53 protein-coding genes and 1 other annotated feature (2 of these 54 cut by a window edge) are annotated in these 57,671 nt (G+C 42.6%); of the genes, 6 read left to right on the top strand and 47 right to left on the bottom strand.

Annotated features, from left to right (window positions below; translation table 11 throughout):
• The 3 genes from J2T13_RS02615 to J2T13_RS02605 form a co-directional block, all read right to left on the bottom strand.
• A protein-coding gene (locus J2T13_RS02615; protein ID WP_429368049.1) for a ComEC/Rec2 family competence protein crosses the window boundary here: on the bottom strand, positions 1-1,657 show its 5' portion. The gene continues 902 nt to the left of window position 1, outside the view; 1,657 of the gene's 2,559 nt are visible here — the first part of the coding sequence; the start codon lies at positions 1,655-1,657; the stop codon falls past the left edge of the window.
• Positions 1,658-1,840: 183 nt separating this feature from the next.
• Positions 1,841-2,359 carry a deoxycytidylate deaminase gene (locus tag J2T13_RS02610; RefSeq protein WP_429368047.1) on the bottom strand — a complete coding sequence of 173 codons (519 nt, stop codon included), beginning with the start codon at positions 2,357-2,359 and terminating at the stop codon, positions 1,841-1,843.
• Between the two features lie 32 nt (positions 2,360-2,391).
• Entirely contained in the window at positions 2,392-2,994 is a 603-nt protein-coding gene (locus tag J2T13_RS02605; RefSeq protein ID WP_429368045.1) for a ComEA family DNA-binding protein, read from the bottom strand.
• 162 nt (positions 2,995-3,156) lie between these two features.
• On the opposite strand from J2T13_RS02605, the gene comER reads away from it, so the two are divergent.
• Positions 3,157-3,981: a late competence protein ComER gene (gene comER, locus J2T13_RS02600; RefSeq protein ID WP_429368043.1), complete on the top strand. Its 825-nt coding sequence runs from the start codon at positions 3,157-3,159 to the stop codon at positions 3,979-3,981.
• Here comER and leuS read toward each other — a convergent pair.
• Entirely contained in the window at positions 3,978-6,416 is a 2,439-nt protein-coding gene (gene leuS, locus J2T13_RS02595) for a leucine--tRNA ligase (RefSeq protein ID WP_429368041.1), read from the bottom strand. The two genes, comER and leuS, sit on opposite strands and share 4 nt — an antisense overlap.
• Before the next feature lie 120 nt (positions 6,417-6,536).
• Positions 6,537-6,770: a binding site (T-box leader), on the bottom strand.
• 176 nt (positions 6,771-6,946) lie between these two features.
• Here leuS and J2T13_RS02590 point away from each other — a divergent pair.
• Positions 6,947-7,105, top strand: coding sequence for an asparagine synthase (locus J2T13_RS02590; RefSeq protein ID WP_429368039.1), 159 nt, complete (start codon positions 6,947-6,949; stop codon positions 7,103-7,105).
• A 161-nt stretch (positions 7,106-7,266) separates the two neighbouring features.
• Here J2T13_RS02590 and J2T13_RS02585 read toward each other — a convergent pair whose 3' ends face one another.
• The 15 genes from J2T13_RS02585 to spoVAC form a co-directional block, all read right to left on the bottom strand.
• Positions 7,267-7,986 (bottom strand): 3-ketoacyl-ACP reductase, encoded by a 720-nt coding sequence (locus J2T13_RS02585; RefSeq protein WP_429368037.1) that lies wholly within the window; start codon positions 7,984-7,986, stop codon positions 7,267-7,269.
• A 428-nt stretch (positions 7,987-8,414) separates the two neighbouring features.
• Entirely contained in the window at positions 8,415-9,185 is a 771-nt protein-coding gene (locus J2T13_RS02580) for a class I SAM-dependent DNA methyltransferase (protein WP_429368035.1), read from the bottom strand.
• Positions 9,186-9,233: 48 nt separating this feature from the next.
• A complete protein-coding gene (locus J2T13_RS02575; RefSeq protein WP_429368033.1) occupies positions 9,234-10,142 on the bottom strand; it encodes a CvfB family protein in 909 nt (302 codons plus the stop codon).
• Positions 10,139-10,495 (bottom strand): ribosome silencing factor, encoded by a 357-nt coding sequence (gene rsfS / locus J2T13_RS02570; protein WP_429368031.1) that lies wholly within the window; start codon positions 10,493-10,495, stop codon positions 10,139-10,141. Before rsfS ends, J2T13_RS02575 begins: the two co-directional genes overlap by 4 nt.
• Positions 10,492-11,070 (bottom strand): bis(5'-nucleosyl)-tetraphosphatase (symmetrical) YqeK, encoded by a 579-nt coding sequence (gene yqeK, locus J2T13_RS02565; RefSeq protein WP_429368029.1) that lies wholly within the window; start codon positions 11,068-11,070, stop codon positions 10,492-10,494. Before yqeK ends, rsfS begins: the two co-directional genes overlap by 4 nt.
• Positions 11,060-11,644, bottom strand: a complete 585-nt coding sequence (locus J2T13_RS02560; RefSeq protein ID WP_429368027.1) for a nicotinate-nucleotide adenylyltransferase — start codon at positions 11,642-11,644, stop codon at positions 11,060-11,062. The genes yqeK and J2T13_RS02560 overlap by 11 nt, the downstream gene beginning before the upstream one ends.
• Before the next feature lie 16 nt (positions 11,645-11,660).
• Positions 11,661-11,951, bottom strand: coding sequence for a ribosome assembly RNA-binding protein YhbY (gene yhbY, locus J2T13_RS02555; RefSeq protein ID WP_429368025.1), 291 nt, complete (start codon positions 11,949-11,951; stop codon positions 11,661-11,663).
• Positions 11,952-11,998: 47 nt separating this feature from the next.
• Positions 11,999-12,826, bottom strand: coding sequence for a shikimate dehydrogenase (aroE, locus tag J2T13_RS02550; protein WP_429368315.1), 828 nt, complete (start codon positions 12,824-12,826; stop codon positions 11,999-12,001).
• Between the two features lie 72 nt (positions 12,827-12,898).
• The gene (gene yqeH, locus J2T13_RS02545; RefSeq protein WP_429368023.1) at positions 12,899-14,026 is read right to left on the bottom strand and encodes a ribosome biogenesis GTPase YqeH; all 1,128 of its coding nucleotides are present in this window, start codon (positions 14,024-14,026) and stop codon (positions 12,899-12,901) included.
• On the bottom strand, positions 14,023-14,550 hold the full coding sequence (locus J2T13_RS02540) for a YqeG family HAD IIIA-type phosphatase (protein WP_429368021.1): 528 nt from the start codon (positions 14,548-14,550) through the stop codon (positions 14,023-14,025). The genes yqeH and J2T13_RS02540 overlap by 4 nt, the downstream gene beginning before the upstream one ends.
• Before the next feature lie 108 nt (positions 14,551-14,658).
• Entirely contained in the window at positions 14,659-16,881 is a 2,223-nt protein-coding gene (locus J2T13_RS02535; RefSeq protein WP_429368019.1) for a DUF4129 domain-containing transglutaminase family protein, read from the bottom strand.
• A complete protein-coding gene (locus tag J2T13_RS02530) occupies positions 16,878-18,122 on the bottom strand; it encodes a DUF58 domain-containing protein (RefSeq protein ID WP_429368017.1) in 1,245 nt (414 codons plus the stop codon). The genes J2T13_RS02535 and J2T13_RS02530 overlap by 4 nt, the downstream gene beginning before the upstream one ends.
• 2 nt (positions 18,123-18,124) lie before the next feature.
• Complete coding sequence (locus J2T13_RS02525; protein ID WP_429368015.1) at positions 18,125-19,081, bottom strand: AAA family ATPase; 957 nt, start codon at positions 19,079-19,081, stop codon at positions 18,125-18,127.
• Between the two features lie 198 nt (positions 19,082-19,279).
• Positions 19,280-19,630: a stage V sporulation protein AE gene (gene spoVAE / locus J2T13_RS02520; RefSeq protein WP_429368014.1), complete on the bottom strand. Its 351-nt coding sequence runs from the start codon at positions 19,628-19,630 to the stop codon at positions 19,280-19,282.
• 23 nt (positions 19,631-19,653) lie between these two features.
• Positions 19,654-20,148, bottom strand: a complete 495-nt coding sequence (gene spoVAC / locus J2T13_RS02515) for a stage V sporulation protein AC (RefSeq protein ID WP_429368012.1) — start codon at positions 20,146-20,148, stop codon at positions 19,654-19,656.
• A 518-nt stretch (positions 20,149-20,666) separates the two neighbouring features.
• On the opposite strand from spoVAC, the gene J2T13_RS02510 reads away from it, so the two are divergent.
• Complete coding sequence (locus J2T13_RS02510) at positions 20,667-21,740, top strand: M42 family metallopeptidase (RefSeq protein WP_429368010.1); 1,074 nt, start codon at positions 20,667-20,669, stop codon at positions 21,738-21,740.
• 380 nt (positions 21,741-22,120) lie between these two features.
• Here J2T13_RS02510 and J2T13_RS02505 read toward each other — a convergent pair whose 3' ends face one another.
• From J2T13_RS02505 to J2T13_RS02370, 28 genes are all read right to left on the bottom strand, one after another.
• Positions 22,121-23,098, bottom strand: a complete 978-nt coding sequence (locus tag J2T13_RS02505; protein WP_429368313.1) for an aldo/keto reductase — start codon at positions 23,096-23,098, stop codon at positions 22,121-22,123.
• A gap of 135 nt (positions 23,099-23,233) precedes the next feature.
• A complete protein-coding gene (gene sigK, locus J2T13_RS02500; protein WP_429368008.1) occupies positions 23,234-23,935 on the bottom strand; it encodes an RNA polymerase sporulation sigma factor SigK in 702 nt (233 codons plus the stop codon).
• 1,386 nt (positions 23,936-25,321) lie between these two features.
• Positions 25,322-25,831, bottom strand: a complete 510-nt coding sequence (locus J2T13_RS02495; protein ID WP_429368006.1) for a MepB family protein — start codon at positions 25,829-25,831, stop codon at positions 25,322-25,324.
• 41 nt (positions 25,832-25,872) lie between these two features.
• Positions 25,873-26,067, bottom strand: coding sequence for a hypothetical protein (locus J2T13_RS02490; RefSeq protein ID WP_429368004.1), 195 nt, complete (start codon positions 26,065-26,067; stop codon positions 25,873-25,875).
• A 191-nt stretch (positions 26,068-26,258) separates the two neighbouring features.
• Positions 26,259-26,504 carry a hypothetical protein gene (locus tag J2T13_RS02485; RefSeq protein WP_429368002.1) on the bottom strand — a complete coding sequence of 82 codons (246 nt, stop codon included), beginning with the start codon at positions 26,502-26,504 and terminating at the stop codon, positions 26,259-26,261.
• A gap of 136 nt (positions 26,505-26,640) precedes the next feature.
• Positions 26,641-27,030, bottom strand: a complete 390-nt coding sequence (locus J2T13_RS02480; RefSeq protein WP_429368000.1) for a DUF350 domain-containing protein — start codon at positions 27,028-27,030, stop codon at positions 26,641-26,643.
• Complete coding sequence (locus tag J2T13_RS02475; RefSeq protein ID WP_429368311.1) at positions 27,030-27,611, bottom strand: signal peptide protein; 582 nt, start codon at positions 27,609-27,611, stop codon at positions 27,030-27,032. Before J2T13_RS02475 ends, J2T13_RS02480 begins: the two co-directional genes overlap by 1 nt.
• Positions 27,612-27,688: 77 nt before the next feature.
• A complete protein-coding gene (locus J2T13_RS02470) occupies positions 27,689-28,891 on the bottom strand; it encodes a glutathionylspermidine synthase family protein (RefSeq protein WP_429367998.1) in 1,203 nt (400 codons plus the stop codon).
• On the bottom strand, positions 28,888-29,547 hold the full coding sequence (locus J2T13_RS02465) for a hypothetical protein (RefSeq protein ID WP_429367996.1): 660 nt from the start codon (positions 29,545-29,547) through the stop codon (positions 28,888-28,890). The genes J2T13_RS02470 and J2T13_RS02465 overlap by 4 nt, the downstream gene beginning before the upstream one ends.
• A gap of 27 nt (positions 29,548-29,574) precedes the next feature.
• Positions 29,575-29,790, bottom strand: a complete 216-nt coding sequence (locus tag J2T13_RS02460) for a hypothetical protein (RefSeq protein WP_429367994.1) — start codon at positions 29,788-29,790, stop codon at positions 29,575-29,577.
• A 105-nt stretch (positions 29,791-29,895) separates the two neighbouring features.
• Positions 29,896-30,819 (bottom strand): ADP-ribosylglycohydrolase family protein, encoded by a 924-nt coding sequence (locus J2T13_RS02455; protein ID WP_429367992.1) that lies wholly within the window; start codon positions 30,817-30,819, stop codon positions 29,896-29,898.
• 363 nt (positions 30,820-31,182) lie between these two features.
• Entirely contained in the window at positions 31,183-31,584 is a 402-nt protein-coding gene (locus J2T13_RS02450) for a PIN domain-containing protein (protein WP_429367990.1), read from the bottom strand.
• On the bottom strand, positions 31,581-31,814 hold the full coding sequence (locus J2T13_RS02445) for a hypothetical protein (RefSeq protein ID WP_429367988.1): 234 nt from the start codon (positions 31,812-31,814) through the stop codon (positions 31,581-31,583). The genes J2T13_RS02450 and J2T13_RS02445 overlap by 4 nt, the downstream gene beginning before the upstream one ends.
• A gap of 560 nt (positions 31,815-32,374) precedes the next feature.
• Complete coding sequence (locus J2T13_RS02440; RefSeq protein WP_429367986.1) at positions 32,375-36,817, bottom strand: chromosome segregation ATPase; 4,443 nt, start codon at positions 36,815-36,817, stop codon at positions 32,375-32,377.
• Positions 36,801-37,574 (bottom strand): DUF6063 family protein, encoded by a 774-nt coding sequence (locus J2T13_RS02435; RefSeq protein WP_429367984.1) that lies wholly within the window; start codon positions 37,572-37,574, stop codon positions 36,801-36,803. The genes J2T13_RS02440 and J2T13_RS02435 overlap by 17 nt, the downstream gene beginning before the upstream one ends.
• Complete coding sequence (locus J2T13_RS02430) at positions 37,561-39,099, bottom strand: replicative DNA helicase (RefSeq protein ID WP_429367983.1); 1,539 nt, start codon at positions 39,097-39,099, stop codon at positions 37,561-37,563. Before J2T13_RS02430 ends, J2T13_RS02435 begins: the two co-directional genes overlap by 14 nt.
• Positions 39,057-40,130, bottom strand: coding sequence for a Wadjet anti-phage system protein JetD domain-containing protein (locus tag J2T13_RS02425; protein ID WP_429367981.1), 1,074 nt, complete (start codon positions 40,128-40,130; stop codon positions 39,057-39,059). Before J2T13_RS02425 ends, J2T13_RS02430 begins: the two co-directional genes overlap by 43 nt.
• A gap of 563 nt (positions 40,131-40,693) precedes the next feature.
• Positions 40,694-41,776, bottom strand: coding sequence for a Gfo/Idh/MocA family protein (locus J2T13_RS02420; protein ID WP_429367979.1), 1,083 nt, complete (start codon positions 41,774-41,776; stop codon positions 40,694-40,696).
• A gap of 12 nt (positions 41,777-41,788) precedes the next feature.
• The gene (locus tag J2T13_RS02415) at positions 41,789-42,712 is read right to left on the bottom strand and encodes a helix-turn-helix domain-containing protein (protein WP_429367977.1); all 924 of its coding nucleotides are present in this window, start codon (positions 42,710-42,712) and stop codon (positions 41,789-41,791) included.
• 21 nt (positions 42,713-42,733) lie between these two features.
• The gene (locus J2T13_RS02410) at positions 42,734-43,738 is read right to left on the bottom strand and encodes a Gfo/Idh/MocA family protein (protein ID WP_429367975.1); all 1,005 of its coding nucleotides are present in this window, start codon (positions 43,736-43,738) and stop codon (positions 42,734-42,736) included.
• 349 nt (positions 43,739-44,087) lie between these two features.
• A complete protein-coding gene (locus J2T13_RS02405; RefSeq protein ID WP_429367973.1) occupies positions 44,088-45,074 on the bottom strand; it encodes a cation diffusion facilitator family transporter in 987 nt (328 codons plus the stop codon).
• A 135-nt stretch (positions 45,075-45,209) separates the two neighbouring features.
• Positions 45,210-45,965, bottom strand: a complete 756-nt coding sequence (locus J2T13_RS02400) for a YheC/YheD family protein (protein WP_429367971.1) — start codon at positions 45,963-45,965, stop codon at positions 45,210-45,212.
• 89 nt (positions 45,966-46,054) lie between these two features.
• Positions 46,055-46,483, bottom strand: coding sequence for a PaaI family thioesterase (locus J2T13_RS02395; RefSeq protein ID WP_429367969.1), 429 nt, complete (start codon positions 46,481-46,483; stop codon positions 46,055-46,057).
• A gap of 109 nt (positions 46,484-46,592) precedes the next feature.
• Positions 46,593-48,263: an AMP-binding protein gene (locus tag J2T13_RS02390; RefSeq protein WP_429367968.1), complete on the bottom strand. Its 1,671-nt coding sequence runs from the start codon at positions 48,261-48,263 to the stop codon at positions 46,593-46,595.
• A gap of 67 nt (positions 48,264-48,330) precedes the next feature.
• Positions 48,331-50,112: an acyl-CoA dehydrogenase family protein gene (locus tag J2T13_RS02385; RefSeq protein WP_429367966.1), complete on the bottom strand. Its 1,782-nt coding sequence runs from the start codon at positions 50,110-50,112 to the stop codon at positions 48,331-48,333.
• Between the two features lie 20 nt (positions 50,113-50,132).
• A complete protein-coding gene (locus tag J2T13_RS02380) occupies positions 50,133-51,329 on the bottom strand; it encodes an acetyl-CoA C-acyltransferase (protein WP_429367964.1) in 1,197 nt (398 codons plus the stop codon).
• 25 nt (positions 51,330-51,354) lie between these two features.
• Positions 51,355-53,751 (bottom strand): 3-hydroxyacyl-CoA dehydrogenase/enoyl-CoA hydratase family protein, encoded by a 2,397-nt coding sequence (locus J2T13_RS02375; protein WP_429367962.1) that lies wholly within the window; start codon positions 53,749-53,751, stop codon positions 51,355-51,357.
• Positions 53,752-53,784: 33 nt separating this feature from the next.
• Complete coding sequence (locus J2T13_RS02370; RefSeq protein ID WP_429367960.1) at positions 53,785-55,935, bottom strand: (Fe-S)-binding protein; 2,151 nt, start codon at positions 55,933-55,935, stop codon at positions 53,785-53,787.
• Between the two features lie 81 nt (positions 55,936-56,016).
• Between J2T13_RS02370 and J2T13_RS02365 the strand changes: the two genes are divergently transcribed.
• The 3 genes in view from J2T13_RS02365 to J2T13_RS02355 are tightly spaced (at most 23 nt apart) and all read left to right on the top strand, a layout consistent with a single transcriptional unit that may run on beyond the window.
• On the top strand, positions 56,017-56,598 hold the full coding sequence (locus J2T13_RS02365; RefSeq protein ID WP_429367959.1) for a TetR/AcrR family transcriptional regulator: 582 nt from the start codon (positions 56,017-56,019) through the stop codon (positions 56,596-56,598).
• Positions 56,599-56,621: 23 nt separating this feature from the next.
• Complete coding sequence (locus J2T13_RS02360) at positions 56,622-57,392, top strand: electron transfer flavoprotein subunit beta/FixA family protein (RefSeq protein ID WP_429367957.1); 771 nt, start codon at positions 56,622-56,624, stop codon at positions 57,390-57,392.
• A gap of 21 nt (positions 57,393-57,413) precedes the next feature.
• Positions 57,414-57,671: the start of an electron transfer flavoprotein subunit alpha/FixB family protein gene (locus J2T13_RS02355; protein WP_429367956.1), read on the top strand. 717 nt of this gene lie beyond the right edge of the window; 258 of the gene's 975 nt are visible here — the first part of the coding sequence; it begins with the start codon at positions 57,414-57,416; its stop codon lies beyond the right edge, outside the window.

Raw genomic sequence — 57,671 nt, 5'->3', positions numbered from 1 at the left:
ATAAAATGACTGCTGGAGCAATAATCAGTTGCTTCCACTTCAGCCCCTCTTTCCGCCAGTCTCCCAGTTTCGGTTCTTCACCCCTTATCAAACCGTCAAGGGGCATCGTATCATCGATAGGTGCTGGAAGTGGCTCGCGATTTTGTAACCAATTTCTAATAAAGTAGAGGAGAAAATATAGTGCGATATAATAGCTACAGATCCAAAGAATAGATGGACTCCGCCATATCATGATAAAAGCCTCATGTGTATTCATCCATTCTACGAGTGCAAAAGTTATATTATTCAGCCATTCGACGAGCCATGCAACTCCTCTACCACCAGAGCTCCATACCGCCCCAACCACCAACGTAAACATACCAAGCGGCATAGTTAAGGACGAGATAACGGGAACAAGAATTAAGTTCGCAATAACAGAAAGTAATGAAAATTGATTGAAGTAATATATAGTTAGTGGAAAAGAAATAAGCTGCGCGACTATTGTTATACCTAACGCAATTGCAAATTTACGAGGTAACTTAGACAACATCGGCATTAGAAGGGGTACATATATGAGCAGGCCCAATGTAACAATAAAAGAAAGTTGAAAACTAACATTTAGTAATAAATAGGGGTTCCACACCAACATCATAAACGCTGCTGCACTTATGATATGTACTCCATCTTTGAGAAGTCCTTGCCGCGCCGCATAAAGTGTAATCATACTCATTATTCCCGCACGAATAACGGATGGACTAAATCCAGTAAGAAGTACATAGATCGGCACGAGCAGAATAACAACGGTATATTTAGTTTCACGCGTTAATCTGAATAAAGATAACAATACCATAAGACAGACTATATATACGGCTACATGTGTACCTGACACTGCTAATATATGAGTTAAGCCTAATTGAGAGAATTGACTATAAGTGAATGTATCTACATCCTCTTGCATTCCAATGATTAAACCCTTCATGTATCCAGCATGCGGTTCTTGAAACAATTGAGTTATCTTGAAAGCGAGCGCCTCTCTTAATTGATCATTTACACGAAATATAGATATCATACTCCATGATGACGGAGAAGCCACTTCTACATTTTGAATGCCTTGAACTTTCATGATCCAATGAATATCTTTCGTTCGCAAATACTTGCGATAATCGAAACCATCAAAATTCCGAGCTGTGGCCGGCTTTTCAAGTGTACCACTCAACTTCATTAAATCACCACGTCGCCATTGCTCAGCCTCATGCTTCTGCTCTTCATTCTGAAGCTTCACCTGTACAAGGACCTTCTCGGATACATTAGATTCATTAATCTCAGATAACCTTACTTGTAGATCAGCCCGATCCCCATCCACTGCCACCGCTGTAATCATCATTCCTTCAACTTCGACTACCATGCCTTCTAGCTTAATCTCCTCCTGCTGGAGAGAGGAAGGTATAGATGTAACATTTAAATAATCATGCCATTCCCAGTATCCTCCCGAGACAGTCATTGTTACCCATACTACAATAATTAATCCTACTCTCTCTTTCAGAATCCATACAGAAGCTAGAAGAAAACAGGTTATTCCTACCCACATCCCCATTAAATATTTGCCAGAATATAGACAGGCTACACTACTTCCAATAACCCAAGCTAGGGTAAATATTAATAAGGGTCTACCCTTCATGATTACCCTCACTCCTTTTGTTATCATTGGTCATTAGGCCAAATCTCCACGACTACATCCTCCCAGAAGGTCAACATCGATTACCGTGGGGGCAGCACCCAAAAGTCATATTTCGAAAAAAAAACCTCTTTCGCTAAATAGCAAAAGAGGTTCTTCCTCAAAACGTATAATGGTTAGATCAGATTAGTTAGATACAGTCATTAGGGTGCCGGCAGGAGGTTCATAAACATTTAATTGGCGAAAAATAATACCTTTGCTACTCATCATATGAGTTACCTTACTCGTATCTTTAGGATAAGGCCGATGAAATACGATTTCTGTTATACCGCTGTTAGCTAACATATTAGAACATGTCCAGCAAGGCTCATCTGTAACATAGACCATGCTTCCTTCTCGATCTACTCGATCTGTAAACAGCAGTAAGTTTTGTTCCGCATGTATGGTTCGGATGCAGCGTTGTTTCTTAATCATTTGCTGCTTCCCGTCAACCACAACTAATTCCACATCTTCAGCGATCATACAGCCGTCCTCTGAGCAGTCTGGCATCCCCATAGGCGCCCCATTATATGCTGTCCCCAACAACTTCTTCCCTTGAACAAGCACAGCACCTACATGTCGACGTGAACAACGAGAACGGGTAGAGACCATATATGCAATGTCCATGAAGTAAGTATCCCAATCTTTACGTTTATCTATCATCATCTTAGGTTACCCCTTGTCCAGTTTGTATAAGTTTACAATTCTACGTATGGCGTCATTTTCTCCAACATTTTTGTACCGATGCCCTTTACATTTAAGAGATCCGCTACCTTTAGAAAAGGTCCTTTCAGATTACGATAATCCAAAATAGCTTGAGCCTTCTTCTCTCCGATCCCAGGAAGATCCATAAGTTCTGCTGTCCCTGCTATATTAACGTTTATTTTTCGTACATTAGAAGAATTCTGTACTCCATTATTGGAAGTAAGGGACTCCGTAGTTGCTGGTGTTGCTGGTGTTGCTGGTGTTGCTGCAGGAGCCATAATAGACTCAGTCTTCTGCTCGGCAATGGCAGTTGCTGACTTTGATTCTGTTGTAGATGAATTATTAACGATTCCCTTAGGAGTCTCTTCGCCATCTGAGCTAGTCACTGCTAAAGAACTTGAAGTAGTCTCAGGTTTAGCTTCTGACTTCGTTATCGAACCATCTGAAACCTCATTCTTCCCTAATGCTTCTGCGATCTCCAAATTTAGTGGCTCCCAAGTCTGGATACCTTTATCCTCATCCGTTCCGGACCACAGAATCAACCCACTGCCTACCAGAGCGGCTATCAAGCTTATTCCTTGATGAATTCGTTTCATTTCTTTACACCTCTATCACAACAAAATGGAATAACAATAAAATAAATTTACTTTATGTGACAGTCACTCCGCATTAATCGTCATCAGGTAAAGGTTCTAGCGCATATATTATGAAGTAGGACTGCGCCATTACCGTAAAGCATGAAAGGAGGGAATGTCCAAATGAAGGTAGGATTTATTGGAACCGGGAGTATGGGAAGTCTCTTATTGGATGCTTTCATCTATTCTGATGCATTACACCCTGAGCACTTATTTGTAAGTAATCGTTCCACATCTAAACTACTTCAACTATCACAACGCCATGAAGGAATTAATGTATGCCAAAGCAATATTGAAACAGTCAGAAAAAGTCAGATCATATTCATATGTGTGAAGCCTCTTCAATTCAAAGCTGTCATACAAGAAATACAAGATCACATACAACCTGAGCAACTATTAGTATCCATCACTAGTCCAGTACAGTTGTACCATTTAGAGAATAATCTTTGTTGCAAGGTTGCCAAAGTTATCCCAAGTGTAACGCACAAGGTTAACAGTGGGTCTTCTTTAGTTATGTATGGAAGCAGATTAACTGATGAAGACAGGCTCCTACTGCACCACTTACTATCTCACATCGGTAAGCCTGTGGAGATCAATGAATTGCAGGCCCGAATTTTTTCTGATTTCTCTAGTTGTGGGCCTGCATTTATTAGCTTTTTCTTGACTAAATGGATGGATGCTGCTGTAGAAATGACAGGCGTAGATAGAGAACAACTTACATTCCTAACCAGTGAAATGATACTCGGCACAGGTAGGCTGCTAACCCAAGGTGATCTGTCTCCACTTCAACTTCAGGAAGTTGTCGCTGTACCCGGTGGAATTACCGCCCAAGCTCTAGCTCAATTAAACCATAGCTTAGACGGTACCTTTCACAATCTGATTACCACTACTCATAATAAGTATGTGGAAGATTTACAGAAGCTAGACCAAACACTCGGTCATCTTTAACCGACTACAATATTGACCAATTTACCCTGTACAGCAATAATTTTGCGGATAGACTTGCCAGCAATAGCTTGTTCAACACTCGGAAGAGCTAAACTATGTGCCTGCATCGCATCTTGATCCAAATCTTTGGCAATCATGGTCCGTTGTACGATCTTGCCGTTCACTTGCACGACAATCTCTACTTCCGCATCTACTGTCCAAGATTCATCATAGGTTGGCCATTCTGCATAAGTGATGCTCTCCTCATGTCCAAGGCGCTGCCACAATTCCTCGGAAATGTGCGGTGCCAGAGGGGACAGTAACTTAGCAAATTCCTCAATAGCTTGACGCGAAATCGTGTCTGCTTTATATGCCTCATTAATGAAGATCATCAATTGACTAATAGCTGTGTTAAAGCGCAGGTTATCATAATCCTCGGTAACCTTCTTAATGCTCTTTTGCCATGTACGCTTAAATTCATCACTGCCATCACCGTCAACAATTTTACTGTTTATGTTGCCATCTTCATTAAAGATGAGGCGCCATATGCGAGAAAGGAACCGATGACTCCCTTCCACACCATTAATATTCCAAGGTTTAGTAGCTTCTAGTGGCCCCATGAACATTTCATAAATGCGTAGCGTATCTGCTCCGTATTCTTGAACAATGACATCTGGATTTACAACATTACCACGTGACTTACTCATTTTTTCATTGTTAGTACCCAATATCATACCTTGGTTCACAAGCTTATGGAACGGCTCCTTAGTGTCTACAATCCCTAGATCATACAATACTTTGTGCCAGAAACGCGCATAGAGTAAGTGAAGCACCGCATGTTCTGCTCCCCCGATATAAAGATCTACAGGTAACCATTCTTGTTGCTTATCTTTGGAACATAGCTCCGAATCATTATGCGGATCGATGAAGCGTAGGTAGTACCAACAGCTACCTGCCCATTGTGGCATCGTATTCGTCTCACGACGTGCTTTCATCCCTGTCTCAGGGTCAATTGTTTCTACCCAGTCCAGCACATTAGCCAAAGGTGATTCCCCTGTACCCGATGGTTTAATTTGTTCAACATCAGGTAGTAGAAGGGGTAGTTGATCTACTGGGACCGTCTTCATGGTTCCATCTTCTAGATGTAGAATCGGAATAGGTTCTCCCCAATATCTCTGACGACTAAATAACCAATCACGTAAGCGATAAGTGATTTTGCCTTGGCCCTTACCATTCTCCTCAAGCCAAGTAATCATCTTAGCAATCGCTTCTTCGTTATGCAGTCCATTCAGGAATCCAGAGTTTACATGTTCTCCATCTCCACCGTAGGCCTCTTCTGCGATATTTCCACCTTTGACTACTTCTACGATTTCAAGCTCAAATTGTTTAGCAAATTCCCAGTCACGAGTATCATGACCCGGAACAGCCATGATCGCACCCGTTCCATACCCAGCCAGAACATAATCAGCGATCCAGATCGGCGTTTCTGCTCCATTTACTGGGTTAATGGCATAGGCTCCTGTAAATACACCTGACTTATCTTTGGCTAAGTCTGTACGCTCTAGATCACTCTTATGAGTCGCTTGAACCTGATAAGCTTTAACCGCAGCTTGTTGCTCAGCCGTAGTAATCTTAGCTACTAACTCATGTTCTGGTGCCAGAACACAATAACTTGCACCGAATAGTGTATCCGCACGTGTTGTGAAGACAACCACTTGTGCATCGTGACCTTGAATGTCGAACTTCACTTCGGCACCTTTGGATTTACCAATCCAGTTCCGTTGCATATCTTTAATACTCTCAGACCAATCCAATTCCTCCAAATCATCCAATAGACGATCTGCATATTCTGTAATCTTCAGCATCCATTGTCTCATCGGTTTGCGAACAACAGGATGACCTCCGCGCTCACTAAGACCATCTATAACTTCCTCATTCGCAAGGACAGTCCCTAACGCTGGGCACCAGTTCACGGGTACCTCAGCAATATAAGCTAGCCCTTTGTTATATAACTGTATAAAGATCCATTGTGTCCATTTGTAATACTCAGGATCTGTTGTACTTATCTCCCGATCCCAATCATAGGAGAAGCCTAGAGATTTAATCTGCCGACGGAAATTATTAATGTTCTTAACCGTAATATGTTTAGGATGTTCTCCCGTGTCTATCGCATGTTGCTCAGCGGGTAGTCCAAAAGCATCCCAACCCATAGGGTGAAGCACATTGTAACCGCGCATACGTTTATAACGTGATACGATGTCTGTTGCTGTATATCCCTCTGGATGTCCTACATGTAGCCCAGCACCTGATGGATAAGGGAACATATCCAAAGCATAGAATTTTGGTTTCTCCGGATCCTCACCCGTCTTGAACGTGTGATTGTCTTCCCAATACTGCTGCCATTTCGGTTCAATTATTAATGGCTGATAGCCATAATTCTGTTGTTGTTCACTCATAATTATTTGCTCCTCCTTCGAAATCATACACATGATTAAATATCTAGTATGTAGCGTATCTGTACCATTGCCATTCATATGTACCCATCAAAAAAACCTCATCATCCTTAGCGTATAATCGCTAGGGACGAGAGGTTTGATTCCCGTGGTACCACCCTAGTTAGCGGAATACATTCTTTGTTTTCCACTCACTTTACACCCTTAACGCGGGTAAAACGATGATATTTCACGGGAATTTCTCCATTCATATCATGACTCCGAGGTGAGTTCATCTCAATTTATCAACCGACTTGCACCAACCGTCGGCTCTCTGAATGATATTTCGAAATTAATACTCCTCATCAACGTTTAAAATATTCAATTTAATGAACATATTATATAGAATAAACAGGAGCAAGTCAATGATCGCATCCACTTCATATTTATAATGCAATAAATGGGATGTGATTCCATAACATTAATGCATAAATATTCCCCTATAGACTAAGACTAATATTCGTCTTTCCAATTCGATCTAAGGGAGTGATTACATGCGTGAAGGAATGATTCCTACTGTTCTTGGGACTGTGGTATCTGCATCTAGCGCTGCACTGCTTGGAAGCAAGTATAAGCTTGTTGCGTATGGAGCTCTAGGTTTTGGTCTCGCGCACATTGTGCTAGGAGCTATTGATCTGGTAGAACATCGATAGAGGTTGGGAAGATGCCTAAAGAAAGTCAGATTGAAATAAGCCTTGGACCAAAGGGTCCAAGGCTTATTTAGTTTATTTTCAATTATTGAATGAGCATTATTAAAGAATGAACGAAGAAAGATTCCCCGCATCCTTCATTCACGATGATAAATCAAGACCTCTTATTGTGGATTAGTCGTCCAAAGTCCAGCTGTCTTCACAAAAACACGCTGTGGTAACTTAAGCGTAGCCAAAGCTAACTCAGCCACATCTTCAGGTTGCATCATCCGCTCTTCGTCTCCAATTTTAAGACCTGCATTACGAGCTAAATCCGTATTTACAGTACTTGGAGTAAGAGCAACCACACGAATATTAAACTTGCGGACCTCCTGCAGAACAGATTCAGTCAAACCCAATACAGCAAATTTGGAAGCACAGTACGCAGATCCTGTAGCAAATCCTTTCTCACCTGCAGTCGATGCGACATTAATAATATTTCCGTTATTTTGCTCGATCATCGTTGGAAGCACTGCCCGGGTTACATAATATGTACCCATCAAGTTAACTTGCATTATTCTTTCCCATGTTTCCGGTTCCATCTCTAGCAGTGTCCCGAATTCTGCGATTCCGGCATTATTAATCAGAATATCAATCGAACCTAGCTGCTCCTTAAGTGTAGCTACAGCCGAATCTACGTCACTCTGCACAGATATATCAGCAGTCGCAATACTAACTTTAACACCATACTTTGCAATCAAAGCGTCCCGCAATACTTCCAAATCAGTCGTCGTTCTTGCGATCAGTCCAAGATGTACCCCTTCTTGTGCAAGCGAGGTTGCAATAGCTAACCCAATTCCTTTACCGGCACCTGTAATAATCGCTGTTCTATTCTTGAGTTCCATGATATCGTCTCCTGACCTTATTATAGATATTTGTTTATATATTCTAACACATTTGATTATAAGTAAGTATTCAACAGGAGGGCGTCTTACCGCGACTCTACATCGAATGACGAAACCTGAAGTATGTTTGGACAAATGAAGAACAACCGGTGATTTCGGCGCTTACTACTTTGAGGCTTCAAAGAGTTAGACCTTTAGGACGTTGACTTTCACTCGCCCATATCTATCAAATCTAGCTACAGTAGGACAAAAACACCCATAGCAGGTCAAGGTGATTATTCTTGACCTGCTATGGAGTGCTATGAAGTGCTATGGAGTATTTTTGAGTGTTCTTGAGTCCTTTTTTACAGAAAATCAGATGCTCTTTAGAAAAACAATCTACTTTGGGGATAGCTGATTAACAGATTATATAAGAGCTAATCTGTATTTTACTTCACAGCTACATAGAATAAACGCTGAGCTTCATCTCCAGCTTCAATCCATTCAAAATCAGCGTAACATTTCACATCACGAAAGCCCGCTTTGACAAGCTCCACTTTCATCCACTCAGGATCATATGCCCGCTGAACATGAATTTCTTCAAAGCGACGATAGCGATCACTTCCCTGTTCATCGCGTACGAAAATACTCAAATGATGCTCAATCTCACATCGTGGGACATCAAAATCACAAGTCCATATATAAGAAACAGAACGATCATCAAACACGAAGGGTTGTTCATCATCATAACGCTGAATGGTACGAGGATGATGTACATCGAAGAGAAAAGTTCCCCCAGGCTTAAGTCCACTATATGTACGCGCAAATGTGGATTTAATATCTTCTTCTTCAAGTAAGTAATTGATACAGTCGCAAAAAGAAATAACAGAATCCACAGGCTCTGGGAGCTCCCATTCCGTCATGTTCTGCTGAATCCAACGAATACTTCCTTCACGAAAAAGACGATTACCCTGTGGAGTCCCATCCATTTTGCTGCGTGCAACAGCAAGCATATCCGAAGACAAGTCTATTCCTGTCACTTCAAATCCCGAATTAACCAAAGGAATGGTAATGCTCCCCGTCCCGCAGCCTAACTCGACTACACTGTGGGGCATTCCATGTTTCTCCCAAGCCGTTCGCGCAAATCGTATCCAATCAGGGTACGGCATATCTTCCATTAATTCATCGTATACATATGCAAATTTTCGGTAGGATGACATGATGAAACACCACTCTTTCTAAGAACTACCGCTACCTAAATATTGAGGTCATGATTGTTCTTCGTTACTTTGCTCGGATTCAGGATTAACTAGGTACGTCCAATTCTCTTTTTGAACAATTAGACCTTCCTTCAACAACTTACCCATAGCTCTTTTGAATGCGGATTTACTAATTCCGAAACGCTCCTTGATAATATCTGGTGGGGTTGCATCAGAATAAGGCATGCCTCCACCAGAGCGTTCCTTCAAGAAGGTTAACAAACGATCTGCATCTAAGTCCCTACCCACTTCCTTAAGGGGAACCATAGAGAGGTTAACACGACCATCTTCACGAATATGAGTAATCCGTGCTTGTACTTCCTCGCCCAGACGAATCATCCGAATACGTTCGGTAGAATGGATCAGACCAATAACACCAAATCCTACAACGCCGCCATCAACAAGTACAAAAGTTCCCATCTGTAATGTCTTATATACCGTCGCCGTCACCCATTGATTCAACCACGATTCAGGAGCATCAAAAGCTAAAGGAGCTAGTTCATATTCTCCAGCTAACTTAGCTAATAGACGACCCTGCTTATCGTGTTCCATCGTAACAAACACCGAATCTCCAACCTGAGGATGGAGTTCTTTAATTTCAGGAAGTTCACGAATCGGTAGTAGCAGTTGACGTCCTAGACCCATTTCCAAGAAACAGCCCATACGAGGATGTATATCTGCAACAACCAATTTCGCCGTCTCACCCAAAGTCAAAAAAGGAATTTTCATTGTGGCAGCTAATCGATCTTGCGTGTCGAAAAAAATAAATACGTCCAAAATATCACCAAGCTTGATCTCCTTAGTGATCTCTGTATAGTGCAGTAGCACATCAAAATCATCCCCGTACAGAAAAAAACCATACGGAGATACTTCACGGGCCACTTCAAGCGAGACAATTGTACCCGCGACTAAACTCATACCTTCTCCACGACCTTGGCGTCAGTCCATAACCGTTCAATGTTATAGAACTCACGCTCATCACGATGGAAGATATGGACGATAACATCACCTAAATCCATAAGTACCCAACGCGCCGAGTCCATTCCCTCAATACCACGGATTGTAGATCCTGCATCCATAGCACGTTTGCGAATTTCAGTTGCAATTGACTGTACTTGTACATCCGAGTTACCATGACAGATTACGAAGTAATCAGCAATGAGTGAAATCCCTCTTAAATCTAGGGCAACAATGTTCTGCGCTTTCTTATCTTCTGCTCCAGCTACCGCCATACTTAACAATTCTTTAGGTTCAATAAATTTTTGAATCATGAATTCGCCTCCAATTGCTTAATTAAATCATTACGTGCATATACCGTTAACGGGTAAATAATCTGACTGCGTGACACTAACAGGGTTATTGTGGAATCAAGACCAGCCACAAGCCCCTCTTCTAGACTATGGTTGGCGAGTTCCCGAATATTATTCACACCAGGGTAATCTCTTCCGGGTTCGATATAGTCAGCTAGACATACAATCTTGTCCATCAAGGTCATTCCAATACGTCCTGATGTATGATAGCGAATAGCATCCAGTACTTCTATATCATCAATGCCATAATCATACTCTGCAACATAAGCTCCTACTTCAGCATGCCACAGTTGTTTATTATATAACAGAAGTTCGTTCGATAATTGCTTATCTTGGATTACGCTCTTCAACTTCTCTACAGGCCAATACTTAGCCACATCGTGAAGTATAGAAGACAATTCAGCTTTGTCAGCATCAGCACCATACTGATGCGCTAGTCTCCTGGCTGAGTCCATAACACCTTGCGTGTGCTGCCAACGCTTCTCTGGCATCTGCGAAGAGACGGCTTTAATGAGTTGATCACGACTATATCTCATAAATTCCGCTCCTTACGATATATTCATGTACAGGACCTGGGACCATATAACGAATCGAATGACCCAGCATAACCCTTTCTCTTATCTCAGTCGAAGAAATATCCACGAGGGGCATATCTGCTAGGAGTACTTTACCTTGTAAATAAATAGGTAATGCAGCAAGATCTATGGGGGAACCTGGGCGACCGACACCAATAAAGGTAATCATCTGTGACAATTCCTTTATCTGATCCCACTTCGGTAAATAATTGACCATATCTGCTCCAATAATGAAATGAAAATCCACTTCTGAATAGGTCTGCTGGAGCTCTCTGATCGTATCAATGGTATATGAGACACCACCCCTGCGTACTTCCAAATCCCTCATATGAAAAGAAGGATGTTCCACAATAGCAACTGCTACCATCGATAAGCGCTGTTCCCCAGTTGCTCCTGCCTTTTCTTTATGCGGGGGAATGTGACTTGGCATAAACCAGATTTCATCCAATTGGAAAGTATCTCTGGCAGATTCCGCAGCCAGCAGATGTCCTATATGAATTGGATCGAAAGTTCCACCCATGATACCTATCTTCATGGCTATTCCTCCCGGCTTAAGGCAGTTGAATTTGTTTATTATCCTTGGATTCTTTATACAGTACAATCACTTTTCCAATGACTTGTACCAATTCCGAGCCCGATCTCTCAGCTAATTCTGCTGCGATCACATTGCGATCTTCCTGAGCACTATTAAATACGGTCACTTTCATCAATTCGCGCTTCTCTATCGCTTCAACGATATGACGGATTTGGTGATCGTTAGTTCCCCCTTTACCTACTTGGAATACAGGATCTAGGTGATGTGCAAGGGAACGAAGGTAACGTTTCTGCTGTCCAGTTAACATGTAATGTCAAAACTCCTTAATTTCATATATTATTTCAATTGTCTTAATCAGCTATGGAGACTATTCAACGCGGCCTGCCGCATCACTTCTACTGGAGCTGGCATGCCAGTCCAATATTCAAGCGCATATGCACCTTGATTTACGAACATGCCAAGTCCACCGTGTATCGTACACCCTCGGTCCTGACTTCTTAACAGTAGTTCTGTATTCAATGGATTATATATTAAATCACTAACCACAATTCCAGCAGGAATTCCATCTGGATCGATGGGTACAGCCGTTATATGAGGGTGCATGCCAACAGATGTAGTGTTAATGACAACATCCATTTCAGGTAAATAGGAAGATACCTTATCCATGCTAATTCCATGAATGTCCACTTGGGACTTCCATTCTTTTTCCATTTCAAGCGCCTTGTCTTCCGAACGATTAGCGATGATCAGAGTCTTAGGAGCTTCTTGAGAGAGCGCATGGATAATCCCACGCGCAGCCCCGCCAGCTCCTAAGATCATAATACGTTTACCCGATAAATCTGCAATGGCTTCTTCCTTTAGTGAACGAACATAACCTTTGCCATCGGTATTGTATCCTGTTAGAACACCATTATCGTTAACAATGGTATTCACCGCGCCAATGATACGAGCAGAATCATCAATGATGTCCAAATATGCCATTACTTCTATTTTATGCGGAATCGTTACGTTGATTCCCCGAAATCCAAGTTTCTTAATCTGAGTTATCGCTTGACCTAAGTCATCGCGAACCACATGAAGGGCCCCATAGTTCCCTGCTATTCCAAGTGCCGCTAAAGCTGCATTGTGCATAGCAGGAGACTTAGAATGACCGATTGGATCGCCAATAACGGCTAGAAGCATGGCATTCCCACTAGAGGGTATATCACTCCAGAAATCATTCACGGCTTATCAACCACCTTCCCATGATTTAATCTATATCAAAGAAGGTCTAGTTAGCACTTTGACGCCACGAGGTGCATGTACTGCAATCGTAGCTCCCTGATCACTGTTAATCTTGACCCAACCTAATCCAGAAATAAATACATCGGAGCGTGATCCCTTTTTAATCCGAATTTCATGTCTTGTCCATTCAGGTAATTTGGGAAGATTCTCGACGTTCGGAGGGGACAACATCTCACCCGCATGATCTGCGTACAGAGAATCCGCACGTTCTAATTTGGTTCGATGTATGCTAATCCGATTGCTCAAGAAACATGTAAACGACTGACGTTCGCCCTGGATGAAGTCAAATCGCACCATGGCTCCAAAAAATAGAGTCTGGCCTTCATTTAACTGATACACGAGCGGTTTGAGTGGATTCTCAGGCATCGTTGCTCCAAGATCCTCACGGCTCACAAGCTCACTGAAACGCCATGGGTAAACAATACCTGGCGTATCGATGATATAACGTCCATCATCAAGAGGTATATTCACCATATCAAGTGTTGTTCCTGGATACCGTGAAGTCGTCAATTCTTGCTCTAGATCGCTGTAGTCTCTGATCAGACGATTAATTAATGTTGATTTACCAACATTCGTCGCGCCAACTACGTACACATCTCGATCGCCACGAAAAGTAGTCATCGTCTCAAGTAGTCTTTCGAATCCCTGATTCTTCTTGGCACTACATAGGATGATTTCTTCCGTCTTCAGTCCATGTTCCTTCGCTTGCTTCTGGACCCAATTCTTAAGCTTGTTCCAATTCGTTACTTTAGGAAGAAGATCGATCTTGTTTACAACAAGAATCACAGGATTATTCCCTACAAAGCGTTGTAATCCTGAAATCATACTCCCCTCGAAATCAAATAGATCTACGATATGAATCACAAGTGCATCCTTATTGCCGATCTGACTCAGTAGCTTTAGGAATTCATTCTGATCTACAGTAACGGAAGATGATTCATTGTAATTTTTGATACGAAAACAACGCTGGCAGATAATAGGATCCTGCTCCAACGCCTTCTCCGGTACAAAGCCCGGTAAATCAGCTTGCTGCGTTTGTAGTTTAATTCCGCAACCGCTACAATTCATGGCCTCTTGCTCGCCAATAGCTTCATTCATTCTCTGTGTTCCTCCTCGAGCCATAATCCTTTTTTCCGAAGGCTTGTCAACGCAATCCGTTCTACTCTTCGGTTCATTCTTGTTGTCCATCCTTCATCTTGCACAGAAATCGGAAGCACTAGTACCGTTAATAGACCGAGCCGATTACCGCCATACACATCCGTAAGCATTTGGTCACCTATAACAATAGTCTCTGTATTGGAAAGTCCCATCAACTTCATCGCCTTATGAAAAGGGGCATTAAAAGGTTTGCGGGCTTGATGCACAAATTGAATATCCAAAGGAGCCGCAAAAGCCGACACCCTTTCCATTTGATTATTAGATACAATGATTAGTTGAAAACCAATCTTTTTCACCAATTCAAACCAAGCGATCAATTCCGGATGGGCAAGTGGTGTTTTGGCACCTACTAGCGTATTGTCCAAATCCGTAATAATCCCCCGGTATCCCTTTGCATATAAGTCTTCCAAGTCGATATCAAACACTGTATTCACCCGTAATTTAGGCATCAGCATTTCAAACAAGTCCAGTCACCTCTGTTTCATACGACAAACTATACCATAATGTGAAGCTTTAGTACAAAACAAACCGTCCCTTTTGCCTAAGCAAAAAGGACTTGAATGTCCTATTTATTATTTTATGGTTCCCAGCGTATCCTTAAGCTGTACTGTATAGGAACGAACTTTACGCCAATCCTCCATCGACACCGCCTCAGGGCTATATCTAGCTTTCTCAAAAAGTTGTAGCAATGGCGTCAGTGTTCCGGCGAGTTCCGGCGTACTCTGCTCCCAACTTGCCACAGCTTCACGGAGTGTCTGATCTTGATTTCTTGTCATTCCACGCTTATGCAAATAATGAAGCCAACGTTCTGTTTCCACCATGATCTTGTGATCAACTGATAACGTCTTACCCATTCTTAATCGCAATATCAAATAGTGTAGTTCAACGCGGAAACGCCACGCTACATAAGCTATACTACTTATGACTATCAGTATTGCACCTAAGGTAATCCCCCTAAACATATCTGATGACAAAAAAGATGAATCATTCTCAGGAGTCACTATCTCGTCACTCTGATCCTGCTCCTCTTCTGTCTCTTCGTCCTGTATATCCAAATCTCTTATATCCTGTTCCGTTAAAAGAGCCATGTCAAAGCCTGGTGTCGCTTCAATTGGAATCCAGCCATAATCAGGTCCAAAGTAAGCCTCCACCCAAGAATGGGCATCCGCATTGGTCACCGTATAGCTCACCGTATTAACACTATTCGGTTGAGTCATCTGAATATCCGTCATATTAGGCTGACTACCTGGAGCATATCCTTTGACCCAACGTGTTGGAATATCAAGCGAACGAGCCATCATAGCCATCGCAGTTGAGAAGTAATCACAATAGCCTGCTTGAATCTCAAATAAAAAGCTATCCACGAAATCATCACTCTTTTTCAGTGAAAGATCTGGTGTGTTCGTATACTTATATTTTGCTTGCAAATATTGCTGTAATAAGGCCATTTTTTCAAAGGGAGCATCTGTTGATTCCGTAATCTCCTTAGCCAAAGTTGTCACTCTGTCCGGGAAATTATTAGGTATTTGTAAATATTCAGTTTCATCAAAATTAGCGTACAAATCTTCATAACTCTTCGTTTGTAACTCTTTGACAGGAAGGATTGGAATCTCAGATGTGATTGTATATCTACGAGGATAGTCCATCGGCTTAGATTCTACATTCCAATGAAGTTCACCCTGAGACCCTTTCCATTGCAGTCCAGAAATATCCTTCTCTTCATTAATCATTTGAACAGAAGCAATGGTAAAGGCACCGAATAGTACTGGATAGTTAATATTGTTCAACATCGTTACCTTCTGCTGCACCGTCTCCGTGTTCAGTTGTGATCCATATTCCAATCCGAGCTTTTCATCCACATCTACATCATCGTAACCTTTGATGCTACTGGGCTTATCTGCCCATCCAGTCCCAGTATAGACTCTTCTAGTCTCTCCGCGCCAATAGCTACGTTTAGAAGACGAAACCGTCATAACAGGGGTATAATCGAATTCAAATCCACTGCCCAATTGGTTATCTTCAGCGCTATACCCTGAAGCGCCACTTGAAGGAACCTTGACACCCATCCCTTCACCGTTATTAGATTCTGTATCCGTCGTATCGTTCCAGTCTTTCCATAACGTATAAGGATCTGTAAAGACCGGGTTGACTTTAGGCATACTTATGCCTACAAGAAACAGAAGTGCAAAAACCAGTGAAATATGGACGCACATCTCCAATGGGTTCCTAACCAGTTGTCTCCAGCCCTTAGGGAATCTCCGCTTAAAGCGTTGTAAATGCTGGCTTACTAACCATCCCATAAGCGAAAATATCATCCAACCGACTTCCACCCATGATACCTCTGATGTGAACGAATCTAGAATCGTAAAAACAGCAATATTAAGTCCCATAAACAAAAGAATACGACGCTGGGTTGTCACAAGGGTAGCGCAGGATATATATAATACCCAAGTCATTAGGGCAAACCAAACATATGGATCCAGATTATCAATGAATTGCCCTACTTGCTCTGCAAATCCATCTGCGTAAGGTACATATACCAAATGTGAAATAAGCGTGGAACGAATAACAAACAGGATTAAGATACCTTGAATAATCATTCTATAAAGTAACCTTAATGGAAGTAGAATTTCAATGATAGCAATAAGTAATAATATTCGGCCCACTAACGCAGTTGTCTCTGAATACCAGATAGATTCTGTATATATAAGCCACTGCGAAGCTACAATCCATATCCATAGATACGAGAAACTTTTAAATCCATCATATTTCAAAAAAGACTGACGCTCCTTCATGAGGCTCCCCCTCCTATAGCGCTTGGAAGTTCTTGTAGAGAGGAAATGGAACATCCATAAATTCCACGCGATCTTAATACCGATGTGAAGTCTGGTATACTCTTTGCAGAAGAATTTACGATCTGGACATGAGAGGGACTCATGCCATAAGTATTCGCCCAGCGCATAATATCAAGAACCGGTTGCCCACTCAGTGGACTCACTAACACAAAGTAAGAACCTTGAGGGAGCCTACGCATGCCTGCCTCTAACTTTGGAAGAATAGCACCTTGTCCGTCGGCGTCTAGATCCACAAGATGATGCATCATTTTTTGCCGCTCTAGTGTACTCTCCGACGGAACAAATACACTCAGCTTCTTCCCCAATGTACATAACCCAATACTAATACGTTCACGGTTCCCATACTCTAGCAAAGAGGATACCGTCGATACCGCAAGTTCAAATTGCTCAGATGAAGAGTAATTAGAAGCAATTGCATCCAGAATTAATATCGTTTTGGGAACAGATTCATGTTCAAATTCCTTAGACTTCCATGTCCCTGTCTTAGCTGTTGCATTCCAGTGGATTCTAGAAATCCGATCACCATATACATAATCACGTACACCATTAATCTGAGTTGTCTCTCTACGGGAAGAAGATAACGCCATTTGTGGACCCGCGTGACGAGAATTTCGATCAAACAATTGCCAATAAGGAATGAATATGGTTCGTGGCTTTACTCTGAATTGTCCTGGAACATGGAGTAGCCCTCTATGTTCCATCAAACCAAAGATATCCTCGCTTACGCACTCTGTCTTCATAAAATTGTATCTCCCCCGTTCTAATGGAGGGGTCTGAAACTTCAGTTCACCTTTCCCACGCAAACTAGGAACCACACTTTCTTCAAAGGACCAAGATTCTCCAGTATGTCTTTTTAATATATCCTTCACAATAATATAAGGAAAAGGAAAAATACTGGGAATGTGAACATTGAGTTTCACATGAACCTGATCTCCAGCATGGAGAAGTTCACCACGTTCTTCATTCAATGTCATATGGCGAACGCCATTACCACGACGAACCCCGCTATAACCTCCTATAATGAGGTAAATGGCCAGGAGATTAATCATTGCAAACAGCATGATGGACGTTTTTCCACCTTGAAATAGCACATATAATAAACTAACTATCCATACCAAAAATAGTGCCCAAAATTTAGGTGTACGTAATCCGTTCTTAAGTGTCAACCCTAACCCGCCCATATTTATCGCTCCATAGTCACAGGTACTTTCACCTGTTGAATGATACTTTGCAATACCGAGGTGGCGTTAATACTTTCAAGTCTTGATTCGGGACGTAGTAGAATACGGTGCGATAGAACATAGGGAGCTAATATCTTAACGTCATCTGGAAGAACATAATCTCGGCCTTCTATACATGCATATGCTTTACATGCCATCATGAATGATAACGACGCTCGTGGACTTGCCCCGAGTAATACTGCAGTATGCTCGCGTGTATTCCTTATAATACTTAACATATAATCGGTTATAGCATCACTTATGTATACGTCGCGAATTTCAATCTGCATAGCCGCAATCTGTACCATATGCGTAACAGAGGCTAGTCTATCGATGGGTTGTCCATCTTGATGTTTCAATAATAGAGTTTTCTCCGTTATAGCATCTGGATAGCCGAGACTCATCTTCATCATGAACCGATCTAGCTGAGCTTCAGGGAGCATATAAGTACCCTCGAAATCGATGGGGTTCTGTGTAGCACAGAGCATAAAGGGCTTGGGTAGTTCATGCGTCTCCCCATCTACTGTTACGTTACGCTCCTCCATTACCTCAAGTAGGGCGGATTGTGTCTTTGTTGTCGCACGATTAATTTCATCAACAAGTAATATGTTAGTCATGACAGGCCCAGGTCTGAAATTAAACTGTTCCTCTCGTGGGTGAAATACAGAGACTCCCGTAATATCACTCGGTAGAATATCAGGATTACATTGAATTCGGCGATAATCTCCACTAATTGATTTAGCGAGCGCTTTAATTAATTGGGTCTTACCCGTACCTGGTACATCTTCAATTAGAACATGCCCCCCAGCCAAAAGTGCCGTGAGCAGTAATTGTATTTCGAAAGATTTACCTAATATACATGATTCTAGATTCGAGCGAACTTCTGAAATGATTTGAATAGATTCATTACGAATCGGCATGTATTCCAGGCCTCCTATAATAGAACATTTCTTTTATTGTACATGATGAATACTCATAAAGTACATTGGATAGAGTTCCTAAACTACTCATAAACCTATACAAACGATACAAAGGATACAAAAAATGCAAATAACCGGAAACATAAGTTTCCGGCAAATAATTTTCATCCTAATTTTATTAGTGTTCATTTCCTCATATTATCCCCGTGGTTTCACCAGCACAGCTGCCAAGAATGAAAAGATAATCGCCGAGGAAATACCCGCGCTTGTTACATCAAAAATCCCGGTCACGACTCCAATCCATCCATCTCGCTGTAGTTCTGTCAAAGCTCCATGCACGAGCGCACTACCAAAGCTTGTAATTGGAACAGAAGCACCCGCACCCGCAAATTCCACCAATGGATCATACCATCCAAGTCCATCTGCTACCGCACCAGCAACTACTAACGAACTCATCGTATGCGCGGGTGTCAATCTGAATCCATCCATCATAATTTGTCCTATGACACAGATCAGACCGCCCACTATAAATGCCCAAAGAAACTGCATATCATGATTCCTCCATTTCCATCTTAATGACCTCCCTGAATACCAAAAATCGCATAGATGATGCCTACAAAAAACGCAGCAACGACACCAAACACGATTACGGGTCCAGCCAGCTTGAACATGTTTGCCCCTACACCTAGAACCAATCCCTCTGCACGATGCTCTAAAGCAGCCGAACACATGGAATTAGCGAATCCAGTTACAGGGACACTTGTACCTCCACCAGCCCACTGCGCAATTTTGTCATATACCCCTAAGCAAGTCAGTACAACAGATATAATAATCATCACCGCTACAGTTGGGCTACTCGCTTTGGTACTTGTCATATCGAAGATAGCCATAAAGGATTGTTGTACCCCTTGTCCAATAAGACAGATCAAGCCACCCACAAAAAAAGCCCGAATACAGTTTCTAAGCATATTGCGTGAAGGTTCATGTTTTTTAGCGATTTTCTTATATTCTTCCTGTCCTAATGAATCAGCACTGGAGCCTGCTCCCTTGTTCTTGTTCGCCGACAAATTAAGAACACCCCCTAACCTCATTCACTCTATTATCATTATTTGCCACACTCTCCTCTGTTATGTTTGGTAAATCATCCAAATTGACAAATAGCATAAATAGCCACCCTAGTTATCCGAACTAAGAGTGGCAGCTAACCATAAATGTATGCATTCGTTACTTCTCTGCAACGATAAACAAGTGGGCAATCCTCTTGTCGTCTAAGGGTACTAAAGGATGTGACAGTTTCTCCATGTCATCATAGATCGTCAATAAAAAAGGCATAATAGAGCGATAATCAATAAAATAAATAATACATAAATAACGATAAGTTCTTTCTTCACCAGCTCCATCATATGTGCCCCTTTCCTAAAACTTAGTACGGAGCATTTGTCCCTTGCATTTTATTCAAATATCGTATTATTTGTGCTTCCAATTCATTTACGGAACGTGGACAACCACCTTAGTAAAGTTCATACTAAAGAAGGTGGAACTGAAATACATATAAAAGTAGCATACAAAAAGGAGCGTTCTTCACATGAATCAAACGACAATGGATTTATTTCGCAAACTAACAGAATTCCCAGCAGCCTCAGGCTTCGAAAGAGACTTACGAACCTGGGTAAAAGAGGCCATGTCCTCATATACGGAAGAATTTGTTCAAGATAGACTGGGAAGCATGTTTGGCGTACTTCGGGGAGATGAGAGTGGCCCTAAGGTTATGGTCGCCGGGCATTTCGATGAAGTGGGTTTCATGGTAACTGGCATTACGGATACGGGCATGATTCGCTTCCAGCCGCTTGGTGGCTGGTGGAGCCAAGCCGTACTTGCGCAACGTCTGCAACTCATCACGGATAACGGCCCTATTATCGGAGTGGTTGGTTCTACACCCACACATCTTCTAGATGAATCCCAACGCAACAAACCTGTAGATATCAAATCCATGTATCTAGATATTGGTGCAGATCATCGCGAAGAAGCAGAATCATTCGGAATACACCCTGGGCAACAGATCGTTCCAATTTGTGAATTCACCCCACTTGCTAATCCGAAGAAAATCATGGCTAAAGCTTGGGATAATCGTTATGGTCTTGGCCTTGCGATCGAATCCTTGCAGGCTCTGCACAAAGAAAAGTTACCTAATACGGTCTACATCGGTGCTACGGTTCAAGAAGAGTTAGGTCTTCGAGGTGCCCGTACAGCCGCCAATCTTATTCAACCAGACATCTTCTTTGCTCTAGATGCTAGTGCAGCCAATGATATGACAGGTGATAAGAACCAATTTGGACACATTGGTCAAGGTGCATTACTTCGGATCTTTGACCCTACCATGCTAACGCATCGGGGTCTTGTCGAGTATGTACAGGATACTGCTGAAACTCATAAAATCAAATACCAATACTTTGTATCACCAGGAGGAACAGATGCGGGTCAAGTTCATCTCAGTGGTATTGGTGTTCCTTCAACGGTCATTGGCATTTGTTCACGCTATATTCATACTTCCTCTTCTATCATCCACACTGATGACTATGAGGCGGCTAAAGAGTTATTAATCACCCTTGTAAAAGGACTTGATCGTACAACGCTAAATACCATCTTGGAGCGTAGCTAAATAAGATAGCTTTCTATTTGCCTCGACACCAAAATCAGTGCTTGCAAAATGTAATGTGTTGATAAATGACCGCTACGCGGACGGATTATCCTTCCGAATCGCTGTTGCCCCCGAATTTTTTTGAATATACCGCTGTTTGCGGTATAAATTCAGGGGCAAAGTGTATGCTTCCGAAGTAGCTTTCCAAAGGAAGGCTTTTAGGCGACCGTGTTGCTTCTCCAGGACAATTCCCTCCCCTACGCTATGATCAGCATAAAATTCTATTTTTCAGCAAGCACTGATTGTAAGCTAGAGCCCTATATTATAAAATAAGACCATCAGGAGGAATGTAACCCTGACGGTCTCTTTTATGCAAACACAGCTATTTTTCAGCTATTCTATTAAGGCATCGCTTGTCCTCTAGCACTAACATAAAGAGAATACCATTCTTCTCTAGTCATCTGTTGGGATTGCCGCTCGGCATCTTCACATGCGATGATCCGTTCAGCATTCGTCGTTCCAATCACTGGCTGAATCATCGCTGGGTGCTTCATCAACCAACCGAGCACGATAGCTTCTGGTGTGGTGCCTTTCTCTTGCGCCATTTGTTGCACCATTGCAGCGGTCTTCTGCACATGCTCAGGCTCGTCCTCTACAGAACGACCAGAATAGCGTCCTTGCGCCAGTGGTCCCCATGCCTGAATCTGAATGTTCTCCATTTGGCAGTGCTCCATTAATCCTTCAGAGAAATTCACATTAGCCCCAGCCTCTTGATTCACCAGAATACTCTGATTCAAAAAGTCCAAATGACCTAAGCTCATCTCCAGCTGATTCACCGCCAGTTGATCTGGTATACTACGCTGAAGATAGCGCATCTGGGCTACACTCATATTAGAAACCCCAAAGTAACGAACCTTACCCGAAGATTTAAGCTCACCTAATGCTTCTGCCACCTCTTCTGGTTCAACTAATGGGTCTGGACGATGAAGAAGCAGTATGTCTAAATATTCAATCCCTAATCTCCCTAACGTCCCATCAACGGATTCTAGTATGTGTTCTTTGGAGAAATCGAAATGTCCCGGAACAGACCCCTCAGCTAAACGTATACCACACTTCGATTGGATTACCATTTGTTCGCGAAGTTGCGGACGGTTTCTGAGAATTCCTCCGAATGTCTCCTCCGCTTTACCCATCGTATATATATTGGCATGGTCGAACATCGAAATACCGATAGAGAGCGCAGCATCAACCGCCTTCTCTGCAGAGAGCCTGTCCGCATCTGTGATGGGGTCACGGTTCCAACCTCCACCGAACGGCATACATCCAAGTATTAAACGGCTAGAAGATATTCCTCTTGATGTTAAAGGCATAACTTTCATCATGTTCCTCCTCATGTCCTTGTTAGATTTATCATTCTATTATAACGCTTACAAAGCCATGAACAACCTTTGTTCATGATAAAAACCGCTCTGGTATAATTACTGAGCGGTTTGGGTATCTTTTCTTATGCAATCTTAACGTTTAGCCTTATAGAATTCATGATAAAGCTTCATGAGTGCGCGTTTCTCAATGCGAGAAACATAAGACCGAGAAATGCCTAACTCCTTAGCAATTTCCCGCTGAGTTCGTTCTTCCCCACCCTGCTCCAGTCCAAAGCGACCTTTAATCACTTCTTGCTCTCTTGGATCTAAAATATCTAAGTTACGATAAATTTTACTTTTCTCAATCTTAAGCTGGACTAAATCTGCTATGTCATCTGCTTCGCTACCTAGAATATCTATTAGAGTTATTTCGTTGCCCTCTTTGTCAGTTCCGATCGGATCATGGAGGGATACGTCTTTTCGTGTCTTTTTGAGAGAACGTAAATGCATCAGTATCTCATTTTCTATACAACGAGCAGCAAACGTAGCTAATTTTGTCCCTTTATCGGGCTGGTAACTCTCAATGGCTTTAATCAAACCAATTGTCCCAATGGAGATGAGGTCTTCTAAATCCTCGCCTGTGTTATCAAATTTCTTGACGATGTGCGCCACCAGTCGCAGGTTATGTTCAATAAGCATATTTCGCGCGTAGCCGTCTCCTTCGGCCATCAACTTTAAGTACTTGCTCTCCTCTTTCTCAGGTAAGGGTTGTGGAAAGGCGTTATTTTTGACGTACGATACTAGCAGTGTTAGCTGCTTAATAAACAGCGCAATTGCTGAGATCAATCCAGGCATTGAACCGAACACCCCCAAGTTGAATTTCCTTAGACAGAATGCAACGCGTCACGGTCTAGTCGATCATTGAAGTCTGTTCTTTAGTGTATGTGGGTGAATGCCTAGAAGTGCATGTACGGGGAAATGAACGGAAGAAGTTGTGCCAATTCCCGTCCACTGTCAATTCTATTAATCTTTCAATACTCTTAGATACACAAAGGTAGCTAGCCATATATTATAGTTGCATGAATTCTTCTCGCCCTCTATACGGCTTGGGGAGGTTTGTGTGATTATTGGCAAACGGATTTTATTCCCACGCACTCGTATAGAGTGCGACTAAATGGGATGGGTCATCTTCATCAAATCGACGAATTACAATCCATGCACTCATATAGAGTGCGACCTAATATCCCTGTCGTCGGGGCTTCAATAACTTCATTTCAATCCACGCACTCATATAGAGTGCGACAACATTCGGATTTCTCGCACTGCTTTCGTTAAATAATTTCAATCCACGCACTCATGTAGAGTGCGACTGCTAAAAGGTAATAAAAACGTGGATTTCCAACGACCTTTTAGTGCAAAGTAGATGAATCCATACTTCTCTTCTCTTTTAAAAATCCAATAATACCCAAATTATAGCTGTTATTCAAGGTTTTCAGGTGCGAACCTCACAGGTATTTTATGTGCGCTTCTGGATGTTTGCCCCTATGTTTATCATCGTTTTCTAGTATATCATACGTACCAATTAACCAAAATAAGGTACTGATAATTCGAAAGAGACGAGCAACGTTTACAAACCTAGTTCGAACACTATTATCGAAAAAGATATGAATCGAATCGTTGATGAGAATTGGATTATAATGCTCACACCAGAAACCTCATTAAATAATGATACCTTATTTGAAAAGGCACTAATATCAGAGCCTCTTACCTTTACAAATAAATGGGTAAATGGCTTCGGAAAGAGTAACCCTTGCTATCGATTCCTGTTCACAAGCATGTACGATTTAAATATGTATCTTCGAAAAGCAAAAACGGCCAGTTCATATTGAACACTGACCGTAACATTTAGGTATAAATATTTCTTCACCTTTGTGAATATTTCCCAATAATCTCCAACCACGCCAGTATAGAATCCAGCCTATATTTTATCGTGTTATGCTCTACTTCTAACATAATTTCACCAGAAGAGTCACTATTATCGATCACAACGGTTTAAAGAACAAAAGAGGGTGAAAACAATCTCTCGTATCAACTCCTTAAATTACTTCCGCTTTGCTCCAGTCAGACATTTATCGTTGACACTTCCCGTTATGTTTCCCCCTGGCGAAATAAAAAAAGAGTAGCCGCAGCCACCCTTTTCTAAAAAATATTTGTCCAACAATCACGCCCGATTGCAGAGGATTAAAGAGAATACAGTTCTATTATTTTTTCTAAGGATAATTTATTCGGATTACACATATCAACAAAATAGGGTAACTGCCATTTTTGAGTTGTCATCGCTTGTTTACTACTCGGACTATCCCAGCTAGGATAAACTCTTATTGCCATTTTGCCCTTTGTTGAAGTAGACCTAAGAATGTTCTGTTTTAAAAGAATATCTTTTGGAAAAATAAATTGTCCAAACTCATTTTCATTTTTAAAGGTAGTTATAACTAATAAATCAAGGGCTTCTTCATATGAGTAGGATTGATTTTTATTATTTTCGTCTTTTTCCCAAAATGCAACAAACTGCCCTACTTTGGTAGGTGTTATATTCGCAACTCTGAATCGAATTGTTTTAGAAGATAATTGAAATGTACCAGCACCATACTTAGAATTTTGCTTCTCTTCTTGAACTGACTTTACAGTTAAGTGATTCGACTCATAAATCATTTTATTCACATAAGTTAATGCTGTAAAAAAATTATTCATTTCTTCACTCCTAAATTTCAAACAAAAGTAATTAATGAGATCTACGAGAGATTGCATTCGAAATAAACTGATATCTTATGACGTTCAGGATGGTCGGCATTAATTCCACGAGCTAACGCATCAGGCTCTATATTCAGACTAACTCCAAGTCGATCCGTAATTAGATTTCGAATGGTGCCTTTTCCACTACCGTTATTCCCAGTAAATACATACATTACAGGAGACGATTCGTTCATGAGACAGCTCTGAATCATCTATCGGAATGATTTCCCCATTAGTATATTCTTTCACAATTCGGCCTGCGTCCGTTTTATAAACAATGTAGGTACCATATGCGTTAGCGTCTAGCCCACGTCTAAGATTGTTACGGAGCAAAATAAAAACCGTACCTATCTTATTTAATTATTTCTCCTGTATACACCAAAGGCTAACTGATTTTACTCTTAATCATAAAATTGTGTACTTTCATCCATTTTCCTGCAACAAATTCATCAATCGTTCCCGTTTTTGGTCTTACACAAAATCGATGTTCTGTCCCCCTATCAAACCCCAGCGCTTCATAAATTAAGTTATCACCGATTTGTTCTTTATAGAACACCTGCTTTAATCCCAACCTATTCAACATTTCAAGCTTTACATTTTCAATATATGTACGTGAATAAACCTTAGACATATGTGTTCCTCCTAGTAGTGGTAATAAAATTATAGAACCTAAAAACTAGAAGTCAATAAGAGATAATCAAAAAGTTAGCCGCTCAAATAGTATACTCGATCGGCTAACTTATCCTTTTTGAACAACCCATAGTTAATTAGATAATCAAACTACTTATAGCGAACGCCATCCCAATAAACACCATACAGAGCATAAGGCCTACAGCTACATTTCCCTTTTGCAGATGATCTGAAATTCGGAACCCAGGGGTTACCCATTCGAAGATCCAGTAAGCAGCAATTAGACATAGATAGCCCACAGCAAACCAGAGCATCATAAACCATATGGATGTATTCGTATACGCCGCTACTCCAAGAATAATAGCTGTTGCTAGAAACTTGCCGCCGAGTGCCAGAGCTACTGCTACATTCCCTTTCTTTAGTTCATCTAAATCCTTAAACGGGGTCATCCAACTAAATATAACCATACCTAACAATTGAAGAAGAATAATTACAATTACACTTATGATCAAATTAACAATTATCATTAGTTAGCCCACCCCCTAAATTTAGCATAGGCCGAATCATAATCGGCAAAATCATGTACTTCTTCTAATACAACAGATACCGTCTTCTCTTTCTCCAGTGCATTGTAGCGCTTATCATCAATCGGTTGCTTAATTCGGTTGCCGGAAGGCAGCTCAATCACAGCAAAATTTCTAGTCTTGTCATTAAGCTTCGTTTTGTATACACCTACAAGGTCGACATCGGTTGTTATCGATACTTTGAGATTCGTTAGATCTTCTATAGCTGTCTTCTGTTCTCCATACGATTTAATAGTGTTCCATGTAGATAGATTAATCTCGTTGCGCTGATCGGCATCCGTCACAAGCTCCGCATCCATGAACTGTAATGTCCAGATTAGGTCACCCGTCGCATAGTTCCCATCATTCGGTAGAAGTTCATTATCTGGCAAGACCGTCATATCACTACCGATCAGATCACCTACTGTGCTCTCTACTACACGGTAATCCCAAGGTACCCGCGATACGGTCGACTCTTCCGTCGAATCAGTCTGGAATATACTACTGCTTCCGCATGCACTTACCGAAATCACCATGACGAGCATCAGACATACGGTGATGCCTAGCCTTAATCTCCGTCCTACTGCAGAGAATCCCCATTTACTTCTCGTCTTCATACGCCTTATCTCACTCCTAACGCTATAAAATGACTGGTATTGCCTGTAATCGGTCCACCTGCTCGACCAAGCAAGCCACATGGCTTACCGTTAATGACGAACATTCCCGTTAATAGATGAAGTTCACCTTCCGCTGTATGGATCCGGGCTAACTCAGCTCTTTTTTGATAAACAGAAGGAAATAACACACTGCTATCAAAACCATCCTCATCCTGAATCTCTAATGTACCGCTCTCATCAAAGATACGTACAGAACCGCCCTCTCGCCCAAATACGGATTTGGACACAAAGCTCCCTGAGAATACAGGCTTATTATATGTAGGTAAAATGTAACTTTCAATGGCCTTGCGCTCTTCTTCATCAAAAAGCAGGCCCAGTTCATACATTCCCCATACCACCGCCATGAGTCCCTTGGATTGTAGCAATATACTATGTGGTGAATTGAAGAGTTCAAGATTCCCAGTCTCAATCGCATAAGCTAGCGCACTACCACCTTCGTCAATCTCCATCCATTCTTTAGGGTACAAAGCGAACATACGCTTAACTACTCGGCCATCACCATCTTTTACGATGCCTTTATCGATTGATAAATCGAGACAATCCACACATTTAATCGGTAGGCCACTATGCCGTACAAGAGCTTCAATCGTGCCGGAGTCCTCTTGATGAGATCCGTAATCAATACAGGCTGCCGTATCCGGATACTCTTCTCTCCACGCTGCTGCGAGGTGCTCCTTCATCGCGGTATTAGGACTGAAGATACCCGCCTGCTCGCATATCCATGGTGTGGCTATTGAAGCTTCCACATAACCGGTAGGCGTATCCGAATTCAGCTCTAGTAGCTTAATTCTACCGTCATCAGCCACAGCATAGTCGAATCGAGCATAACGGCTAATAACGCCTTGTTCTGGTAGAGGACATCGGTCAAGCATCTCCCACAATACTGGCGGAATCCCAATCAAATCATACAAATCATGCTTAAGATGTATATAACGTACAGCTTTATCGAGAATAACCCACAATTTAGATGAGGCTTCTTCCAGCTCCTTGTAGGTCTCTCTATTCATAATTGCAACGGCATCCAACCAGTACTCTTCACCCTCAAGGTCCGCCCAAGTAAATCCAAGCTTATGCAATTGCTCTATTCGCGGTGCTCGTTCAAGATTGGAATGTTCTAGAAACTCAAATACACTCTGGCTATGAATCATCCGCCAAAACCACTCTTCCTTGAACTTGATTTAGAACTGGAGGAGCTTAAACTGCTAGACTTACTTCCGATCCCTCCGGCCTTTGATGAAGTAGACCTTCTTGTAATCGAGCCAGTGGATGATGTCGATGTTCTAGGTTTGACCACAGAGCCAGGAACATTCTTATTCTGAAATTTATCACTACTATAGGTAGGTGTTTTATATGTATTCCTAGTACCACCATAATAGGTTGGACGGTCGCTATTCCATCTTCTTGAAGAGTAATTGGAGCCGCTGTTAAACAACATATGATACAACAACATGTCATCCCAGCCGAAGCCTGAACTATAACCTCCGTAGTTGTTTACTACAGTCGTTCCATTAGAGGTTGCTACTCCCTGTTCCTGTTGCTCGACCTCTTGTGTGCTCTCATCTGGATAGGGAATGTTCCAATCTACATTCTTGTCGAAATACGCTTTGACCTCTTCGGAAGACCAAGACACAAGCTGCGGATCTTCTACAGGGGTACTGCTAGTGGCACCTGCACCACTCGGAATAAACAAAGCATTGGCCAGGAGGGCAATACCAAGCGAGGTGGACAATACGCGAATCGGTTTACCTTCAGATGTGAATAATTTCGATACGGCCAGTTCTTTAGCAATTTCATCTTTAGCCACTATAAGGTCCTCCTTCCCTGTTATTTGTTATTCGTTACGCATCGGGACTACTAGAAGCTCAAGCTTCCCTTCGTCCACATTCAGCCGCCCTTCAACAGTCTCATATTCTCGGCTACCCAACACAAGATAATTAACATGCTGTAGTGCAGTAATCATATTCATACTCCACGTACGCTCCTCAATGACACGGAGTTCTCCATCAGGCATTTTCTCAAACAAAATAACACTCATTCCATTATCCACGATTATCCATCCTTCCTCATAACCATTATACATTTTATACGGCAATAGCACCTTAACGTTTCCTTACCCATAAAAAAGATCACCAACCAAGGCGCGATAAAATTGTTATGTTCTAAAACGTTGACTAGACAGCTCCTGAATATATTGATCCATGAGTTCTTTCTTAGCCAGTTTATTACACCATGACGTAGGAATTCCGCTATATCCATAGAACGCCCCTGCAATCTGACCGTATACCGCACCCGTCGTATCCGCATCATTCCCCAGGTTCACTGCTAACAAGGCTCCTTCTTCAAAACTAGAAGACTGGAAGAACGCCCACAACGCCGCTTCGAGTGATTGGATTACATAACCTGTGCCTTGAATCATTGGAGGTTCTTTTTGCTTATATGATCCTGCTAGAATATCCATAACATGTTTACTTAAGACCTGATTTGTTCGCCACTGAGAATAAACATTAGGACTCAACATCTCGTCTTTTGTTGATCCGTGTAGACCAGAAATGATGATAGCCGCCATAATACTACAAGCTTCAATACATTCCGTTGCTGCATGCGTTGTTCTAGAACTGCGCTCTGCAAATTCTATGGCAAGATTGGGGTCCTCTACATAGTACATCAGAACAGGTGCTAACCTCATAATTGAACCATTTCCTGCAGAAAAAGGTTCCGACGATCCACAATAAGCCTCTCCCGTGCGCTCAAATTGCAACAATGCTTGTTTTGTCGCATTCCCAATATCAAAACATGTTCCCGTACTGCTAAGATGACCCTTTCTAAACCATTGCACATATCGACGCATCTGATCTTCTGGATCAAAACCTTCACATTGCAGTAAACTTTCCATGATACATAACGCCATAGAAGTATCGTCCGTCCATTGCCCCGGTTGCAAACCAAAAACACCGCCCCCAACGATATCTTTTACAGGTTCAAACGTACCCGGCGCACTAAATTCCACGGTCGTCCCAAGCGCGTCCCCAACAGCAAGACCAATAAAGCAGCCATGAAACCGATCATCATTGATCAATACCTTCTCCTCCACATTCTCAATTCTTATCGTTAGATCTAATACGAGTTATCTCGTAGATACGTGTAATCTCTGTAGTTGCTTCCTTTCGCCCCCTCTATTCAATCTTCCATTATTCCAATCTTGATTAGCTGAAAGTCCATGGTATCAATCCTTCTTTTTTATCTCATCGTATTTACAATAAACTACGCATCGGATGTCAGCCAAGAAATATTTTCATTTAGATGCTTGTCCTGTCACTGTACGACATCACTGCCTACTTCGGACGAACACTAAAAGAAAAACCAATGCGTCGCTCTAAGGAGTCGCATTGGTTCTCATTTTCAATATATCTCTAAATTAATTGTTCGAAGATAATACATATTATATTGTGAAAAGTGGTAAACCAAACTCTTCCTGTATAAAATTCATGTCCGAATCCCTTGAAACCATACCAAGGTGATATTCGATGGCTGTAGCTATAATTATCGCATCGGGAGTTTTAAGCTTCCGCCCTTTTTCCTTTTGTTCTCTTCGAATATCCCCAGCAATACGAGCGATTTGAGAGTTCACTTCGATACATCTGCGTGAATTAAACAACTTTATACCATGCAAGCGATATTCTGACTTTAATCCACTGAACACTTCGCACTCTGTGATAACCGAAAAATACATAGACATTCGATCATCTCTAGCTTGCTGGGCAAACTCCAGAGAAGTCTGTTCGCCTGCTAGAAGTGTAATGGCTATATTCGTATCCATTAAGTAACCGTCAATAACTTTCAATTCCACTCTTCCTCGCGCATTTTCTTGACTTCTTCAGTCAATTCTTTTGCCTGCTCGAAGGTTAATATCCCTACAGATTCAAGAATATCGTCAATGGAATAGTCGTCCTCGACTTCTATCGTATCATTTTCAAGATCGATTTTAAGTTTATTGTGTGTCACATTTATTCTCGACATAATGGAACGCAACTCATTTGCGGTTTGTCTATCCATTTTCTTGGGTATGGACATAGCGGAGACAACCTCCTTTTGATTTCTATTCTTGTCAATATTATAACATAGCCATAGATAAAGAAGGAAATGAACTCTCCCTTATAGTCTTCTCCATTCAGCCGAACAGCCCGTCCCTTCACCTCACTAACCTCCCACTACATCCAAAAACGGCCAGCGCCTGTTGAACTCTGACCGTAACCATTTGTATAAGTGTATCTTCACTTTTGTAAACGTTTCTCGATGAAGTCCACCCACGGTGGGATAGAATCCACCCTAACTGTTTTAAGTCTCCTTATAATGTCTTCGGAAGCTTTATTATGTCTTCCATTTTGAACGCGAACGGAAAAATCACGTCTATTACAAATGCAATCCCTAGCGAGTCTAATTGCTTCTTTCCCTGCTGATATCTTATGGCGTTCTGGATGATCAGCATTCAATAAAGCCTCAATTTTGTCTAATATCACCCTATAAAACAGACTTTTTTAATGTGTCTATTCTACAGGGTACACTTTGCAATCAAACGAGCGCATTATTTTTTTTGAAAATAGTCATTTATTTTGCTTGTTCAGTCCTAGTTATCAGAATAGTTCCAATTGATCTACCTTACTGCCAATCCTCTCGAGTGTTTCGGGGTCATTATCCTGAAAGTATGCCGTTTGAATTTGCTGGGTTGCCTCTATTATTTGCTTAGAGGGATCAACCGTATGACGCAGACGACAGCTATATACAATTGGGAAATAATCTTGAAGAAACTTCCCTTCCACATGTGCGGTTAAAGCGATAATCTGAAATCCAAGCTGCTCCGCAATGAAGAACACAGGGCTTAGGACATGGTCGCTTGAGGCCTTGCCGAATGGATTGTCCAGAATAACCGTTCGATGCCGTTTCATTCTCGCTTGGATATATTGTTTACGTTCTGCGACATAATTCAGCACGCCCAGAAACAGTGTCATATTCTTACTCCACTTCTCTCCTCCGGACCAACGGTTCGACTGCTCCCATGAATAGGCGACCTTGCTCACTTGTTGATCATTACTTACCTTACGACAAGTGACCTTCATTCCTTCACCCATCATAACGATTTGAATTAACTGTCTCGCGTCAAGCCATTTCTCTAGCTCTTTGCGTATAAGCGTCTGCTGCTCTTGCCAATGGTCCTGATCCTCTTCTTCAGAATAACGATCCAGTCTAGATATAATCCATTCAATATGTTTGCGAATCCGCTCCTTGCCGTCCTGCTCCTCCCACTGTGGGATAGTGAAGCTGTATATTTCCTTCCAACCATCATCCGTCTTGACTCTTGTCTTCTTGGGAATTTCTTTGAGCTCTTGAACGATCAGCTTCAAGTGTGCATGAATATGCTGAATATATTGTTGCAGCTCCTGATCATGCGTTTGCAGCGTTTGTTCCCACAAGTGAATAGCCATTTGAATTCGCTGCTCTATCGATTTTTGGAATTCTGAAATTTCAACATAATTCTCTTTGGATTCAATCCCCTGGAGAGTCATCTGTCTCAATTTAACATCCTTCACTTTGCTGCCAAAATAATCCCTTAGATGCTGACGCCCCTTCTGTACTAACTTCTTCTCATTAAATAATTTCTCATAACAACTGCTCAGTTGTTCTATATAGCTTTCTGTGAAGTCCTTCCGTTTATATCTGAATTCAGACTGACTCTCTTCACTAAGAATTGCCGGAGCCAACTTGACATCTTCTAAAGCGTGCACAAGCAGGTGCTTATTCCATAAACCTATGACATTGTCGACTTGCTTCTGCTGCTCCGTGATGAAAGACTGCTGTTTCTTTAGTTGTATATGCTCGTTACGAAGCGTCTTCTCTTCCTCATCCAATCTCGCTTTCGCTGTGTGCTGTGATTCATGAAATACATTTGGCTCTTGATCTGGATATTGCTCATAGAATTGACGAAACAGCGATTTAATCTCGCCTCGCTTATTCTGAAGCTCTTCCTCTGTCCTCCTGTATTCTTTCTCCACCCGAGATAGCTGCTCTTTAATATGTGAAATATCTGCCCACCAGGTGGCTATACGTTCCTCAGCCTCAAGCGGAAGTTGCATATCTATTACGAGATCAGAATGCTCCGTTTGCAAGCGCTCCATCGTCTGAATGTGATCCATTTGTCGCGCCACCTCACTAGCAAGACTCATTTCAAGCTGTGTACGCTCTTGGTAGATCCGATTCCTCTGAAGCTCTAGCACCTTTCGCTCTTCCTTTAAATCCTCTATGCTTTCATTGCTCTCCTCAGCCTCATAGTTGTGGACTTCTGCATAAATCTCATCACGTCTAATTAATTGTTGCAGGCTTTGTATATCGACCAGTTCTTGCCTAAATCTTTCATTTCCTGCTTCCACAACTCGCAGTTCATATTCCCTACGTGCTTTCTGCTTCTGCAGAAGCTCAATTTGTTCATTAATTGAAATGATCTCCAGCTCAAGCTTTGCAACGTCACTTGCCAAATTCATATATTTCCGACCGTCCTGCAGCCACACACCTAATTGATGGATACGAGATTCCATGTCTTGTACCGTTTCCCGTCGGTTCTCCATTGATTCTCGATTTACAGATAACTCATAATGTAGTCGTTCAAGCTCGCGTTTAAGCTCCGTTAAGCTAGCTTGCATCACAAGTTTATTATGCTCTAACTCTTGCTGAACGTTCAGCGGAAATCGCAACAGGAAGATGCTCCATTTCTGCTGCACCCACTGCCATTTCGCAATTTCCCCCTCAACAGCCTCTCTTTCGTTCCTTACTTGCTCTGCCTGTTCGAGGAGATTCGCTTTCCATTGCTCAAATTGATCCAACTTCTCATTACGATGCCAGTGCTCAGGAACAACCCAGTTCTCTAGCCCATCACGATCCAATTCTCGACTCTGCAATGCATCGGACGCTTCTTGCATACTCAGGATACGAATGGGATAAGAATAGCCACCCTTGGTCTGTTTAAGTTTATTTCGCAAACTATCTTTCTCATGCTCCGTCGTAATGAGTGTAACCGCCCATAGCTGATCAGCTCGTTCGACGTCCGTAGTTAATGGTCCTACATCCTTTAAATATTGCGTACCTAATTGTAACAAGGTAAATTGATTGCTCCACTGCTCACATAGGTTGGACACAGAGACATCAGCGAAATAAATTTCCTGCTCAGCATGATCGTCTACATAGCGATAGGCCAATCTTTCTGTCATTAATAGCTTGTTCTTTTGCTGCTTCAGCCGCTCGATCGCTTCCTTCATATGTTCACTGATAGAAGCCTGTTTATCATAAAGAGAACCCAGTCGTTCCCATGAACGCCGTAGATTAGCCAGCTCAGCCTTGACATCTTCCTCTTCCACCAGTTGCCGTTCCAATTGCTCTACCAGCCTCGCTAGTTGTCCCTCAGCTTCTGCGCGTTCCTCTCCAACAGCTATCCTACGCTGTTCCTTACGTCCTCTTTCCTCATCCAGTCGCTTAATTTCCTGCAGCAGTTCAATTTTTCCTTGATCCGTCTGCTGCTCTTCTATACTCCACAACGGAATTTGCTGCTCAACCTTCTCCAGTTGTGGATTTGTCAATATAGCACGCGCAATTTGTACTTGCTGCTCCTGTTTCAATCGTTTCTCCGTTTGCTTCGCTGAAAGCTGCTTTCCCTTTTCCCCTAGATCATTGTCTATAGAAGAGACTTCAGCCTTCACATCTTGTACCTGCTCTGTCGATTCCTTCAGTTGAGCTTGCTTCTCTTGGACTCCCATATCTAAGTGCTTCTCTTGCACAGTGAACACGTAACGAAGTCTCATCCCATTCTGTTCCCAGCGTTGCTGAAGCACCGACTCGTCCTGAGAATAATCAAGTTCAACAAGTTGCTTCCGTATCTGTATGACTTTCGATTGTATAAGAATCCGTTTATCTCGGCTATCTGCATATTGCAGAGAATAATAATTTTGATTGGCATAACGCAGCTTCTCTCTCACCCGTTCTCGATCCTCATCGGTGAGTTCCAGCTTACTCTCCAATACCTCTTTTTCTTTCTGTTCATGAACCAGTACTAACGATTTATGTTCTCGAAGTAGAAGTTCGCTACGTCTGCTCCAATCGGACTCCTGTAGCATCAATTGATTTCTATCTGTTTCGAGCTCCCTCTGCTGGGTAACCGTCAGCTTCCAATAAGCTTTCGCATCACTCCGGATGATGTCATACTGCTTTTCCACCCGATCCAGCTTTTCAAATAACCGGACGTAACCCCCCAGTTCCTGTAGGATATTTTGACTCTCATCAATTTGTTCCTTAAGTTGCTTATATTCCTCAAAGCCCTCACGATGATCCTCGAATATCTTGGCGAATGAGCCTCGCTCGTAACCTTCAATTGATCGCTCTACAGTTGGTATAAGCAGACGATCGAATAACTGTGTTGTCGTCTTGCATTCATCGAAGAAGCCTTCAATTCCGCCCTCCGTATCATTTATTTTGACAATGGCTTCCCACTCGCCCGAAATAATCTGAAATTGCTGCTCTAGATAAGCCTTGTATTCTTTTATCGTGGAAAACGTCTTGGCGTGAAGCGGATAGCGTTGCTCCATCGAAGAATAATAGTCTTGCATTTCACCTTTGTCCGATGAGCGAGACTTGCCCATATATTCCTTGGCAAAAGGTATCTGATCCAGCCCGTTATTATCATGCTCACCATATTCATAAACATAGCGATACGAGTCAATGCCTGTTCCGCTCTGAAATAAACTGACACAAGTAAGCGCATATCTTCTTCGTGGCTTATCGTTTAATATCCATTCAATCGCGATGTGGGCAGGACCGTTATCCAGCATCAGCGTATCCTTTACCTTCCGCCCTGCTAGATCGGCATGAGGAAGAACTGCCTGTATAGCCGTCTGAATGAATACCGTTTTTCCTCCCCCATTCTCCAAGACTACTGCACCGTTATGCCCATGAAATATAAACGTTTCATCATTGTAACGCTTATTCCCGCCTTCATAGACCACATGTGTAAATCTTATTTTAGATATGGTCGGCATCAGCTAGATCCTCCTCAAGCTTCTGAATATCCTTCTTCTCTTCTTCAAAATGATACAAAAACTGCAAGATGCCTCTGTTATATTCCAACTCCATGAAATATCGTTGAACGATTATTTTTGCTTTTTCCGTTAGAGCAAGCTCACCCTCGCCTACCTGTTCAGCCAGCTTTTGCTCCAATAGAAATCGTCTGACTGAATCAATGAAGCTCAATCGACTTATTGTGTTACCGCTCTGTCTCTTTGCCGTTTCCTTTATATCATCCATCGCATCCCATTTCTCCACGATGGCTGTCCAGTTGTAAGAGAACTGCTTCTCGTACAACTTCAGTTGCTCGGGATCATGCTCCTTCAGACCCTCAATTCTTTCTTGTACCAACTCCAGCCAATCGTCAATCGGTATGAAATCCCTAGTTGGTTCCATACTTTGATAACTATCGTAGAAAGCACCAATGAAGGTGATGATCGCCACGTACATTAAATAAAGGTCGGCATTCACCGCTTGTCCACGCAAATATGTTTTCTTCAAATAATCATTGGATACATGAAACGGCGATAATCGCACCATCGGAATCAGATGTAACTGATCTCCAGCAGACAGCGTTAAGCAATCGACCTCCCGGGCGAATTGATCGACAAGGCCTCTCACCTCATCATCAGCTAAATACTGTTGAAGACCTTCGCGCTCAACGACTCCTTTTCTAGATAACTCCGCATATAGGCGAAACGCTCTTAGCACAACCTCGTTATCGTACATCATTAGTAACACCTCCCCATGACACTCTCATCTCTTGAATGACAAATCGTTCGCTCGCTTGAATGATTTCACTTTCTTCTTCTATTAGAAGGGATTCATTTCCGAGCAATCCAAGCGCTTCTTCCATTCCATTGAGTTTCGTCGATTCTTCCTCCTGCAACTGGCCTGCGCGCACAGGGCTTCGCTGGTGAAGAATAATCCAAAAGTCATAGAAACTACGGATCTCAAGCTTCGATCGCTTTGTTTCATCTCTCTCATACATCTCTATGAACTCCGATAATCTTATTTCTCTTTGGTGTTCTATTAGCATTTCAAGCAAATCTATCATGAGGCTAGTAAACAGCCTTCCTCGTTGCAACACAAATACATCCGTAGCGGCAGCCTCATTAGGCTCAATAAACCCTTCATCCACATTATCCTCTTCACCATCACCACTTATGTTCTGCTCTCCAAATACCGTAAGAGGCGACCAGCCTGTCATTTGCTGTATCCCCATAAACGGAGACAGAACAGATCGAAGCGACTCCAGAGGAAGAGGGGAACCAAATAGCAAACTGCTGATATCTTGATCGAAATTAAAGGAGTTCATCCCGGTATAGTACAAAGATTCCTTCGCTGCATGGAGTGCACCTGTCTTTAGCTGCATGCTCTTTTGCAATAACATCGTATGCTCCCCGTGTACCTTCTCCAACTCACCGGATATGCGTAATATGTATTCATAGGCCTTGTGCTGCTTGTCTTGCAGTGTATCCGAATAAATGCGATCCTTCGTTTCCTTCACAAAATCTCGCAGCTCCTCGAACTCTTCATTTTCTCTTTGTAGCCTGGTATAGATGTCACCTAGTAGTGTGCTATATTTCTTTAACGTTTCTTCTGAAACGATGCTTCGCTTGATTTCATGAGCCAGTTTTACCATTCGATCCTGCAACGATTCAACGTCAACGCGCATTTCATTAATTTGTCGAAGTGCTCCCTGAAATTCACCCTTCTCCAACTGTTTCCGCAGAACGAGCTGATGGATCGAAAGCTGAAATTCCGCATAGAATTCCTTGGTTGCAAACACAAGCTCCAAACCGTCTTCATCAAGCGCATAATATTGCGTATTCGTCTTTATATCAAAAGCGCATGTACGCAGTATAGACGTATACACAACTTCTTCTTCTCTTGTGTGCCAGTTAAAGAAAGTAAATGACCGTTTCTTTCCTGATGCAGGACGAAGCACCTGAATGATAGAACGAGCAAGTTCTTCATAATCATTCACTTCAATCTCAAAGCGCTCCCTTGTCACCGTTAGCAGAAAAGAAGCCAAATCTTTGACCCCTGCTCGTTGATTGCGCATAAGCTTTTGTTCGAAGAAAAATAACAACGTCAAGAGGCCGAGCTCCATCATTTCGATACTGTTACCAGCCTTATCCGTCTGTTTCTTCCGTTGCAATTCAAACAAGGGGTCGAAGAGAGCAACCTTTGCCATCCTTTCGTGGAAGCCTAATAGCGTTTGTTCAATTTCGGATGATTCAACTCTCTCCATCGCGTATCCCTCCAGATCGTTAGCAACTCCTGCGTCGATAATATTTCCTGCGGATAATAGCATCCAGATGCTAAACCCTGCTCTATTCGCTGACTATCGTCTTTAGAGAAATAAGCAAGAAATCCCCTTACTGCCTGCTTTTTCTCCCTCTGATACTCCTTACCTCTTGCCGAATCCTTCTGCACACATGCATGGTAGAAAGGGATCGCAGGCATCACTTCAACTCTAAGCGAAAGATCGCTCCAAATTTGGATGCCTTTATGATCAATATCACCAAAATAGTAAAAGTAATGCTCTCTACTATGTAAAGGGTACTGCTTCGGAAACATCTCAATATTGCCGACAATTTTGTTGCCGCAGCCATAAATAAGGGTTTGAAACACCGTCTCTGAAAGTACTGGTAACAGCGCCTGAAAGGTGGTTTTATTCTCCACAATCAGATGCAGGCAAGGATCAAAACTTGATAAACCACCTAGAAGCACAGGATTAATTGCCATCATCAGCGGATCGTATTCATTTGCAATCAGTAGCTTGTCCCACAGACCTATGCGAATCAGCAATGATTTGCCATTCTTCTCTGTGATCCACTTCTCATCCCTGACCAGTGCGTAGCTTCTTTCAGGCGCAGCAACGATACTGTCAGGCAAACCAACCTCTTTTAAATATTGATCAATCAACTCTATATAAGGCGCATCTATGTTGAAACAAGCCTCGCCTAATGCAAAATAACGATCAAGTGAAATATGCGGATGCAGCTTTGGACGTAACTTGTGCATCTGCTGTTTAAAATCCATCTTGATCCTACTATGGTGGATACGGTAACGAATAGCCAGACTAGGTGTTCTCGTGGTTCTTCCCGCTGATCTTACTCCACTTAGAATCTCTGATTTCTCCATGTTAAGTACAACTTCTGCAAATGACTCATACGCAATATCTTCACCCACGAATAATTGTTCCAATTGCTCTAGCCACACCGTTGCTTGTTTGGCACTGTTTAAATACGTCATTAACGTTGTCTCTATTTCGCTCATAGGATCTCCTATCACATGTTTCATCAATTGAAACAATTATATCAAACTCCGTCGCAGCTGTGTCTAAATAACCCACTATTCCCGATCAAATGCTCTCACCCAATATGATATTCGTCTGCTTATGATTGTGTAGCCCTGCTATAACAAAAGCTCGCTGACAGATAGATGTCAGCGAACTTTTGTTCGGGTGATTTGTTTAATTGAGAAAACTCCGATTCACTCTTTATACGCACTGCCACGACTAGAAATTTTCAATACGAGAATGATCAGTATGGGCCACAATCAAAAAGTGGTGGTGTAGGAATAAATCCCTGCACCACCACTTGTAAATCTTATTATGATTTGTTTACAACTCATCTACATTAAAGTGGAAATGCTCTATTTGCTAGCAATCCAATTTTGCTGATCATTATCCTCTAAAATCCCGAACGTAACATCTACGATGTCTGGATGTCCGTATGCAGCTTTTTTCTCCGAGAGTAATGGATATCAATAAGCAACTGATGCGATGTCGTCTTGCAGTGGAAGGTATCTTCCTTGAGAACACCAACCTCATTCCATCATTAATTTAAGTAAACAGCCTTCCCTGTGTTAGCAGATTCATAAATAGCCTCCAAAATTTGAGAAACCACATAAGCTTGCTCAGGAGTTACGACTGGATCCTTATCCTGGTCAATGGCTTCAATCCATTTTCTCGCTTCTAAATCAGAATCACTTTCTACATGACCGTCATAGAAAGCTACTCCTCCAGCACTCAATTCAATTTGATTTGTATATAAACGACTATGCATCTCACCGTTTATTCTGAGTCCGTTTTTCATATCCGCACCTGCTACAGACCCACTCAAGCTACATTTAGCCTCATCCACATCAAGAGAATTCAGCGCCCAGCTGGCTTCCAGCATAATCGTTGCACCATTTTCCATTACAATCATCCCAAATGCTGAATCCTCAACGGTGAATTTCTTTGGATCCCACGGTCCCCAAGCATTTGCAGCATTCTCTTTTTGTGAAAGCTCGTGATATTTGGTACCCAGAACGATCTTCGGCTTATAGTTATCCATCATCCAAAGGGTTAGATCAAGCGCATGAGTTCCGATATCGATCAGCGGTCCTCCTCCTTGCTTATCCTCATCAAGGAAAACGCCCCACGTCGGCACAGCTCTTCGTCTGATTGCATGTGCCTTCGCGAAATAAATATGGCCAAGCTCACCTGACTCGCATGCATTTTTCATAAATAAGCTATCTTCTCTGAATCGATTATTATATCCAACGGTTAGTTTCTTTCCTGTACGTTTCGCAGCTTCAACCATATTCTTAGCCTCTGCTGACGTCTTGGCCATTGGTTTTTCACACATCACATGTTTGCCCGCTTCCAATGAAGCAATTGAAATTTCTGCATGGGAAATATTCGGTGTGAGAACATGAATAATCTCAATCGAACTATCTTGCAATAATTCTTTATAATCCACATAGACTTTAGCGTCATCGCTTCCGTACTTTTGAGCAGCTTCTTCAGCACGTTCCTCAACAATGTCGCAAAAAGCAGTAATCTCAACATTCTTCAACTTACTTAAGCTTGGCAAATGCTTCCCGTTTGCTATTCCGCCACAACCGATAATTCCTATACGATATATTTTACTCATATGATTTCATCCTCACTTATGATTTTTTTGCTTCGTGTTCCGATATTTAGCAGGCGTCATAGCCAACCGCTTGCGAAAAACAGTATGCAAGTAATTCGCATTCGTAAACCCCTCAGATAGAGCAATTTGTTCTATCGAAAAGGAACTTTCCTCAAGTTTCTGGCATACAGCCTGTAATCGAGTATCTTCAAGAACCCTACTGAATGGTCTATCTGGATTCACATGGCTGAATATTCTTTGCAACTGTCTAGAGCTGATATTCAACTTTTCTGCAACATTCTCTAAAGTCACGGTTGCCGAATAATTCGCTTCGATATATTGAATGGCATATTCATAACGGTATGTTAACATATCTCGAACCGGCGCTTCTGATGTGATCCTACCTGTATCATAGGTTCTGACTGTCTTCAATAAAATACTGATTACAAGATGTTTAATAGAGGTATAGTAACCGCTAAATTTACCATCACATGCGGAATAAGCCTCAAGAAAACATAACATAGCTTTGTGGTAATCCTGTGCAGGCACTAAGGGCAGATTCCGAAGTTTTTCAATGGATTCCTCTGCTTCATTAACCTCCCAAGGATCCACAACTTCCCTGAATTTTTTCTGGATATCGATATGCAAGCAGAGTTCGTCCATGGACTCTTCTGAATCGGCCTCTTGATAATGCATGACGCCTGGACCCGTTAAATAGAGCATTCCTTCCGACAGGGGGTAGGTCTGATCACCAAGAATGACCTTTCCTTTTCCTCTCGGAATAAAATGAAATTCGAACTCCGAATGATTATGGAAATTAACAACTCTTCCCGGTGGAAAAGACGTTAAATGGAAGCTTAGAACTCTAATTTCGTAATGTCCCCATGGAATTGATATATCCAACCTTTCAAGGATATCCTGTTTCTCAAACATGATCTCGAAGGGAAACTTACTCAATGTTACAACCTCCTAAACATCTTAAGAACTTAATTCATTTAACCGAATAACACGTCCTTCTTTAGCAGAGCGGTTCGCCATCTCCACCAATCTAGTAAGCTCTACTGCCAGCTGAACATTTTCAACAGCAAATGTGTTATTCTGAATGTGATTGACCCATTGATGGAGTGCACTTTCACGATTCTTATGCATTCTCATTTCTGTCCAAGCATTGGATTGATCGGCTACTCTGTTCGTTCTAATAAGAAGCTTATCCTCTGGAGTTCCATATAATAGGGTCCCTTCCGTTCCATGAACCTCAATTGTAAACGGCGAGTGGCTATTCACGAAACCAGCCTCTACTACACCAATAGCTCCTGAATCCGTAAACAAGGTCGCTACTGCATTATCTTCTACTTCCTTACCCGTTACATAACCAAAGTTTGCGCTTACACCTGTTATTTCTTGGCCTAAGAAAAACTTAGTAAGGTACATGGGGTGGCATCCAAGATCAATTAAAGCACCGCCCAAACATTGTTCCATATTAAAGAAGTGATTGGGCAGCCAATCCGCAGTAGCACCATCATGAGATAAGCGAACTCTGACGTAAGTAACCTTTCCGAGCAAGCCTTGGTTTAACACATCTTGAATTGTTAATGTATACCCATCATTTACCCGCGGTAAAGAGACGGTTAATTTCACTTGGCTTCTATCTACTTCTGCTGTAACTTCATTAACTTCCTTCAAAGTTGGTGCAATCACTTTTTCTGTAAAAATGTGTTTGCCCGCGTTAGCTGCAGCAACCATAATATCTCTATGTAAATGGGTTGGAGCATTCACAATAACGGCGTCCATATCTTCTTGTGCAAGCATGTCATCGAGTGATTCGAAAAAGGGAACCTTCAAGCTCTCTGCCGTTTTTTTTCCCCGCTTGGGATCTTCATCCCAGACCGCAACAATAACGGTATCATCATGCTCCTGAACTTGTTTAGTATAATCCACGGCATGCACATGCCAATAACTTATCATACCAATTCCAATACTCATTTCCCTTGACCTCCAATATATATTATTCTGACACCCACCTATAAACTAACACATAACGGATGTAATTTTTAGTGGAATTATACGACATGAAATATATACAATCACGACATCGTTAATATATCCGCGGGTATTGTCGAGCCTAAGCTCATCACCTTGGGAAAGTATTTCATAGCTCGGTATCAGCGTTTTATATTCTCTTAGTAGCTGTCGCAATTCATATTACATTCCGTCATGTCTAAAAAAGGGGTCACAATCAAAAAGTGGTGGTGTAGGAATAAATTCCTGCACCACCACTTGTACATATTATTATGATTTGTTTACAACTCATCTACATTAAAGTTGAAATACTCTATTTGCTAGCATTCCAATTTTGCTGATCATCATCCTCTATAATCCCGAACGTAACATCTACGATGTCCGGATCTTGTAATACAAGATTTCGAATATCGAATTTAATATCATCTGCCTTAGCAAGCGTAAAACCTTTTTCAAGCTCGATCAAGCCATCTACATGATAGTAACGGCCTTCTTGCATAATCCGTAGCGAATAAATATCTTTCACATGTGGTGCTTGAAGAATAATATTCGAAATTCTTGTTTCTATTTCTTGGGGTGCTGCTACTCCAATCAGTCCCACCATATTATCGTAACCCACTTTAAAAGCAACTCCGACCATTAGTACACCAATTAGAATTGTGGTTACTCCGTCCAAATAGGGCGAAGCTACAAACGAAGTAATAACGATGGTTATAAGTGCAAGAAGTGCTCCTGTTACAGCTACAAGATCCTCGTAGAATACCAGTCTTGTTGGGGGTGCTGAACGACTCACATTTTTAAATGCTCCTGCTACAATTCCCAGACCCTGTGCCTCTACTCGAGCTTCATGGAGAATTTCTTTCATCGCTTTATACAGAATAGCCCCGTCAACCGCAACGTTAATTACAAGTACAGCCACACTTAACCAGAAGTATCCTCCGCTCTGCTCCGGATGTTGGATTAAATGTATCCCTTCGAGGATCGTTTCGTATGCCATAACGGTAACGACGAGGACTGCGATCATACAGAAAATGTTGATGACACGCCCGAATCCAGTTGGGAAACGTCGTGTAGCTTTTTTCTCCGATAGTACACTTCCGATAAATACAAAGCCTTGGTTAATCGCATCTGCAAGTGAATGCATAGCCGAGGCAAACATCGTTCCACTACCGCTCAATGTTGCAGCAACCGTCTTAATTGCAGCCAGTACTGCATTACCTGTCATAGCAATCGCAGACGACTTGTTTCCTTTTTTAATTAACTGCCATAGTGTTACTTTGTCTGTGGATACGGGTCTCATTGTTCCTCCTAAATACTCGCAAGTGAAGTTAGATGACTTTTGTCTTCTAGCGAATGATATATACATTATGTACTAAAAATACAATATCAATTATTCGAAATAATTGATACTATATTTTCAGAAATCCCGTCTATTTTATTTCAATCTCCCATATTGCTTGGCATAAGAAACGATTCGTTGATAATCTTTTTTATTCTTCATGTTCTTCAAAGGATAGAATTGGGGTCTCGTATTCACTTCCAGAATCCACGGATTTTTCTTGGAATCCATCGCCACGTCTAAACCTAATTCCCTGAATCCCTTCTTATGTTGATCGAAGTTATTTCCAACGGAGACACCCAATTTCTTCAATCTTGTTTCCATATGTTGAATGGCCGCTGTATTGTACCCTGCGCCTGACATTGTCGGGTGAAAATAACCGATTTTCCCGCCTTGATTATAGTTTGTGGCCACCTTATCATTCTTTCCTATTTTCGTGAAAATGGCACTGCTAACCCATGTTCCTTTGTTTGTCTTCTGGACCATGACCCGAATATCAAAAGGTTTTTTGTTCGTTCTAGCCAGAACGATTCCTTTCTGTAGCAAAAATGATTTTTTATTGGAAAAGCGACACAGCTTATCGTACAAACGATCTATGTTAGAATAAGTAGATTTGGCAGTATTGAATTGGATTTGGTAGCTCTTCTCCTTTCTTGTAATCCGTATAATATTAAACCCTCCGGAACCGCCCGTGGGTTTGAAATAGACAGTAGAATACGAAGAAAGCATCAAAATCAAGTTTTTTTTATTAAATAGCAACGTTTGCGGAACATATTTTCTTAAATCCGGTTGCTTTAGCAGCCAGCTTGTTTTTACCCATTTGCTTTTGATTGTGGTGCTCCTGTAATTCATTACAAAGACCTCCTATTCATTTCTTAGCATATGAATGGAGGTGAAAGCTAGTCACCACTTCAACCTATATTCCCTCTTGAATTCATACATTAGACTGGTTTATTAATCACACGAAAGGTCCCCGTTCCAAATGCGCATAAATCGCCGTTCTCCGACCGTGCAAAAGCTTGGGTTGATATCATTTTGCGAGAACTGTGTATAATTTCTGCGGTTACAAAGACCTTCCCGTTCGCTATCGGCGCAACATAGTTCATCGTTAGATTACTTGTGACGACATTCTCTTGTGGTCTCGCTATCATTGCAACCAACCCCATTGCTGAATCAATTAACGTGGCATGTACGCCGCCATGCAAAATTCCGATTAAATTCAGGTGATGGGGCTTAATATCAATGGACACGATCACCTTCTGCTCACTTAGTTCTTCAAACTCACAACCCACGAACCCCCAGAACGTAGTTTTCGCTATCTTTTCCCAATATTCCAAGTCAGGATACCCGCTCCCGGAATTCGCTTTCATAAATACTCCTCCTAACCTCTTCACGCACCGAACATCACCTCAACTCTGGAATAACGCTCGGTTTCCAATATACTTAGGCTCTTGTCTGGATCTCCATCAATCATACTTATTACTTAGGCATCTTGTCTGGATCTTCATCAATCAACTTGCGTCGAAGGACTTTACCGACCAATGTTTTGGGAAACGTATTGCGAAACTCATAGATTGTAGGGACTTTATATACGGCTAATTTCTCTTTACACCAGCGTTTTAGATCAGCCTCATTGGCTGTAGAACCATCCTTCAGGATAATATACGCCTTCACAGTCTCACCACGATAAGGATCTACCACACCCGCAACAACAGCTTCTTCCACATCCGGGTGTTCGAATAACACCTCTTCCACTTCTCGCGGATAAATATTGTAACCACCCGCAATAATCAAATCTTTGCGGCGATCCAGAATAAAGAAGAACCCATCTGCATCCATCCTTGCCAAATCTCCTGTATAGAGCCATCCATCGCGAAGAGCTATATTCGTTTCATCGGGTTGTCGCCAATATCCCTTCATCACCTGCGGACCTCGGATGATCAACTCACCAATTTCACCCAGTGGCGTCTCTGCTCCCGAATCTGGATGGACAATACGAGCCTCTGTATCTGGGAAAGGAATACCTACAGAACCCACCTTACGCTTCTCCCACAGGTTGTTCGCATGCGTTACTGGTGATGTTTCTGTTAAGCCGTAACCCTCAATGAGCGTACCCCCTGTCATACTCTCGAAGCGCTCCTGTACCTCAACTGGTAAAGAGGCGGCACCGCTAATACAAATTTTCACCGAGGACAGATCGAATTTGTGAACATCAGGATGATTGATGACCGCAATATACATGGTAGGCGCTCCGGGAAATACAGTTGGCTTCAAACGGTTCATCGTCTTAAGCACTTGCCCTATATCAAAGCGTGGCATTAAGATCAATGTGCCCGCCATATGAATGGATTGATTAAGCAAAACGGTCATCCCAAAAACATGGAAAAAGGGAAGTGCGGCTAAATAGCGTTCTTTCCCAATTTCAGCACGGTAAAACCAAAGCTTACTCTGAATGGTGTTCGCAACCAGATTCTTATGGGTAAGCATGACACCCTTGGCAAAACCGGTGGTCCCTCCTGTATATTGAATGAGTGCTAGGTCTTCGTCAGCGTCAATGGGGATCTGCATAGGTTCAGCCGTTGACTGTTGTAAGAACGGAAGGAAGGATAATACACGGCTATCATAAGAGACTGGCGTCTCCGGTTTCTTAGTCTTCAAAGAATATAGCCAATTCTTAGGAAACGGCAAGTATTCCTTAATGGAAGTCACTAGAATGTAATCTAACGGATCTTTCTCCGTCGCTTTCTTCACCCGCTCCACTAGAACGTCCAGCGTTACAATCATTTGGACACTTGCGTCCTTCAACTGGTACTCCAACTCACGTGGCATATAAAGAGGGTTCGTCATCACAACGATACCACCCATCAGAAGTGTTCCATAATAGGCGATCACGACTTGTGGGCAGTTCGGTAACATGATCGCCACGCGATCCCCCTTGCGAATACCTAACTTGAGCAACGCATTCGCATAACGGTAAACCGAGTCCAATAAACCTTGGTAAGACATCTTATTCCCTAGAAAATCCATGGCTATCTTGTCTGGATACAATGCTGCGGATTGCACTAGAAACTCCGCCAAATTCTGTTTCGGATAATCAAACGTTGCGGGTACTTCAACCGGATAATGTTCCAACCAAGGTTTATCTAACATGTTGGCCACCCCATTCTCAAGAATCCGTTATAGAGATTGTTCAGAAAGCCATCGATTGAACACCTATTTACAGAACGTATTTCTCCGCTTCGACCACCCTGGCAGCAATTTTTCGTTTCAACCCTAGCGTATTAACCTGTGTTTTTCTCGTCAACTTCTTCAATACGGAAAGCTGAGTTCGAAGCATGTCACCGGATTCCATAGCTGCCAATGCTTCTTTCGCCCAACATTCAATCCGATCAAATTCTTCATGAATAAAAGCCACTGTCATATCAATCCCATTTGCCGCTTTCGCTTCTCCCACTTGATCGATCAGCTTCTTGGCACGGAGTAGAGCGCTCTCCATAGCGAAGACGGAAATCATCATGTCTGCCAGATGGCTTAATATTTCTTGTTCTTGTTCTAACTTCAGTTGGTACTTTTGTACAACTTGTGCGCCAACCATAAGGAATATCTTCTTCGCCATGGATAATAAATGATTCTCTTGCTCCAGCGTATCTTCGAATAGTTGGCCCGGGACTAACCCTAATAATTCTGATTGTAAGGCTAACGCTTTTTGCATCAAAGGTAATTCACCCTTCATCGCCCGCTTAATCAACGTACTAGGAATGAGTAAACGATTAATTTCATTCGTCCCTTCAAAGATACGGTTAATGCGAGAATCTCGATAATTACGTTCAATGCTATATTCTTGAATGAATCCATATCCCCCATGAATCTGAACACCTTCGTCCACGACGAAATCGAGCGTCTCGGAACCGAACACTTTATTAATAGAGCATTCTATCTGATATTCAGCAATGGCTTTAGCCGACTGATATCCCACATTTGGACTATCATAATCCACTTCTGCTAAACCAATATCGAACAACCCCGCCGTCCGGTAAACCATACTTTCTAACACATAAGTTCGTATGTTCATTTCTGCCAGTTTTTTGCCAATGAGCGGAAACGAAGCAATTTTACGACCAAATTGTGTACGTTCATTGGCATATTTGGCAGCGTATCCGATCGAGTCTTTCGAACCACCGACGCATCCTGCAGCCAATTTAAAGCGCCCAATATTCAATATATTAAAAGCAATCAAGTGCCCTTTGCCGACTTCCCACAACAAGTTATCAACCGGAACTTTAACATCCTCTAGAATCAATGGACACGTAGATGAACCTTTGATGCCCATCTTCTTCTCTTCCGGACCGATGCTAATCCCTTCCATAGTTCGCTCCACGATAAAGGTACTAAATGCGGTACCCTCTACTTTCGCATATACGATAAAAATATCTGCAAAGCCCGCATTCGTAATAAACTGCTTGCTTCCGTTCAGAATGTAATACTGACCATCCTCCGTCAACGTGGCCGTCGTTTTGGCACCAAGCGCATCCGACCCAGAGGAGGGCTCTGTTAGACAATAAGCTGCAATTTGCTCACCCGTAACCAGCGACGGCAAATACTTCTGCTTCTGCTCTTCCGTACCGAAATACACAATTGGAAGTGTACCGATCCCTACATGTGCGCCATAAGATAGGGCGAAAGAGGATGCCTTAGTCAGCTTCTCGTTAATCAACGTGGAGCTTACTTTATCCAGTCCTAGACCTCCATAGTTCTCTGGAACTTCAGCACCGAGTAGGCCAATCTCACCAGCTTTTTGCAACAATTCTACCGTCAACTCGTAGTTCAGCTTTTCAATTTCCTCATCTCTAGGAATAATCTCCCCAGCCACGAATTGTTCCGTTGTCTCCGCAATCATCCGATGTTCTTCCGTAAAGTCTTCTGGTGTCACGATCTGTCGGTAATCGATATCCTCAATCATGAAACTTCCACCCAACACTTTGCTCATCGTCTTACTCATCGAATCCCTCTCCTTTGTCCTCACGAGTGATTGTTATGCGGATGAACTTCAAATACACCGGCTGCACCCATGCCCCCTCCAATACACATGGAGACTACCCCATAACCACCTCCACGACGACGCAGTTCGTTAATCAGCGTAGTCGTCACTTTGGTACCTGTGCATCCCAGCGGATGTCCAAGTGCAATCGCCCCACCGTTCACGTTGACTTTCTCCTCATCAATGCCAAGTTCACGAATCACATGCACACACTGAGCAGCAAAAGCCTCATTAATCTCAAATAGACTCACGTCTGCAAGCGTAATTCCAGCCATTTGTAACGCCTTGGGTATGGCTTTGACAGGTCCCACGCCCATCATTTCTGGTTCTACACCTGCTACTGCAAAAGATCGAAACGTCGCCAAGGGTTCCAACCCAAGTTCATCGGCTTTCTCTTTACTCATAATGACAACCGCAGCAGCCCCATCACTTGTCTGAGACGTGTTACCTGCCGTTACCGTACCGCCTAGTTTAAAAGCAGGTTTCAGCTTACTCAGTGTTTCAACGTTGGTGTCCGCTCGAACCCCTTCATCGGTATCAAAAATAAAAGATCTAATCGATATTTGGCCACCTTCATCCACACTCTTCAACTCCACTTGAACCGGAGCAATCTCATCCTTAAACTTCCCCTCACCTATTGCCCTTGCTGCTTTCTCATGCGAACGTGCTGCAAAAAGGTCCTGATCTTCACGAGAAACATTGAACTTTTCCGCAACTCGCTCAGCTGTATGCCCCATTCCGATATATACTTCCGGCATTTCCTCAACAATTCTCAGATTAGGTGAAATCTTAAAGCCCGTCATCGGTACTTGGCTCATACTTTCTACTCCTCCAGCGATTAGAATATCGGCATGCCCTAACATGATCCGTTCGGCTGCAAAAGCGATGGACTGTAACCCCGAAGCGCAGAAACGATTGATCGTCAGCGCTGGAACCGTAACTGGAAATCCAGCATACAACGACATAATACGAGCAAAGTTCAATCCCTGTGCGCCTTCCGGCATGGCACAGCCGATAATAATATCTTCTACGTCCTCTTTTCTAAGACCCGTTGCTCGATCTATTACAGCTTCCAGAACGATTCTCCCCAACTCATCCGCACGTGTCTGCCCTAGACTTCCCTTCTTGGATTTGCCGATCGCGGTACGTGCCATGGATACGATTACAGCTTCTTTCATGGAATTCTCACGCTCCCCCGGAATGTTAATTTCGTAGCGCTTTACCTGTCGTCAACATATGTTGCATGCGTTGTTGCGTCTTGGCTTCACCACATAAACTCAGGAATGCTTCCCGCTCCAAATCGAGCATATATTGCTCAGTTACTAACGTACCTGCTGGCACATCCCCTCCAGCTAGTACATGGGCCAATTTCTTGGCAATCAACAGATCATGGTCACTAATATAGCCACTTTCCCTCATCCCAATAGCACCGAGTTGTAGAACTGCCTTCCCCTCAGAACCCGCGACCCGTATCTTCTCTTCGGGAATCGGCTCATAGCCTGCCCTGCTCATCCGAAGAACAGCCTGTTTGGCTTCATATATTAAATGATCCTGATTGGCAATAATGCGATCTGTCGGACGAAGATAACCTAACTTTTGGGCATCATGTCCGCTCGTTGAGACTTTAGCCATACCAACAGTTTCAAAAACTTGATTCATATAGGGTTGGAGATCAGCTTCGGGATGTCCAACCCGTTGGCTTACTCGCATCGCCAATTCCTTGCATCCTCCACCCGCAGGAATTAGCCCAACCCCCACTTCAACTAAACCGTAATACGTTTCAGCCGAAGCAATAACTTGATCCGCAGGCATGCAAGCCTCTACTCCACCACCCAAGGTCATCCGATGTGGAGCGGCGACAACAGGCTTTTCGAACCTTTTTACTTTGTACATCGTGTTCTGGAACAAGCGGATAATGCCATCAATTTCATCCCACTCTTCGTCTTGAGCCTCCATCAACAACAACATAATATTGGCGCCCACACAGAAATTCCTACCTTGATTAGCGATAATCATTCCTTCAAAATTACTCCGCACCTCCACCAAGCTTTGTTGAATCATCGTCAAAATATCTGCACCGATAGCATTGTTAGGCGAATGAAATTCGAGACAGGCTACACCGTCCCCAAGATCGATCAGGCTCGCACCGTCATTTCCTTTCACAATCTTGTTCTGCTCCTTCAAGTTGCTTAGCGAAATGATTTCCGGTGGCTGTTCAACCTGCTTGTAGCTCTGTTCAGATACAACAAATAAAGTCCCTTTCTCCTTCTTATAGAAGGATTCATTCCCTTGTGCGATCCATTCCTTCACCCATGTAGGAACAGTCAATCCTTCCTTTTCCATACGTTCAACGGACCTAACCAACCCAATCGCGTCCCATGTTTCAAACGGACCCAATTCCCAATTGAAGCCCCACTTCATCGCTTCGTCGATTTCATGAATTGAATTGGCAATCTCGCCAACCTTTTCAGCAGAGTAAATCAGCACCTGTTTTAGAATATTCCACGCTAATTCAGAATAGTGATCACCTGCAGCGATTAATGCTTTTGTTTTCCCTCTTGCACCTTTTGCCAGTTTGGCCGCTTCCAGCGAACCGGAAGTCACCTTCTTCTGTGGGCTGTATGCCATGGACGATAGATCAAGCGATAATATTTCACTACCGTTAGCGCCCTTTCTCTTCACATAAAATCCTTGGCCAGACTTCTCACCAAGCCATCCTTTGGCAACCATATTAGTCAGCGCATCTGGAACCGCAAAAGCTTCTCTCTCCATTTCATCTGCTATATTTACGTACACGTTATCTGCCACATGGATGAATGTATCAAGTCCGACCAGATCCAACGTCCGGAAAGTGGCACTCTTCGGTCGACCCATCGCAGGTCCAGTGACCGCATCCACTTCTTCTACGGTGAAACCCTTCTTCAACATCTCTTGCAATGTGATAAGAAGTCCATATGTCCCAATTCGATTGGCGATGAAATTCGGAGTGTCCTTTGCCAGAACGACCCCTTTGCCTAGAACATTCTCCCCAAATATTTTCATCTGTTGGACAATCTCCGGATCCGTCTTCGTTCCTGGGATAATTTCTAACAACTTCATATAGCGAGGTGGATTAAAAAAGTGCGTTCCTAGAAAACATTTCTGAAAGGGTTCGCTACAATCCGCGACCATCTCTTGAATCGATATCCCTGATGTATTCGAACTGACAATGGTTCCGGGCTTCCAATAACGCTCTACTTTGCTCAACAGCTCTTTTTTGACTTGAAGATTCTCGACCACAACCTCAATCACCCAGTCCACTTCTGAAATACGTGAAAGATCGTCCTCTAGATTCCCCGGAGTGATTCGATCTGCAAAAGCAACATCATAAAGGGGCGAAGGCATATTCTTACTCAATTTTCCGATGGCTTCCACAGCCAAACGATTTCTGACTGTAGGATGTTCGAGTGTATATCCTTTTGTCACCTCATCATCAGTCAATTCTTTCGGTAACCTATCCAACAATAAGCACGGAATTCCGACGTTAGCCAGATGTGCTGCAATGCCAGAACCCATAATGCCTGAGCCGATGACAGCCGCCTTGCGAATGGATTTGTTCATCTTCTACTCTCCTCCAGTTCAGATCATTTCTATTTAACGGATGGGATGGTCCCCGAACACGGATTGCTCTAAGATTTCTGCAATATCCTTTGCTAAGACCTGTTCTTCCACTTCCTTCATCTTGGTACCATCCTCCATCATGGTAAGACAGTAAGGACAAGCACTACTAATGACCGTTGGATTCACTTCCAGCGCCTGTTCCGTTCGCGCCAAATTCACTCGCTTACCAGACGTTTCTTCTAACCACATCATGCCTCCACCAGCGCCACAGCACATTCCGTTCTCGCGGGAGCGCTGCATTTCTGCTATTTCCACTCCAGGTATGGCTTTCAGGACATTCCGTGGTTCATCATATACGTTGTTGTAACGACCAAGATAACAGGAATCGTGATACGTAATCCGCTCTTTCACTTGATGTCTTGGGTTCAACTTTCCTACTTGAATGAGCTGGTCGAGCAGCTGTGTGTGATGGTATACTTCCACTCCCTCCAGTCCAAAATCAGGATACTCGTTCTTCAATGTATTGAACGTATGTGGACAGGCCGTCACGATCTTCCGCACACCGTGTCTCTGGAAGATTTCAATGTTCTCCATACATAGTTGTTGGAACAACATTTCATTGCCCATGCGGCGTGGAGTATCCCCTGAGTTCTTCTCCTCATTCCCTAGAATGGCGAAAGAAATGCCAGATTCATTCAATAATCGGGCAAGTGCTCTGGAAATTGAGCGACTTCGAAGATCGTAGGAACCCATTGATCCCACAAAAAATAAATATTCAAAATCAGGATTCTCCTTCACCGTTGGTACCTGAATCCCCCCGATGTCTCCAGTCCAAGAAGCACGGTCATTGCGATTTAATCCCCACGGATTCCCTTGTCTCTCTATGTTCTGCATCGCACGTTGCCCCTCATGAGGAATACTGCCTTGCATTAAGACCAAATGTCTGCGCAGATCAATAATTTTATCAACGTGTTCGTTACTTACTGGACATTGATCTTCGCAATTGCGGCAGGTCGTACAGGACCATAACTCCTCTTCTGATATGACATCACCGATAAGCTCTAGTTCTTCAGGTTTCTTGACCTGTGTGATCCAAGTTTTCTTATGCCAATCAAGTGTTGGCACGATATTCGTGATACTGCTATCGTTCACAGCCCATTCAACAGGATTCTTCTCCACTCTTACTAGTGCATGAACTCCACTTGTAGCAAATAAATATGGAGGCACCCAAGGTGACTTACCTGTTATTGCTGTTCCTTTCTCCACCATGTGATCCCGTAGCTTCGTAATGAGATGCATGGGTGATAACACTTTACCGGTACTACTCGCTGGACACACATCCGTACAACGCCCACATTCCACACATGCATAGAAATCGAGCATTTGTTTCTGCGAGAAATCCTCAATCTTACCCACTCCGAAAGTCTCCGCTTCTTCATCTTCCAAATCTAACTTTGTGAGCCGACCTACAGGTTCACTTCGACGGAACCAAATGTTAAGGGGGGCCGTCATAATATGAAAATGTTTCGACTGCGGCACATAGACCAGAAATGACAAGAGAATCAGTAGATGCATCCACCAGAATCCAATAAACCAACCATACGCCGTAGAACTTGAAATTCCCGTCAAAGCTAACGCAATAATGGAGGAAATCGGAGAGTAACCACTAAATGCTAGCTCCAACCACAACCGTTCGAAACTTAAACTCAGCACAACAGATACCATCAAAAAGAAAATGAAAAAGACAACAATGCTAGGCTTCCAACCGTTCTTCAATCGTGTCAATTTCTCACCATAACGACGATAAGCCGCATACCCCATAGCAAGCAATATTAAAACCACCGTTACTTCCTGCATGAGCCCAAATACGTCATACCCCGGAATCGGTAAATGTTGACCCGCAGTTAAGCCTTTTACGATCAGATCCAAAGCACCCATCTGTAAAATAATGAACCCATAAAAAATAACCATATGCATCAATCCACTCTTCGGATCCTTCATTAATTTCTTCTGCCCGAACACCTGTGACAGAAACTCTGCCCATCTCCCCTTACCCCGCCGAAAATCCGCCGTTCCTCCACGCTTCAGGTACAGATAGCGATGATACACTGCTTTATAGAATAAAAAGATGCCGTAACCGCTTACCAGCAGAAACAAAAGGAAATTAGCAATCTGCCACCCCATCTCTTCTCATCCTTTCTGATTATAAAAAAAATGAATGAGGACTCATTCATTTTTCATACACTAACATTGAGGTGTGTCTCCATGACAAGTAAAAAACACGAGAAATTTGAACTGATTCTGGAAGCTGCGTTAAAAGTTATGGCCGAGAACGGTTTTCACGGATCTCAGATATCTAAAATTGCTAAAGAGGCAAGTGTAGCAGACGGTACTATCTATCTTTATTTTAAAAACAAAGAAGATATTCTCATTTCCCTATTTCAACAACGATTAGGTCATTTGATCAGCATGTTCAACAGCAGTGTCCGCGAAAGTAGCTCGGCCGAAGATGCGATACGTAAAATTTGCGAGATCCATTTCACAGAATTGGAACACAACGTTAACCTCGCCTATGTCACTCAGATCGAACTCCGCCAAAGTTCGCTCGAACTCCGAAAATCCATTGGTCTAACGGTGAAACCCTACATCCAACTGATCGAGAACGTTCTAGAGCAAGGAGTACAGGAAAAGTTATTTCGACCTGATCTCGATATTAAGTTAACCCGTTTGCTAATATTTGGGGGCATGGATGAGGTTGTTACCTCTTGGCTTATCTCTGGCAGAAAATATTCGTTATCCGCTCAGGTAGACAAAACGGTGGAATTTTTCTTGAGAGGCTTGAAATAATGGTTAGAAAGGGGCTTTGTCAGATGAATATCTATGTCATCCTCAAACAAACGTTTGATACGGAGGAGAAGATTGTGATTCACAATGGCGATATTTCCGACGAAGGCGTTAAATATGTCATCAATCCCTATGACGAATATGCCGTCGAGGAAGCTATACGCCAAAAGCAACTGCATGGAGGCAACATCGTCGTCGTCTCCATCGGACCCAATCGCATAGCAGAAGCGTTAAGGACCGCCCTTGCCATGGGAGCCGATGAAGCCGTGCATATTTCCGATGACCGGATCGGCAGTGACGAGTTCAGCATCTCCAGCGTCTTGGCTGCATATTTCAGCAAGCAATCTTATGATCTTATTCTCGGGGGTAATTTCTCTATTGATAACGGGGGCGGTCAAGTCGCCATTCGGTTCTCACAGCTACTCAACATTCCGCATGTAGCTTCGATCATCAAGATCGACATTATGGGAGCTCAGGCCGTCGTTCTTCGTGACTCTGAAGGGGATACCGAAACGGTCGAGGTTACTCTTCCTGCCCTATTCACTGCGCAGCAGGGCCTGAATGAACCACGGTACCCATCGCTACCCGGTATCATGAAGGCTAAGAAAAAACCATTTCACCACCTCACATTAGATGAATTAGGTCTGACAGAAGCCGAAATCAGTGCCCGGACGGAACGGCTCTCCCTCTTCCTTCCACCTCCGCGTAAGTCAGGTCAAATTTTACAAGGTGAGCTCAGCCAACAAGCTTCCGAGCTTGTTCATCTTCTTCTCCATTCCGATGTGAAAGCGATCTAATCCAAGAAAGGGGATGCCCATATGAATAAATCATACGTTGTCATCGCTGAAGTACGCAGCGGGAAGTTACGTCAGGTTACTTTAGAAGCACTTCAAGCTATTGCTATCGCTAAAGAGGATGGAGATCTAGTTGCCGCCATTATATTAGGACATCAGATTTCACATATTGCCGAACAGTTATCCCAGTACGTTAGCGGACAAATACATGTCATCGACCATACAGACTTGGAAATATATAATGCCGAGAGTTATTTCACTGCTATTCAGCAAGTATTGGAC

The sequence above is a fragment of the Paenibacillus sp. DS2015 genome (assembly GCF_050433705.1).
In the GTDB taxonomy this organism is placed as follows: Bacteria; Bacillota; Bacilli; order Paenibacillales; family Paenibacillaceae; genus Paenibacillus_AQ.
Note: the sequence above shows the minus strand (reverse complement) of the source record. Positions and strands in the feature narration are given on the sequence as shown.

Bases quoted from the DNA above. Each gene is read 5' to 3' on its own strand.
- comER (WP_429368043.1), top strand. From the start codon at position 3,157: ATGAAGGTAGGATTTATTGGAACCGGGAGTATGGGAAGTCTCTTATTG.
- J2T13_RS02440 (WP_429367986.1), bottom strand. From the start codon at position 36,817: ATGCCGACCATATCTAAAATAAGATTTACACATGTGGTCTATGAAGGC.
- J2T13_RS02505 (WP_429368313.1), bottom strand. From the start codon at position 23,098: ATGAAAGTTATGCCTTTAACATCAAGAGGAATATCTTCTAGCCGTTTA.
- J2T13_RS02395 (WP_429367969.1), bottom strand. From the start codon at position 46,483: ATGAAAGCGAATTCCGGGAGCGGGTATCCTGACTTGGAATATTGGGAA.
- J2T13_RS02385 (WP_429367966.1), bottom strand. From the start codon at position 50,112: ATGAGTAAGACGATGAGCAAAGTGTTGGGTGGAAGTTTCATGATTGAG.
- leuS (WP_429368041.1), bottom strand. From the start codon at position 6,416: ATGAGTGAACAACAACAGAATTATGGCTATCAGCCATTAATAATTGAA.
- J2T13_RS02435 (WP_429367984.1), bottom strand. From the start codon at position 37,574: ATGATGTACGATAACGAGGTTGTGCTAAGAGCGTTTCGCCTATATGCG.
- spoVAE (WP_429368014.1), bottom strand. From the start codon at position 19,630: ATGCAGTTTCTTTGGGCATTTATAGTGGGCGGTCTGATCTGTGTCATA.
- J2T13_RS02375 (WP_429367962.1), bottom strand. From the start codon at position 53,751: ATGAACAAATCCATTCGCAAGGCGGCTGTCATCGGCTCAGGCATTATG.
- J2T13_RS02510 (WP_429368010.1), top strand. From the start codon at position 20,667: ATGAATCAAACGACAATGGATTTATTTCGCAAACTAACAGAATTCCCA.
- J2T13_RS02405 (WP_429367973.1), bottom strand. From the start codon at position 45,074: ATGAGACCCGTATCCACAGACAAAGTAACACTATGGCAGTTAATTAAA.
- J2T13_RS02475 (WP_429368311.1), bottom strand. From the start codon at position 27,611: ATGCTCGTCATGGTGATTTCGGTAAGTGCATGCGGAAGCAGTAGTATA.
- J2T13_RS02610 (WP_429368047.1), bottom strand. From the start codon at position 2,359: ATGATGATAGATAAACGTAAAGATTGGGATACTTACTTCATGGACATT.
- J2T13_RS02480 (WP_429368000.1), bottom strand. From the start codon at position 27,030: ATGATAATTGTTAATTTGATCATAAGTGTAATTGTAATTATTCTTCTT.
- J2T13_RS02585 (WP_429368037.1), bottom strand. From the start codon at position 7,986: ATGGAACTCAAGAATAGAACAGCGATTATTACAGGTGCCGGTAAAGGA.
- J2T13_RS02575 (WP_429368033.1), bottom strand. From the start codon at position 10,142: ATGAGTTTAGTCGCGGGTACAATTGTCTCGCTTGAAGTGGCCCGTGAA.
- J2T13_RS02390 (WP_429367968.1), bottom strand. From the start codon at position 48,263: ATGTTAGATAAACCTTGGTTGGAACATTATCCGGTTGAAGTACCCGCA.
- J2T13_RS02590 (WP_429368039.1), top strand. From the start codon at position 6,947: ATGCGTGAAGGAATGATTCCTACTGTTCTTGGGACTGTGGTATCTGCA.
- J2T13_RS02380 (WP_429367964.1), bottom strand. From the start codon at position 51,329: ATGAAAGAAGCTGTAATCGTATCCATGGCACGTACCGCGATCGGCAAA.
- J2T13_RS02410 (WP_429367975.1), bottom strand. From the start codon at position 43,738: ATGAGTATTGGAATTGGTATGATAAGTTATTGGCATGTGCATGCCGTG.
- J2T13_RS02525 (WP_429368015.1), bottom strand. From the start codon at position 19,081: ATGCCGATTCGTAATGAATCTATTCAAATCATTTCAGAAGTTCGCTCG.
- aroE (WP_429368315.1), bottom strand. From the start codon at position 12,826: ATGCTTCTAGCCGTTATTGGCGATCCAATCGGTCATTCTAAGTCTCCT.
- J2T13_RS02580 (WP_429368035.1), bottom strand. From the start codon at position 9,185: ATGTCATCCTACCGAAAATTTGCATATGTATACGATGAATTAATGGAA.
- J2T13_RS02365 (WP_429367959.1), top strand. From the start codon at position 56,017: ATGACAAGTAAAAAACACGAGAAATTTGAACTGATTCTGGAAGCTGCG.
- J2T13_RS02470 (WP_429367998.1), bottom strand. From the start codon at position 28,891: ATGATTCATAGCCAGAGTGTATTTGAGTTTCTAGAACATTCCAATCTT.
- J2T13_RS02430 (WP_429367983.1), bottom strand. From the start codon at position 39,099: ATGGAGAGAGTTGAATCATCCGAAATTGAACAAACGCTATTAGGCTTC.
- J2T13_RS02485 (WP_429368002.1), bottom strand. From the start codon at position 26,504: ATGTCTAAGGTTTATTCACGTACATATATTGAAAATGTAAAGCTTGAA.
- J2T13_RS02530 (WP_429368017.1), bottom strand. From the start codon at position 18,122: ATGGGCGGGTTAGGGTTGACACTTAAGAACGGATTACGTACACCTAAA.
- J2T13_RS02605 (WP_429368045.1), bottom strand. From the start codon at position 2,994: ATGAAACGAATTCATCAAGGAATAAGCTTGATAGCCGCTCTGGTAGGC.
- J2T13_RS02535 (WP_429368019.1), bottom strand. From the start codon at position 16,881: ATGAAGGAGCGTCAGTCTTTTTTGAAATATGATGGATTTAAAAGTTTC.
- J2T13_RS02560 (WP_429368027.1), bottom strand. From the start codon at position 11,644: ATGAAGATAGGTATCATGGGTGGAACTTTCGATCCAATTCATATAGGA.
- yhbY (WP_429368025.1), bottom strand. From the start codon at position 11,951: ATGTTAACTGGACAGCAGAAACGTTACCTTCGTTCCCTTGCACATCAC.
- J2T13_RS02445 (WP_429367988.1), bottom strand. From the start codon at position 31,814: ATGTCCATACCCAAGAAAATGGATAGACAAACCGCAAATGAGTTGCGT.
- rsfS (WP_429368031.1), bottom strand. From the start codon at position 10,495: ATGATTCAAAAATTTATTGAACCTAAAGAATTGTTAAGTATGGCGGTA.
- yqeK (WP_429368029.1), bottom strand. From the start codon at position 11,070: ATGAGATATAGTCGTGATCAACTCATTAAAGCCGTCTCTTCGCAGATG.
- J2T13_RS02425 (WP_429367981.1), bottom strand. From the start codon at position 40,130: ATGAGCGAAATAGAGACAACGTTAATGACGTATTTAAACAGTGCCAAA.
- J2T13_RS02495 (WP_429368006.1), bottom strand. From the start codon at position 25,831: ATGAATAATTTTTTTACAGCATTAACTTATGTGAATAAAATGATTTAT.
- J2T13_RS02370 (WP_429367960.1), bottom strand. From the start codon at position 55,935: ATGGGGTGGCAGATTGCTAATTTCCTTTTGTTTCTGCTGGTAAGCGGT.
- J2T13_RS02360 (WP_429367957.1), top strand. From the start codon at position 56,622: ATGAATATCTATGTCATCCTCAAACAAACGTTTGATACGGAGGAGAAG.
- sigK (WP_429368008.1), bottom strand. From the start codon at position 23,935: ATGCCTGGATTGATCTCAGCAATTGCGCTGTTTATTAAGCAGCTAACA.
- yqeH (WP_429368023.1), bottom strand. From the start codon at position 14,026: ATGAATGAAGCTATTGGCGAGCAAGAGGCCATGAATTGTAGCGGTTGC.
- J2T13_RS02400 (WP_429367971.1), bottom strand. From the start codon at position 45,965: ATGAATTACAGGAGCACCACAATCAAAAGCAAATGGGTAAAAACAAGC.
- J2T13_RS02490 (WP_429368004.1), bottom strand. From the start codon at position 26,067: ATGAACGAATCGTCTCCTGTAATGTATGTATTTACTGGGAATAACGGT.
- J2T13_RS02420 (WP_429367979.1), bottom strand. From the start codon at position 41,776: ATGAGTAAAATATATCGTATAGGAATTATCGGTTGTGGCGGAATAGCA.